General features: G+C 64.0%; 56 protein-coding genes (2 of these 56 only partly in view). 30 read left to right on the top strand and 26 right to left on the bottom strand.

Features of this window, described 5'->3' with window-relative positions:
- The 5 genes in view from thiC to thiE are tightly spaced (at most 23 nt apart) and all read left to right on the top strand, a layout consistent with a single transcriptional unit that may run on beyond the window.
- On the top strand, positions 1-1,485 hold the 3' portion of the coding sequence (gene thiC / locus AC1DYR_RS16805) for a phosphomethylpyrimidine synthase ThiC (RefSeq protein WP_477706112.1). 435 nt of this gene lie to the left of the window's left edge; the window shows 1,485 of its 1,920 coding nt (coding positions 436-1,920); the start codon falls outside the window, past its left edge; its stop codon occupies positions 1,483-1,485.
- A gap of 23 nt (positions 1,486-1,508) precedes the next feature.
- Positions 1,509-2,570, top strand: coding sequence for a glycine oxidase ThiO (gene thiO, locus AC1DYR_RS16800; protein ID WP_477706111.1), 1,062 nt, complete (start codon positions 1,509-1,511; stop codon positions 2,568-2,570).
- A 1-nt stretch (position 2,571) separates the two neighbouring features.
- Positions 2,572-2,787, top strand: a complete 216-nt coding sequence (gene thiS / locus AC1DYR_RS16795; protein WP_477706110.1) for a sulfur carrier protein ThiS — start codon at positions 2,572-2,574, stop codon at positions 2,785-2,787.
- A 2-nt stretch (positions 2,788-2,789) separates the two neighbouring features.
- Positions 2,790-3,617 carry a thiazole synthase gene (locus AC1DYR_RS16790; RefSeq protein WP_477706109.1) on the top strand — a complete coding sequence of 276 codons (828 nt, stop codon included), beginning with the start codon at positions 2,790-2,792 and terminating at the stop codon, positions 3,615-3,617.
- A gap of 11 nt (positions 3,618-3,628) precedes the next feature.
- On the top strand, positions 3,629-4,273 hold the full coding sequence (thiE, locus tag AC1DYR_RS16785) for a thiamine phosphate synthase (RefSeq protein WP_477706108.1): 645 nt from the start codon (positions 3,629-3,631) through the stop codon (positions 4,271-4,273).
- Between the two features lie 58 nt (positions 4,274-4,331).
- Here thiE and AC1DYR_RS16780 read toward each other — a convergent pair whose 3' ends face one another.
- A complete protein-coding gene (locus AC1DYR_RS16780) occupies positions 4,332-5,438 on the bottom strand; it encodes an alkene reductase (RefSeq protein ID WP_477706107.1) in 1,107 nt (368 codons plus the stop codon).
- Positions 5,439-5,822: 384 nt separating this feature from the next.
- Positions 5,823-6,431 carry a glutathione transferase GstA gene (gene gstA, locus AC1DYR_RS16775; protein WP_457281861.1) on the bottom strand — a complete coding sequence of 203 codons (609 nt, stop codon included), beginning with the start codon at positions 6,429-6,431 and terminating at the stop codon, positions 5,823-5,825.
- A gap of 118 nt (positions 6,432-6,549) precedes the next feature.
- On the opposite strand from gstA, the gene AC1DYR_RS16770 reads away from it, so the two are divergent.
- The 4 genes from AC1DYR_RS16770 to AC1DYR_RS16755 all read left to right on the top strand — a co-directional run bounded on the left by AC1DYR_RS16770 (position 6,550) and on the right by AC1DYR_RS16755 (position 9,677).
- Positions 6,550-7,956, top strand: coding sequence for an AsmA family protein (locus AC1DYR_RS16770; RefSeq protein WP_477706106.1), 1,407 nt, complete (start codon positions 6,550-6,552; stop codon positions 7,954-7,956).
- 285 nt (positions 7,957-8,241) lie between these two features.
- Entirely contained in the window at positions 8,242-8,427 is a 186-nt protein-coding gene (locus tag AC1DYR_RS16765) for a DUF1328 family protein (RefSeq protein WP_477647032.1), read from the top strand.
- Positions 8,428-8,742, top strand: a complete 315-nt coding sequence (locus AC1DYR_RS16760; protein ID WP_477706105.1) for a hypothetical protein — start codon at positions 8,428-8,430, stop codon at positions 8,740-8,742.
- Positions 8,743-8,831: 89 nt separating this feature from the next.
- Positions 8,832-9,677: a transglutaminase-like domain-containing protein gene (locus tag AC1DYR_RS16755; RefSeq protein ID WP_477706104.1), complete on the top strand. Its 846-nt coding sequence runs from the start codon at positions 8,832-8,834 to the stop codon at positions 9,675-9,677.
- 8 nt (positions 9,678-9,685) lie between these two features.
- On the opposite strand, the gene AC1DYR_RS16750 is transcribed toward AC1DYR_RS16755, so the two are convergent.
- The gene (locus AC1DYR_RS16750) at positions 9,686-10,573 is read right to left on the bottom strand and encodes a bile acid:sodium symporter family protein (protein ID WP_477706103.1); all 888 of its coding nucleotides are present in this window, start codon (positions 10,571-10,573) and stop codon (positions 9,686-9,688) included.
- Complete coding sequence (locus tag AC1DYR_RS16745) at positions 10,570-11,340, bottom strand: class II aldolase/adducin family protein (protein ID WP_477706102.1); 771 nt, start codon at positions 11,338-11,340, stop codon at positions 10,570-10,572. Before AC1DYR_RS16745 ends, AC1DYR_RS16750 begins: the two co-directional genes overlap by 4 nt.
- Positions 11,341-11,445: 105 nt before the next feature.
- Between AC1DYR_RS16745 and AC1DYR_RS16740 the strand changes: the two genes are divergently transcribed.
- The 3 genes from AC1DYR_RS16740 (at position 11,446) to AC1DYR_RS16730 (ending at position 13,782) form a co-directional block, all read left to right on the top strand.
- Entirely contained in the window at positions 11,446-12,159 is a 714-nt protein-coding gene (locus AC1DYR_RS16740) for a Crp/Fnr family transcriptional regulator (RefSeq protein WP_477706101.1), read from the top strand.
- 178 nt (positions 12,160-12,337) lie between these two features.
- The gene (locus AC1DYR_RS16735; protein WP_477706100.1) at positions 12,338-12,802 is read left to right on the top strand and encodes a PaaI family thioesterase; all 465 of its coding nucleotides are present in this window, start codon (positions 12,338-12,340) and stop codon (positions 12,800-12,802) included.
- Between the two features lie 2 nt (positions 12,803-12,804).
- Entirely contained in the window at positions 12,805-13,782 is a 978-nt protein-coding gene (locus tag AC1DYR_RS16730; RefSeq protein WP_477706099.1) for an NADPH:quinone oxidoreductase family protein, read from the top strand.
- 66 nt (positions 13,783-13,848) lie between these two features.
- Here AC1DYR_RS16730 and AC1DYR_RS16725 read toward each other — a convergent pair whose 3' ends face one another.
- From AC1DYR_RS16725 to AC1DYR_RS16705, 5 genes are all read right to left on the bottom strand, one after another.
- Positions 13,849-14,955, bottom strand: a complete 1,107-nt coding sequence (locus AC1DYR_RS16725; RefSeq protein ID WP_477706098.1) for an alpha/beta fold hydrolase — start codon at positions 14,953-14,955, stop codon at positions 13,849-13,851.
- A 140-nt stretch (positions 14,956-15,095) separates the two neighbouring features.
- Complete coding sequence (mddA, locus tag AC1DYR_RS16720) at positions 15,096-15,833, bottom strand: methanethiol S-methyltransferase (RefSeq protein WP_477706097.1); 738 nt, start codon at positions 15,831-15,833, stop codon at positions 15,096-15,098.
- Positions 15,834-16,099: 266 nt separating this feature from the next.
- Positions 16,100-16,378, bottom strand: a complete 279-nt coding sequence (locus tag AC1DYR_RS16715; protein ID WP_477706096.1) for a YkgJ family cysteine cluster protein — start codon at positions 16,376-16,378, stop codon at positions 16,100-16,102.
- Positions 16,379-16,414: 36 nt separating this feature from the next.
- Complete coding sequence (locus tag AC1DYR_RS16710; protein ID WP_477706095.1) at positions 16,415-17,416, bottom strand: Bug family tripartite tricarboxylate transporter substrate binding protein; 1,002 nt, start codon at positions 17,414-17,416, stop codon at positions 16,415-16,417.
- A 106-nt stretch (positions 17,417-17,522) separates the two neighbouring features.
- Complete coding sequence (locus tag AC1DYR_RS16705) at positions 17,523-17,909, bottom strand: winged helix-turn-helix transcriptional regulator (protein WP_477706094.1); 387 nt, start codon at positions 17,907-17,909, stop codon at positions 17,523-17,525.
- Between the two features lie 130 nt (positions 17,910-18,039).
- On the opposite strand from AC1DYR_RS16705, the gene AC1DYR_RS16700 reads away from it, so the two are divergent.
- A complete protein-coding gene (locus AC1DYR_RS16700; protein ID WP_477706093.1) occupies positions 18,040-18,363 on the top strand; it encodes a DMT family transporter in 324 nt (107 codons plus the stop codon).
- Between the two features lie 25 nt (positions 18,364-18,388).
- Positions 18,389-19,018 (top strand): FMN-dependent NADH-azoreductase, encoded by a 630-nt coding sequence (locus AC1DYR_RS16695; RefSeq protein ID WP_477706092.1) that lies wholly within the window; start codon positions 18,389-18,391, stop codon positions 19,016-19,018.
- A 4-nt stretch (positions 19,019-19,022) separates the two neighbouring features.
- Here the strand turns inward: AC1DYR_RS16695 and AC1DYR_RS16690 are convergent, their stop codons facing one another.
- Positions 19,023-19,613 carry an NADPH-dependent FMN reductase gene (locus tag AC1DYR_RS16690; RefSeq protein ID WP_477706091.1) on the bottom strand — a complete coding sequence of 197 codons (591 nt, stop codon included), beginning with the start codon at positions 19,611-19,613 and terminating at the stop codon, positions 19,023-19,025.
- A 100-nt stretch (positions 19,614-19,713) separates the two neighbouring features.
- Between AC1DYR_RS16690 and AC1DYR_RS16685 the strand changes: the two genes are divergently transcribed.
- The 11 genes from AC1DYR_RS16685 (at position 19,714) to AC1DYR_RS16635 (ending at position 29,166) form a co-directional block, all read left to right on the top strand.
- Complete coding sequence (locus AC1DYR_RS16685) at positions 19,714-19,959, top strand: type II toxin-antitoxin system Phd/YefM family antitoxin (RefSeq protein WP_477706090.1); 246 nt, start codon at positions 19,714-19,716, stop codon at positions 19,957-19,959.
- Complete coding sequence (locus AC1DYR_RS16680) at positions 19,953-20,450, top strand: type II toxin-antitoxin system VapC family toxin (RefSeq protein ID WP_477706089.1); 498 nt, start codon at positions 19,953-19,955, stop codon at positions 20,448-20,450. Before AC1DYR_RS16685 ends, AC1DYR_RS16680 begins: the two co-directional genes overlap by 7 nt.
- 37 nt (positions 20,451-20,487) lie before the next feature.
- Positions 20,488-22,473: a tRNA uridine-5-carboxymethylaminomethyl(34) synthesis enzyme MnmG gene (gene mnmG, locus AC1DYR_RS16675; RefSeq protein WP_477706088.1), complete on the top strand. Its 1,986-nt coding sequence runs from the start codon at positions 20,488-20,490 to the stop codon at positions 22,471-22,473.
- Positions 22,473-23,141 (top strand): 16S rRNA (guanine(527)-N(7))-methyltransferase RsmG, encoded by a 669-nt coding sequence (gene rsmG / locus AC1DYR_RS16670; protein WP_477706087.1) that lies wholly within the window; start codon positions 22,473-22,475, stop codon positions 23,139-23,141. Before mnmG ends, rsmG begins: the two co-directional genes overlap by 1 nt.
- A gap of 152 nt (positions 23,142-23,293) precedes the next feature.
- Positions 23,294-23,920: a LysE family transporter gene (locus AC1DYR_RS16665; protein ID WP_477706086.1), complete on the top strand. Its 627-nt coding sequence runs from the start codon at positions 23,294-23,296 to the stop codon at positions 23,918-23,920.
- Positions 23,921-23,947: 27 nt separating this feature from the next.
- Complete coding sequence (locus AC1DYR_RS16660) at positions 23,948-24,718, top strand: ParA family protein (RefSeq protein WP_477706085.1); 771 nt, start codon at positions 23,948-23,950, stop codon at positions 24,716-24,718.
- A gap of 99 nt (positions 24,719-24,817) precedes the next feature.
- Positions 24,818-25,402 carry an RBBP9/YdeN family alpha/beta hydrolase gene (locus tag AC1DYR_RS16655; protein ID WP_477670384.1) on the top strand — a complete coding sequence of 195 codons (585 nt, stop codon included), beginning with the start codon at positions 24,818-24,820 and terminating at the stop codon, positions 25,400-25,402.
- Entirely contained in the window at positions 25,399-26,706 is a 1,308-nt protein-coding gene (locus AC1DYR_RS16650; RefSeq protein WP_477706084.1) for a serine hydrolase domain-containing protein, read from the top strand. The genes AC1DYR_RS16655 and AC1DYR_RS16650 overlap by 4 nt, the downstream gene beginning before the upstream one ends.
- Positions 26,707-26,729: 23 nt before the next feature.
- Entirely contained in the window at positions 26,730-27,668 is a 939-nt protein-coding gene (locus AC1DYR_RS16645; RefSeq protein ID WP_477706083.1) for a ParB/RepB/Spo0J family partition protein, read from the top strand.
- A gap of 230 nt (positions 27,669-27,898) precedes the next feature.
- Positions 27,899-28,615 carry a hypothetical protein gene (locus tag AC1DYR_RS16640; RefSeq protein WP_477706082.1) on the top strand — a complete coding sequence of 239 codons (717 nt, stop codon included), beginning with the start codon at positions 27,899-27,901 and terminating at the stop codon, positions 28,613-28,615.
- Between the two features lie 41 nt (positions 28,616-28,656).
- Positions 28,657-29,166 (top strand): hypothetical protein, encoded by a 510-nt coding sequence (locus AC1DYR_RS16635; RefSeq protein WP_477706081.1) that lies wholly within the window; start codon positions 28,657-28,659, stop codon positions 29,164-29,166.
- A gap of 316 nt (positions 29,167-29,482) precedes the next feature.
- Here the strand turns inward: AC1DYR_RS16635 and AC1DYR_RS16630 are convergent, their stop codons facing one another.
- On the bottom strand, positions 29,483-30,904 hold the full coding sequence (locus AC1DYR_RS16630) for an FAD-binding oxidoreductase (protein WP_477706080.1): 1,422 nt from the start codon (positions 30,902-30,904) through the stop codon (positions 29,483-29,485).
- Between the two features lie 144 nt (positions 30,905-31,048).
- Entirely contained in the window at positions 31,049-31,435 is a 387-nt protein-coding gene (locus tag AC1DYR_RS16625) for an EF-hand domain-containing protein (RefSeq protein WP_477706079.1), read from the bottom strand.
- Positions 31,436-31,614: 179 nt separating this feature from the next.
- Here AC1DYR_RS16625 and AC1DYR_RS16620 point away from each other — a divergent pair, with 179 nt between their 5' ends.
- Positions 31,615-32,184, top strand: coding sequence for a cob(I)yrinic acid a,c-diamide adenosyltransferase (locus AC1DYR_RS16620; RefSeq protein WP_477706078.1), 570 nt, complete (start codon positions 31,615-31,617; stop codon positions 32,182-32,184).
- A 100-nt stretch (positions 32,185-32,284) separates the two neighbouring features.
- Here AC1DYR_RS16620 and AC1DYR_RS16615 read toward each other — a convergent pair whose 3' ends face one another.
- Positions 32,285-32,707, bottom strand: a complete 423-nt coding sequence (locus AC1DYR_RS16615) for a hotdog fold thioesterase (protein ID WP_477706077.1) — start codon at positions 32,705-32,707, stop codon at positions 32,285-32,287.
- A gap of 177 nt (positions 32,708-32,884) precedes the next feature.
- Here AC1DYR_RS16615 and AC1DYR_RS16610 point away from each other — a divergent pair, with 177 nt between their 5' ends.
- From AC1DYR_RS16610 to AC1DYR_RS16600, 3 genes are all read left to right on the top strand, one after another.
- Positions 32,885-34,192 carry a hypothetical protein gene (locus tag AC1DYR_RS16610; RefSeq protein WP_477706076.1) on the top strand — a complete coding sequence of 436 codons (1,308 nt, stop codon included), beginning with the start codon at positions 32,885-32,887 and terminating at the stop codon, positions 34,190-34,192.
- 190 nt (positions 34,193-34,382) lie between these two features.
- On the top strand, positions 34,383-34,733 hold the full coding sequence (locus AC1DYR_RS16605) for a hypothetical protein (protein WP_477706075.1): 351 nt from the start codon (positions 34,383-34,385) through the stop codon (positions 34,731-34,733).
- Positions 34,734-34,970: 237 nt separating this feature from the next.
- Positions 34,971-36,122 carry an ABC transporter substrate-binding protein gene (locus AC1DYR_RS16600; protein ID WP_477706074.1) on the top strand — a complete coding sequence of 384 codons (1,152 nt, stop codon included), beginning with the start codon at positions 34,971-34,973 and terminating at the stop codon, positions 36,120-36,122.
- 151 nt (positions 36,123-36,273) lie between these two features.
- On the opposite strand, the gene AC1DYR_RS16595 is transcribed toward AC1DYR_RS16600, so the two are convergent.
- The 5 genes from AC1DYR_RS16595 to AC1DYR_RS16575 form a co-directional block, all read right to left on the bottom strand.
- A complete protein-coding gene (locus tag AC1DYR_RS16595) occupies positions 36,274-37,560 on the bottom strand; it encodes a solute carrier family 23 protein (protein ID WP_477706073.1) in 1,287 nt (428 codons plus the stop codon).
- An 87-nt stretch (positions 37,561-37,647) separates the two neighbouring features.
- Positions 37,648-38,532 carry an alpha/beta hydrolase gene (locus tag AC1DYR_RS16590; RefSeq protein WP_477706072.1) on the bottom strand — a complete coding sequence of 295 codons (885 nt, stop codon included), beginning with the start codon at positions 38,530-38,532 and terminating at the stop codon, positions 37,648-37,650.
- Between the two features lie 229 nt (positions 38,533-38,761).
- The gene (locus AC1DYR_RS16585) at positions 38,762-39,382 is read right to left on the bottom strand and encodes a TetR/AcrR family transcriptional regulator (RefSeq protein ID WP_477706071.1); all 621 of its coding nucleotides are present in this window, start codon (positions 39,380-39,382) and stop codon (positions 38,762-38,764) included.
- Between the two features lie 76 nt (positions 39,383-39,458).
- Positions 39,459-39,851, bottom strand: a complete 393-nt coding sequence (locus AC1DYR_RS16580; RefSeq protein WP_477706070.1) for a RidA family protein — start codon at positions 39,849-39,851, stop codon at positions 39,459-39,461.
- A 123-nt stretch (positions 39,852-39,974) separates the two neighbouring features.
- Positions 39,975-40,418 (bottom strand): ribonuclease HI family protein, encoded by a 444-nt coding sequence (locus AC1DYR_RS16575; RefSeq protein WP_477706069.1) that lies wholly within the window; start codon positions 40,416-40,418, stop codon positions 39,975-39,977.
- A 92-nt stretch (positions 40,419-40,510) separates the two neighbouring features.
- On the opposite strand from AC1DYR_RS16575, the gene AC1DYR_RS16570 reads away from it, so the two are divergent.
- Entirely contained in the window at positions 40,511-42,646 is a 2,136-nt protein-coding gene (locus AC1DYR_RS16570) for an acetoacetate--CoA ligase (protein ID WP_477706068.1), read from the top strand.
- Positions 42,647-42,658: 12 nt separating this feature from the next.
- On the opposite strand, the gene AC1DYR_RS16565 is transcribed toward AC1DYR_RS16570, so the two are convergent.
- The 8 genes from AC1DYR_RS16565 to AC1DYR_RS16530 all read right to left on the bottom strand — a co-directional run.
- On the bottom strand, positions 42,659-43,615 hold the full coding sequence (locus tag AC1DYR_RS16565; RefSeq protein WP_477706067.1) for an alpha/beta hydrolase: 957 nt from the start codon (positions 43,613-43,615) through the stop codon (positions 42,659-42,661).
- A 31-nt stretch (positions 43,616-43,646) separates the two neighbouring features.
- Entirely contained in the window at positions 43,647-44,786 is a 1,140-nt protein-coding gene (locus tag AC1DYR_RS16560) for an ABC transporter substrate-binding protein (protein ID WP_477706066.1), read from the bottom strand.
- On the bottom strand, positions 44,783-47,197 hold the full coding sequence (locus AC1DYR_RS16555) for an efflux RND transporter permease subunit (protein ID WP_477706065.1): 2,415 nt from the start codon (positions 47,195-47,197) through the stop codon (positions 44,783-44,785). The genes AC1DYR_RS16560 and AC1DYR_RS16555 overlap by 4 nt, the downstream gene beginning before the upstream one ends.
- 39 nt (positions 47,198-47,236) lie before the next feature.
- Positions 47,237-48,316 carry a WD40/YVTN/BNR-like repeat-containing protein gene (locus AC1DYR_RS16550; RefSeq protein WP_477706064.1) on the bottom strand — a complete coding sequence of 360 codons (1,080 nt, stop codon included), beginning with the start codon at positions 48,314-48,316 and terminating at the stop codon, positions 47,237-47,239.
- Positions 48,316-49,674 carry a DUF1329 domain-containing protein gene (locus AC1DYR_RS16545; RefSeq protein ID WP_477706063.1) on the bottom strand — a complete coding sequence of 453 codons (1,359 nt, stop codon included), beginning with the start codon at positions 49,672-49,674 and terminating at the stop codon, positions 48,316-48,318. Before AC1DYR_RS16545 ends, AC1DYR_RS16550 begins: the two co-directional genes overlap by 1 nt.
- Before the next feature lie 22 nt (positions 49,675-49,696).
- Positions 49,697-51,376, bottom strand: a complete 1,680-nt coding sequence (locus tag AC1DYR_RS16540; protein ID WP_477706062.1) for a DUF1302 domain-containing protein — start codon at positions 51,374-51,376, stop codon at positions 49,697-49,699.
- Between the two features lie 84 nt (positions 51,377-51,460).
- Positions 51,461-52,228 carry a coniferyl-alcohol dehydrogenase gene (locus tag AC1DYR_RS16535; protein ID WP_477706061.1) on the bottom strand — a complete coding sequence of 256 codons (768 nt, stop codon included), beginning with the start codon at positions 52,226-52,228 and terminating at the stop codon, positions 51,461-51,463.
- A gap of 80 nt (positions 52,229-52,308) precedes the next feature.
- Positions 52,309-53,607: the 3' portion of a benzaldehyde dehydrogenase gene (locus AC1DYR_RS16530; RefSeq protein ID WP_477706060.1), read on the bottom strand. It continues 156 nt past the right edge of the window; the window shows 1,299 of its 1,455 coding nt (coding positions 157-1,455); the start codon falls outside the window, past its right edge; the stop codon is at positions 52,309-52,311.

Genomic DNA, 53,607 nt, shown 5'->3' with positions numbered 1-53,607 from the left:
CATTACGCGCGCAAAGGCATCATCACCCCCGAGATGGAATACATCGCGGTGCGCGAAAACCTGGTGCGCGCGCAACTGGCCGAGCGCCTGGCCACTGAGCGCATGCCGAAAAAAGGGCATTCCTTCAACGCCGCGATCCCGGAGCAGATCACCGCCGAATTTGTTCGCGACGAAGTGGCGCGCGGCCGTGCCGTGATTCCGAACAACATCAACCACCCCGAGAGCGAGCCGATGATCATCGGCCGCAACTTCCTGATCAAGGTCAATGCCAACATCGGCAACTCGGCCGTTACGTCGAGCATTGAGGAAGAAGTCGACAAGCTGGTCTGGTCGATTCGCTGGGGTGCAGATACCGTGATGGACTTGTCGACCGGCGAGAACATCCATGAAACGCGCGAGTGGATTTTGCGCAATTCGCCGGTGCCCATCGGCACGGTGCCGATTTACCAGGCGCTGGAAAAAGTCAACGGCAAGGCCGAAGACCTGACCTGGGAAATCTTCCGCGACACGTTGATCGAGCAGGCCGAGCAGGGGGTTGATTACTTCACCATCCACGCTGGTGTGCGCCTGGCCTATGTGCCGCTCACCGCCAATCGCCTGACGGGCATCGTCTCGCGTGGCGGCTCCATCATGGCCAAGTGGTGTTTGTCGCATCACAAGGAAAGCTTTTTGTACGAACGCTTTGACGAGATCTGCGAGATCATGAAGGCGTATGACGTGTGCTTCTCGCTGGGGGACGGCCTGCGCCCCGGCTCGATTGCCGATGCGAACGACGAAGCGCAGTTTGCCGAGCTGCACACGCTGGGCGAGCTCACGCAGATCGCCTGGAAGCACGACGTGCAGGTGATGATCGAAGGCCCCGGCCATGTGCCGTTGCAGCTGGTGAAAGAAAACGTCGACAAGCAGCTCGAAGCCTGCTTTGAAGCGCCTTTCTACACGCTGGGCCCGCTGATCACCGACATTTCGCCAGGCTACGACCACATCTCTTCTGCCATGGGCGCAGCCAACATCGGCTGGTACGGCACGGCCATGCTCTGCTACGTGACGCCAAAAGAACACCTGGGCCTGCCGAACCGCGACGACGTGAAGCAGGGCCTGATCGCCTACAAGATCGCCGCGCATGCGGGCGACCTGGCCAAGGGCTACCCGGGCGCGCAGATGTGGGACAACGCGGTGTCCAAAGCGCGCTTCGAGTTCCGCTGGGAAGACCAGTTCCGCCTGGCGATCGACCCTGACACGGCGATGGCGTATCACGACGAAACGCTGCCCAAAGAGAATGCCAAGGTGGCGCATTTCTGCTCGATGTGCGGGCCCAAGTTCTGCTCGATGAAAATCTCGCAGGAGGTGCGCGAGTTTGCGCGGCTCAACCCGGCCACCACCACGCTGGCGTCGGCCGCCACGACAATTCCCATCAAGCAGATCGCCACCGGCTTTGAGGAAAAGGCCAAGGAGTTCCGCGAAGGCGGGAGCGAGATTTATTCCTGAGTTGTTTCGGAGCTATCCCTGACATGAGCACTTTGCACATCGGTATTGCGGGCGCAGGCCTGGCCGGCCGCACGCTGGCCTGGCGCCTGCTGCGTGCCGGCTGCCGTGTCAGCCTGTTCGATGCGCGGACGCGTGATGACCTGGCCACAGCCTCGATGACGGCGGCGGCGATGCTGTCGCCGCTGGCGGAACTGGCGGTGGCGGACGAGGCCGTGTTTGCCCTGGGCCAGCGCTCCATGCAGCTGTGGCCGCAGTGGATTGCCGAACTGGAGGCTGAAGGCGTGCCGGTGTATTTCCGGCGCGAAGGTACGTTGGTGGTGGCCCATGCGCCCGATCAGAGTTCGCTGGAACATTTCACCCGCCTGCTGATGCACAAGCTGCCTGATGCGTCACGCGCGCAGGTGCAGGCGCTTGACGCCGCTGCGCTGGGCCGTGCCGAGCCGGCGTTTGCCGGGCGCTTTGGCGGTGGCTTGTTGCTGGAGGGCGAAGGCCAGCTGGCCAATGACCAGTGGATGGCCGCGCTGGCGGTGGAGATCGACAGGCTGGGCGGCACCTGGCTCGAAGGCCAGGCAGTCAACGCTGTGGAAGAGGGGCGCATCGTCTGCGCCGGACAAACTCATCGTGTGGATATTGCGGTGGACGCACGCGGTGTGGGTGCGAAGGAAAGCTGGCCGCAGCTGCGCGGCGTGCGCGGCGAGGTGCTCACCGTCGAATGCGCCGGCGTGATGTTGCAGCGTCCGGTGCGCCTGATGCATCCGCGCTACCAGCTGTATGTGGCGCCGCGGCCCGGCCACCGTTTTGTGGTGGGCGCGACCGAGCTGGAGTCGGAAGACAGCGGGCCGGTGACCTTGCGATCCACACTCGAACTGGCCAGCGCGCTGCACAGCCTGCACCCGGCTTTTGGCGAGGCCCGGGTGCTGCGCCTGGCGGCTGCGCTGCGGCCTGCGCTGGACGACCACCGGCCGGCGATTGCGCTGCGCAACGGTGTCTGGCATATCAATGGCCTGTACCGTCATGGTTATCTGTGTGCGCCCGCGCTGGTGGATGGGCTTGTCCATAAACTCCTGGGTACGGAGAATGAATGACATGACGACGACAACATTGCAGATCTCTTTGAATGGCGAGCGCATGGAAACCGATGCGTCAACCCTGCAGGCTTTGCTACAGGCGCGGGGCTACGACTTCAAGAGCGCCTTTGCCTGCGCCATCAACAACGGTTTTGTGCCGCGGCCCCAGTGGCCGGAGCGCGCATTGCAAAACGGCGACCGCATCGATGTCGTCACTCCTATTACCGGAGGCTGAACATGAGCGATAGAGCCAGCTCCGCAGTTTCAACCATCGCCCACGGCCAGCCCCTGACGGTCGGTGGCAAGACTTTGTCCAGCCGCTTCTTCCTTGGCACTTCGCATTACCCTTCGCCGCAGGTGATGAGCGATGCGGTGCGTGCCAGCGGGTGCGAAGTGCTGACGGTCGGCCTGCGCCGGCTGCAGCCCGAGAGCGGCGGGGGCAACAGTTTCTGGCAGCGCATCCAGGCGCTGGGCTGCCACATCCTGCCCAATACGGCGGGTTGCCACAGTGCTGAAGAAGCGATCACGCTGGCGCAGATGGCGCGCGAGATTTTTGGCACGACCTGGATCAAGCTGGAAGTGATCGGCGACGACTACACCTTGCAGCCCGACACGCACGCCACCCTGCACGCCGCGACGGTGCTGGCCAAAGACGGATTTGCCGTGTTTGCCTACACGACGGATGACCTGGTGATTGCCCAGCGCCTGCGCGATGCGGGCTGCGCTGCCGTGATGCCCTGGGCCGCGCCCATCGGCACGGGCCGCGGGCCGCTGAACCCTTATGCGCTGGAGACCATGCGCCGCCGCCTGCCCGATGCGGTGCTGGTGGTCGATGCCGGCATCGGCCGGCCTTCGCATGCCGCGGCGGTGATGGAACTCGGTTTTGATGCCGTGCTGCTGAACACCGCGGTGGCGCAGGCCGGTGACCCGGTGCGCATGGCGCGCGCTTTTGCCGACGGCGTGGCCGCCGGCCGCGCCGCTTATGAGTCAACCCCCATGCCGGAGCGGGCTGCCGCGCAGGCTTCCACGCCGACGGTTGGCGTACCCTTCTGGCACGCACCCTGACTGGACTTCCGATGAAAACACCCGCCTTTGCCCCATTGACCGGCCCGATTGGTTTTTACCCCGTGGTGCCCGACGCAGCCTGGGTCAAACGCCTGCTGGGCTGGGGCGTGCGCACTGTCCAGCTGCGCATCAAGGCGGCGGGCCACACGCCAGCGGAGATTTCCGCCGAAGTGCAGGCGGCGATTGCCGCCGGGCGCGGCGTCAAGGGTGCGCAGGTTTTCATCAACGACCATTGGAAGCTGGCGCTGGATTTCGGCGCCTATGGGGTGCACCTGGGCCAGGAAGACCTGGACACGGCCAACCTGGATGCGCTGCGCACCGGCGGCGTGCGACTGGGCCTGAGCACCCACACGCCAGCCGAACTGGCGCGCGCGCATGCGGTGCAGCCGTCTTACCTGGCGATCGGCCCGGTCTACCCAACGACGCTCAAGGTCATGCCTTACGAGCCGGTGGGGCTGGAACGCCTGCGCGATTGGGCCCTGCGCGCTGCGCCCTATCCGGTGGTGGCGATAGGCGGCATCTCGCTGGACCGCATCGCCGGGGTGATGGCGTGCGGCGTCAGCGGCGTGGCCGTGGTGAGTGCCGTGACGCTGGCTGCCGACCCGCAGGAAGCCGCACTGCACGGCCTGCGTCTGGCGGCACCGAACCGGGCCTAGATCGGGTTCATGGATAAAAAAGGCCCGCTCAGGCAATCTGAACGGGCGCGAGCAGCTATTAATTTGATAGCGCTGGATAGTCTGTGTAGCCCTTTTCGCGGCCGCCGTAAAAAGTGGCCTTGTCGGGCGTGTTGAGCGGCGCGCTCACGCGCAGGCGTTCCACCAGGTCCGGGTTGGCGATGTAGGGCTTGCCGAAGGCGACCAGGTCGGCGCCGTTGGCGACAGCTTTTTCAGCCAGCACCTGGTCGTAGCCGTTGTTGACCATCCAGGCACCCTTGCCGCCGGCCTGACGGTAGGCGGCCTTGAGTGCCTTGTAGTCGAACGGGCGGTCGTCGATTTCGCGCGGGCCGCCGGTGGCGCCTTCGATGATGTGGATGTAGGCGAGATTGAGTGTGGCAAGCTGCTTGACCACGTAGTCAAACAGCGGCTGGGGGTTGCTGTCATGCACGTCGTTGGCGGGCGTGACGGGCGACAGGCGAATGCCGGTGCGACCGCCGCCTACCGCGTCCGTGACAGCTCGCGTGATTTCCAGCAGCAGGCGGGCGCGGTTTTCGATGCTGCCGCCGTAGTCGTCGGTGCGCTTGTTGCTGCCGTCTTTGAGGAACTGGTCGAGCAGGTAGCCGTTGGCGCCGTGGATTTCCACGCCGTCAAAGCCGGCGGTTTCCACGGCATTGCGCGCCGCCGCGGCAAAGGTATGCACGATGCCCGGGATTTCTTCGGACGTGAGTGCGCGCGGCTCGGAAGTCTCGACAAAGGTCGGCACGCCGTCCTCGATCAGCACGGTCTTGGTCTTGGCGGTGATGGCCGAAGGCGCGACCGGCTTGCCGCCGTCGGGTTGGAGTTTGGTGTGTGAAACCCGGCCGACATGCCAGAGCTGCACGACGATCTTGCCGCCTTTTTCATGCACAGCGTGGGTGACCTTTTTCCAGGCATCGAGCTGCTCGGTGCCGTACAGGCCCGGCACGTCGGCATAGCCCTGGCCCTGATGGCTGACGGCGGTAGCCTCGGTGATCAGCAGCCCGGCGCTGGCACGCTGGCCGTAATAAATCTGCGCGATGTCGGTCGGGATGGCGTTGGGTGAGCGGTTGCGCGTGAGCGGCGCCATTACGATGCGGTTGGCAAGGGCCAGGTCACCGGCTTTGTTGGAATCGAATAAGGTGGGCATGATTGGTCCTGAAGGTCAAAAGCTGCGGAAATGAAAACAGGGCCAGTTTGGCCCTGTTTGGATTGGCCCGCCCAACACGGGTTGCTTGAATCGTGCTATTGCAGCTACTTGTCCCCGCTTCCGATCCCGTTCGCCCCTTGAGGATGCGCCGAGGAGCGGAGGTCCAGACGGATCAGGGCAAAAACTTGTTTGAGCCGAAGGCGAGTTGTTTTTGACCCCGGCTGGACCGAGCACCGCAGGTTGCCCGCAGCGAAGCGGAGGGACGCAGGAACCAGGGTCGCCTTTTCTTTGCTTACTTTCTTTTGGCGACGCAAAAGAAAGTGAGTTGCCGCCGGCAACCCCGGCCCCGGAACGCAAACCAAGATCAGCGTCCCAAGATGCCACTTACTTCAGCAATCCCTCATGTTTCATCGCAGCCTGCACAGCAGGACGCGCAGCCACACGCTCCCGAAACGCAGCAATGTTCGCAAACCCCGAAATATCCACTCCCACCCGAGGCGCCCAATTGGTAACCGTAAACAGATAAGGATCGGCCACGCTGAAGGCATCGCCCATCAGGTACTGCTTGCCGGCGAGCTGGCTGTCCACCCACTTGAGACGCGACAGCAGTTTGTCGATGACGATGGTCTTGTAGTCGGCCGGTGTGGCGGCATTGAACAGCGGGCTGAAGCCCTTGTGCAGTTCGGTGCCGACAAAAGTCAGCCAGGACTGCAGCTTGTAGCGCTCCAGCGTGCCGTTGGCGGGTGCGAGTTTCTTCTCCGGCACCTGGTCGGCGATGTACTGCACGATGGCCGGGCCTTCGGCGATGCGTGTGCCGTCGTCCAGCTCCAGCAGCGGGACATAACCCAGAGGGTTGATGGTGTAGTAGTCGGTGCCGTCTTCCAGCTGGTGGGTTTTGGTGGGCGCCAGCACATGCTCGAACTTCAGGCCCGACTCGTGCAGCGTGATGTGGGGTGACAGGGAGCAGGCGCCGGGGGAGTAGTAAAGTTTCATGGTGTTTTGTCCTTTGTGGGGTAGCGAAGTGCGGCGGGAGTGTGGCGGGAATGTCGCACAGCCCCTGATGCTAGCCGGAACGGCGGATTATTGCTGGCCGGCGCGCCACAATAGCCGCATGGCAAAACTTTTCAAATGGCTGGTGTTCCTGGCCCTCGGCTTGATGGTGCTTCTGGCCGTGGTGGCCTACACCTTGCACCGCTGGGTCAGCACGGACGACTTCCGCCAGCGCGTTGAGCGGGAGGCGTCGGCCGCGCTGGGCGTTCCCCTGACCCTGGACCGGGTGGCGGTGGACATCTGGCCTTTGCCCGCTGTGGCGCTGAGCGGTATTTCCGTGCAAAGCAAGCCGCCGCTGACGCTGGAGCGCGTGGAAGTGCGGCCCGAATGGCGCCCGCTGTTGCAGGGGCGCCTGGAAGTGGCCACCCTGCGGGTGCGCCGGGCGGTGTTGCCGCAGCAGGGCATTGATGCGCTGCTCCTGCTGCTGCAAAAGAAGAAGCAGGCGGTGCCTGTCAAACCGGGCGCACCGGCGTCTGCAGCCAACACGGGCCCGGAAATGAACCGGCTTGACTGGTTGCCGCGCCGCACGGTGCTGGACGACGTCACCTGGGTGAACACCACCGGCGCACGCACCACGGTCAAGGGCGAGGCCAGCCTGGGCGCCGATGGACTGCCGGAGAACGCTTCGCTCAAATTGACGGAAGGCAACCTCCAGGGCCTGGAAGCAACGCTGCAACGCGTGGAAGCGCAAGCCGGCGAGGCCGGCGGTGCCGCACAGTGGGACTTGCTTGTGAAGGTGGGCGGCGGCAAGCTGGAAGGCCGCCTGGGCCTGCAGCGCGGTTTTGTGGCGGCTGCAGCAGCAGTGGCCGCCGCCAAGCCGGGCGCCAAGGCGCCGCCGGTGGCGCGTTCGGCGGAAGAACTGGTGCTGCAGGGGCAGCTGAAAACCAGCGGTGTCGAGGTGTCCGCGCTGACGGCGCCCGCCAAGGCCCTGACCGGCCAGCTTGACGCCACGACCACGCTCAACGCGCGCGCCGCCACCACGGCTGCGCTGGTGGATGCGTTGCAGAGCCACACCACCTTCACGGTGCGCGATGCGGTGGTGAACGGCCTGGACCTGGCCAAGGCGGTCAAGACGGTGGGGCTGAGCCGTGGTGGCCAGACCCGGCTGGATACATTGGCCGGGCAGGTCAGCACCCTGGGGCGGTCGGCGCAGCTGACCAACCTGGTGGCGAGCTCCGGGGCCTTGAGCGCCACCGGCAATGTGGCCGTCTCGTCCGCGAAAGCCCTGAGCGGGCAGGTCAGTGTGACCCTGGCCGGCGACAGCAAGCTCGGCAGTGCCATTGGTGGCGCCGTGGGGGTGCCGCTGGTGGTGGGTGGCACGCTGGACAACCCGGAGGTCACGCTGTCGCGTGCAGCGCTGCTGGGGGCCGCCATCGGCACCGTGCTGTTGCCTGGCGTGGGTACTGGTGCCGGCGCCGGTGTGGGCGAAAAGGTCGGCAAGAGCCTGCGCGGCATCTTTGGCAAGTAGGCCCGGCACTCTCCTGCTTGTCGCATCAACAGGCGCTTGCTTGCTCCTAAAGTCATAGCGACTCTGAACTTGCGTTGAGCTGCTGCGCCCTTGTCCTACAGGGCCATGCGGGCGCTGCTGATTCGGAAAATCGCCGCCTGCTTTTAGCATGTGCTTATGGGTCATGGGCTGCGTCGACTCACCTTGACTTCACACTTGGATGTCCATGACGTGCCCACGACGTGCGTAACGCCATAACGCCTCATCCTGCGCATTCGCGCAAGAGGCCACTTTCTGGAGGCCATCATGCTCAAGTACGCGATTATTTTTGCGCTGATTTCATTGGTTGCCGCTGCCCTCGGTTTCGGTGGTGTGGCGGCGGGCGCTGCCGGTATTGCCAAAATCCTGTTCGGCCTGTTCCTGATACTGGCGGTTATCTTCGTCGTGTTGGCTGCGCTGGGTGTGGGCGCTGCAAAGAAAGCGCTGAAGTAGATGGCTGCGAGCACCGACATGCCGGCCAGCACCATGGCCGCGCGGTTCCGGCAGCGGCTGTTCCACCCGTGGCGGCAGCCGGGCAATGAGGCTGCGCGTCTGCCTGCGCCGCCTGCCGGTGTGGCGCCCAAACGGCCGCTGGGTTTTCAGGCCAGCATTGCCGAGTTTTTACTGATCAACCGCCTGCGTGCGCGCCGGCCGGCTGCACCGTCTGCCGATGTGCTGGAGCGCGCGGCCCGTATTGTGTTTGTGACCTGCAAAAACTGGTTTGCACCGGCCGAGAACCGGGAAGTCGGCCACCGCACACGTCTCTGACTGCGCGTCCGCCTGACGCACATCCCTGCAAACCGTGCCGTCGTGGCGACTCAAGCATCCACAAGGTTTCTTTTCACCGGTTCAGGCTTATGCACACCACCCTTATTGACCTGCTGCTGGAATACGAGGTCACTCATCCTGCCCATTTCCTGTTTCACATCGAGGCGGCTTTTCACGAAGGCCACCACGTTGTGGAAGAGCGCCTGACCATCACGCCCAGCATGAAGGTGCGGAATTTTTCGGATGAGCGCAGCGGCAACCGCTTTATTCGGCTGGATGCTCCCAAGGGCGTGCTTTCGGTGAACTACCATGCGCGCGTGGAGCTGCATCCGGCCCCGGTGCCCCTGCACCTGGACGAAACCCCCGTGACGGCGGTGCCGGATGAAGTGCTGCGCTACCTGATGCCCAGCCGCTATTGCGAATCCGATGTCATGAGCCGTGCCGCGCAGCAGCTGTTTGGCCATTTGCTGCCGGGCATTGGCAGAGTGCGTGCCATCGAGGCCTGGATTCACGACTCGATTGGCTACCTGCCGGGTTTCAGCAATTCCACGACCACCGCGCAGGAGGTGTTTGTGCAGCGCGCGGGTGTCTGCCGTGACTTTGCACACCTGGGCATCACGCTGTGCCGGGCCTTGAACATTCCCGCGCGGCTGGTGGTGGGGTATGTGCATTTTGACGAGCCGCCGGAAGATTTCCATGCCGTGTTTGAAGCGTGGCTGGAAGGGCGATGGGTGATTTTTGACCCGACACGCATGGCGCCTATCGACCGCCTGGTGCGCGTGGGCACAGGCCGCGACGCCAAGGACGTGGCCTTTGCCACCATTTTTGGCGGTGTGCAGATGCTGCGCAAGGAACTCTCGATCACCGAGGGAGACATCCTGCCCGGCGTTTCAACAGGCGTGCATTCGCCCGCGCTGACCGTGGTCACGGTTTAGGGTGTCGTTTACCTTGCCGGTGCTGCCATGACTGCCGCGTTGCGGCGCTTCAGCACCAGCAGCCCGAACAGCGTGGCCGTGATGTACATGCTGAAGGAGTAAATCGCCGCCGGCAGGGCCAGCTGGAAGTTGTTCAGCACGGCCAGCGCAATGAAGATGGCCAGCGTCGCGTTGTGAATGCCGATCTCGTAGCTGATGGCGGTCGAGATGGGTTTGTCCAGGCCCGTGGCCCGCGAGACGTAGTAGCCGGCCAGCAGGCTCACGAGGTTGAAAGCCAATACCGCCGGGCCGATCGCGGCGAAAGTGGTGGTGAGTGACTGCCACTCCTTGACGACTGCGCCTATGGCCACCACGGCCAGCACGATGATGCTGAAGACCTTGGTCGGGTTTTCGCTGCGCGCGGCCCAGGCGGGTTTGCGCGTGCGCAGCCACATGCCGATGGCCACTGGCACCAGCACGATGACGATCACCTCCACCACCTTGCCAAACTGCAGCGGCACCACCTGGCCTGTTTTGGCGAAGGTGTCGATCGCCCAGTTCGCGATCACCGGCATGGTGACGATGGACAGCAGCGTATTGATGGCGGTCAGCGAGATGTTCATGGCCACGTTGCCGCCGAACAGGTGGCTGAACAGGTTGGCCGAAATACCGCCGGGCGACGCGGCCAGCAGCATCAGCCCCACCGCAAAGAGCGGCGGCACATTCAGCAGCACGATGATCGCGTAGCAGGCCGCGGGCAGCACGATGACCTGCAGCACCAGTGCCACCGCCACGGCCTTGGGGTATTTGAGCAGGCGGGTGAAGTCCTCGACCTTCAGGGTCATGCCCAGGCCGAGCATGACCAGCGCGAGCGCCGCGATCAGCAGCTGCGCGACGACAGGCGAGCCGCCGCTCATGACTTGTAGCTTTCGTCGAGTTTGTCGAGCTTGCGAATCAGCGAGGGCCAGACAAAAGCCCCACTCAGGCCGCCGGTCTGCACGCGCATGGCCTCGGCCACACCTTTGACGATCAGCGGGTTGACCTCGGTGAGTTCGCCACCGGCCTGCGCGTCGAGCTGGATGCGACAGGTGTTCTCGAAGGTGTACATGCTGAGGAAAGCGTCGGCAATCGTCTTGCCCACCACCAGCAGGCCGTGGTTGCGCAGCATCAGGAAATTGGCGTTGCCCAGGTCGGCCTGCAGGCGCGGCTTTTCGTCGTCGCGGAAGGCCACGCCTTCGTACGCGTGGTACGCCAGGGACGCCAGCACGAAGGTGGACTGCTGGCTGATGGGCAGCACGCCGCACTTCTGCGCGCTCACGGCCACGCCGGCGCGCGTATGGGTGTGCAGCACGCAGCCGGCGTCGGCGCGCGCCTCATGCACCGCACTGTGGATCACAAAGCCGGCCGGGTTCACCGGGAAGGGCGAATCAATCACCTTGTTGCACTGGCCGTCGATCTTGACCAGGCTGGACGCGGTGATCTCGTCGAACATCAGGCCGTAGGGGTTGATCAGGAAGTGGTGGTTGCCGGCGCCGGAGACCGATTCGGGCAGCTTGGCGCTGATGTGGGTGAAGACCAGGTCGCTCCAGCCGTAAAGCGCGACCAGGCGGTAGCAGGCGGCGAGGTCGCAGCGCAATTGCCATTCTTCGGCGCTGACGACTTCTTTGAGGGACGGAATATGCATGGGGTTTGTCTCCGGGGTAGTGGTTGAGTAATGGTTTTAATGAGCTCAGGTGCACGATACGTCCGTGCTTGACGGCGAACTGTCAAAAATTTGACAATTGGCCGCATGCCTATCGTTCCCGCGACACCTCCCCCGCCCTCCCCCATGGCGCGCATGTCGGCCAATCCCTGGTTTGGCGCGCTGCCGCTGGCGGATAAGGAGGCGCTGCTGGCGTCAGCCGAAGTGCTGCGCCTGCGGCCCGGCGAGATGCTGTTCCGCCAGGGCGATGCGCCCGGTGGCTTTTACGGCCTGCTGGGCGGGATGCTCAAGATCTCATCGTTGCGCGAGGACGGTCGCGAGGCCATCCTGGTGGTGCTGGAGGCCGGCAACTGGATCGGTGAAATTTCCCTGATGGACGGCGAGCCGCGCACCCACGATGCCACGGCGCTGTCGGCGGTAGAGGTGCTGGTGGTGCCGCAGGCGGCTTTTGCCGCGCTGATGGAGGGCGCGCCCTTTGCCCGGGCGATTGCGGGGCTGCTGGCGGCACGCGTGCGCTCGCTGTACGGCATGGTGGAAGACGCGGCGCTGCGTTCGACCCGCGCGCGCGTGGCGCGCCGCTTGTTGCTGCTGGCGCGTGGCGATGCCACGCTGGCGCTGAAGGCCCGGCCGGTGGTGCCGGTGTCGCAGGAGGCGCTGGCCATGATGCTGGGCGTCAGCCGGCAAACGCTGTCGGTGGAGCTCAAGGCCATGGTGGAACAAGGCGCGATCGCGCTGCGCTACCGGCGCATCGAGATTGTTTCGGCCGCGCGGCTGGAGGCGCTGGGCAATGTGTCGCGCTAGCCCAGGGTGGGCCGTGTAGCGTGTTTCGCGAGTTCGGGTTACCGTAGGTGTACCGTGGCGCCGGGCGCCAATACCGTAGTAGGCACAGTTACCTGGCCCGGCGGGCGATGCAACACTGGCTCCATGTATTTTTCATGGAGTTGTGATGAGCGTTCAGGAACCCGTTGTCGAAGATCAGATGCAGGCCGAGGCCGGACAGGCGCTGCAGGATCAGTTCAAAGTCCATTGTTTCGGCTGCGGCGCTCTCAACGCGCACGGCCTGCAAATCAAGAGCCATTGGGTGGGTAAGGAGCTGGTGTGCCGCTGGCGCCCGCAACCCTTTCACGTCGGCCACCCTGGTTTTGTGTATGGCGGAGCAATTGCCTCCGTCGTTGATTGCCATGCCATCTGGACCGCGCTGGCCACCGCTTGCCGGCAGTTGGGCCACGATCTGGCAGGCGGTCCCCCACCGTTTGCATTTGTCACCGGCAGATTGACCGTCAACTACCTCAAACCCGTGGCAATTGACGCTTCCCTGGATTTCTACGCGCGGGTCCAGGAACAAACCGACCGGAAATTTGTGGTGGCATGCCGGGTTTTGCAGAATGGCGCCGAGTGCGCCAGTGCAGAAGTCGTGGCCATTCGTGTCAAAGGGATGGGCTGATGATGCGCGCCGTTATTTGCAACACCTTTGATGGCGTCGATTCCCTGGTGCTTGGAACCATGGACTCCCCGAAGCCGCGCCCTCATCAAGTACTGGTCGACGTGCATGCCGCCTCCATCAGCTTCATGGATTGCCTGATGGTTGCCGGCAAGTACCAGCTGCGCCCGCAGACCCCTTTTGTGCCAGGAACGGACGCGGCGGGCGTGGTGGCCGAAGTCGGCAGCGAGGTCACCCGCTTCAAGCCGGGTGACCGGGTGATTTGCGGCGGTTGGTCTGGTTGTTATGCGGAACGGGTGGTCGCTTCGCAGGACGCGACGGTTTTGCTTCCGGACGCCGTCGATTTCGAGACCGGCTCCACCGTTCGCCATTGCTATGGAACCGCCCGTTACGCGCTGCTTGACTGCGCCAGGCTGCAGGCCGGTGAGGTTATCTTCATATCGGGCGCGGCCGGGGGCGTGGGGCTGGCGGCGGTTGATCTGGCGCGGCACCTCGGCGCAACCATCATCGCCGGTGTGGGGACGCCGGACAAGGCCGGGATCACCAGGGCGCATGGAGCGCAGGAAGTCATTGTCTATGGCAGTGAAGACCTGCGCCAACGGATCAAGGACATCACCGGCGGCAAAGGGGTTGACGTGTTCTTCGACAACATTGGCGGGGAAATTTTCAGCACCATGACACGGTTGATGAACTGGGGCGGGCGGATGCTGCCGGTTGGTTTCACCAGCGGGGAAATAGTCTCGGTCCCCATGAACCTCCCGTTGCTGAAGAACTATTCCATCGTAGGCTCCTATTGGGGCGCCTGGGCTGAGCGCTTTCCGCAGGCCAGTCTTGATGCCGATGCCCAGTTGCTCGCATGGGTGGCACAGGGCAGCATCAAACCACATGTCAGCGCCAGCTTTCCATTGGAGGAGTTTCGCACCGGCATGCACAAGGTCACACAGCGCTCGGCTCAGGGGCGCACAGTGCTGAGGGTGCGTTGACTGCGAGCCCAATCCTCGCCACCGAGCGCACCTGAAGGCGCGAGCCCAAGGAGCTGGTGGCCAAGGTCACCCGGGGGCCGAGGTGATCAACGCGAGTTCTGTTGCGCGCCTCACCGCCTCGGCGCGCGTGCGGCACTTCAAGGCCAGCAGTGCGTTCGCGACATGCATTTCAACGGTGCGCGGACTTAAGGCGAGCTTGCGCGCAATCTGCTTGTCGGTCTGGCCCTGCCCAACCTCGCGCAGGATCTCGATTTGCCGCGGTGTCAGCAGCGGCTTGCTGGTCGTTGGTGCGTTCGCATCACGTGGTGCGGATTCGGCGCCGGTCCCGGGCAGGAAGGCCCGAAATTCGGACAGAAACACGGGCCAGGCGGCCTCGGTCTCGAACGGCAGGTGGTTTTTGCTCTCTAGCGGTATAAAGCGCGCGTTCGGGATCAGCGATGCGAGCAGACGGCCCTCCTCGAAGGGAAAACAGGGGTCGTCTTTGGCGTGGAACACCAGCGTTGGGCAGCGCACCTTGGGCGCCGATTCGCGCAAGTCGATCTCGAAGACCTCCTTGAGGAAACGCACGGCGTTCGCGCCGGAGATCGTCAGCCGCTGCGCTTCGTCGACCGCGCGCTGCTGTTCCGCCGTTGCATCATGCAGCAACTGGGAAATGAACACTTGCCTGAACGACGAACTGTTGGAGCCCCAGCCCAGTTCTGCCGCCTTGAGCATGGCCAGCGCCGCGTCGATGACCTTGGCCGGCGGATCGCGTTTCAACAGGCCGCGAGCGCAAGCGCCATAGAGCACCAGGTGGCTGACCCTGTCCGGGTGGCGCGCCGCGTAGTTGACGGCGATGGCTGCGCCCTGGGACATGCCAAACAGGGGAAAGCGGTCTATGGCCAGGGTGGCGACCACGGCCTCCAGGTCCTCGATCCAGGCTTCCATGGAAATGCGTTCGACCTGCCGTTCCGACAAGCCGCAGCCGCGGGAGTCGTAGCGGATGAGGGTATTGCCGCGGCTCAGCTCGGACACCCAGTGCCGGGTGAACAGGTTGCTCGGCTCCTTCTCGACATGGGTCAGCCAGGTGGCCGCCTTGACCAGGGGCGCGCCTTCCCCGAGCGTCGCAACGGCCAGTCGCGCGCCGTCCGCGCTGGTGCAAAAGCGGATCTGCTGTTGTCGTTCCCGGGGCATCGCACCGATTGTAAGAGGCGACCGGGGCGCAGTCCAACGACATCTGGCCCAGGGTCCGCCTCGCTTCAATGAGGCGGATATCCCGTGCTTAAAAGCATCTCCAAGGCATGTTCACAAGCGGCCATGTTGACGCCTTGGCCTTAGCGAAGCGTCTTTCCGGGAAATGGAATGATCATCGCCACGCGCTTGCGATACTGCCGGTAGCTGTCACCGAAATAGTCGATCAGGTCGCGTTCTTCGAACCGGATCGCGATCAGGATATACAGCGTGGTGGCAACAGCAAACACCAGATGCGCGATCGTCATGGTGGGCGTCACCCAGAAAGTCAGCAACCAACCCAGGTAGATGGGGTGGCGTACGTACCGGTAAGGGCCTGGTGATGCAAACGAGATGGTTTGGTAGGACTCGCCGCGCAAGTAGCAGTAAACCTGCCGCAGGCCAAACAAGTCCCAATGGTTGATGGCATAGGTGCTGCCAAACAGGGTCAGCCATCCCAGCGCATACAGGATGTAGAGCAGTGTTCTGCCGTTGGTGTCTTGCACGTTCCAGACAACGCCGCCCATGGGCTGCCACAGCCAGAACAGCAACATCAGGGCCAGGCTTGAGGCCAGGACATAGGTGCTACGTTCCACGGGTTCAGGAACAATACGCGTCCAGGCCTTTTTGAATGCGGGCCTGGCCATGACGCTGTGCTGCAGCGCAAATACGCCGATCAACAAGACGTTGGCCAACAGTGCCTGCGTCCAGTGTGTATGCGGTGCAGAGTCAATGGTCTTGGGGACCAGAATGTTGCCAATGAAACCGACGGCGTATAAGGTTGTGCCGAAGGAAACGGCATAGGCCGTCAAGCCGTATACAAATGCAAGTAACCTCTTCATGGCGAGTGTCCTTTGTCAATGGATGGAAATGGAAGCCAGCTTGGATGGCGATATTGGATCCGCGGAGTCCGTCCACACAAGAAGCTGTGACGTCAGTGTGCGATGGAACCAGGCCGCAGCCCAGTCGGAAAATTACGGCTGGCGCAGGCCGCGATTACGGTAGCGGGCTACCGTAGGTGCTATCGAAACGGTAGAACGCGATGGGTGCCGGGTCGACCCAAGGAGCTTGCGGCCCCCGGGGGCTGCAGAGCGATGGCCTGAGTCCATCAATCTGTGAGGGACGTAGCCGACGTTGTAGACGTGGAACGCTCAAGGTCATCCAGCCATTGGATGGCCAGTTCGCGTGATGTCCCGCACATTTCCACGGCAGGCTGTAGTCCGGAACAACATGCTGGCCGCTCAGGCAGGCCGAAGATCAGGCACTGGTTGGCATCGCCCAGCTGCACGCAGCGCACGCCGGCCGGCTTGCCTTGCGGCATGCCGGGGATGGCGGAGCTGATGGACGGCGCGATGCAGCAGGCGCCGCAGCCGGGGCGGCAGTTCATGGTGGATGGCTCGTGTGAGGCCTTGGGAAGCCGGGTTTAGTCAGGCTTGATTTTCGCCCGTTCGGCGACCAGCTTCCAGCGCGCCTGCTCGCTCTTGATGAAGGCGCCGTATTGCGCCGGCGTGTCGCCCACGGGCTGGGCCGTGTCGCCGCGCAGGCGCTCGGTGGCTTGCGGGTTGCGCATGGCCTTGCTGCAGGCCTCGGCAATGCGGTCTATGTTGGCCTGCGGCATGTTGGCGGGCGCATTCAGGCCATACCACTGGGTCATCTCAAAACCCGGGTAGCCGCTTTCGGCGACCGTGGGCACGTCGGGCAGCTGGGGCAGGCGTTCCTTGGTGCCGGTGGCGATGCAACGCAGCTTGCCCGACTTGATGTGCGCCAGGATGGCGGGCGCCCCCACGCTGGCGGCTTCCAGGCGGCCGGCCAGCAGGTCGGTGAGTTGCGGGCCGGTGCCGCGGTAAGGCACGTGCAGCACAAAAATGCCGGTGGCGACCTTCAGGTATTCAAAGGCGAGGTGGCCGGCGCTACCGTTGCCGGCCGAACCGTAATTGAGCTGGCCGGGCTTGGCCTTGGCCAGCGCGATGAACTCCTTGAGGTTGTTGGCGGGCACGCTGGCATTGACGACGTAGAGGCTGGGCACCTTGGCCAGCAGCGAGATGGGCTTGAAGTCCCTGTTGGTGTCGAAGGGCAGCTTGTCGAAGATAAACGGGTTGACCGCCATGGTGCCGATGTGGCCCAGGATGATGGTGTGGCCGTCGGTGGAGGCCGCGCATTCCTGCATCGCGATGTTGCCGCTGGCGCCGGGCTTGTTTTCGACAAACACGGTCTGGCCCAGGCTCTTGGTGAGTTCGTTGGCGGCCGAACGCGCGACGATTTCCGAACTGCCGCCGGGCGCGAAGGGCACCAGCAGGCGTATCGGTTTGCCGGGCCAGCCGGCCTGTGCGTGCAGCAGCCCCGGAAAGGCCGAGACAGCAGCCAGTGCGCCGCCGGCCTTGAGGCCGAATTGCAATGCGCCGCGGCGCGTGTTCGTCTGTTTCATGTGATGTCTCCGGATCGTTGTCGTTTGTCTTGTCGTGGTCCCAATATAGGACCGTACGTGAGGCGCGGCGCTACGTGATTCCGCTAATGAGGCTAACCCCCATGCGCTACATGAAGGATGCGTCGAAACGTTCCCGCGCCGCCTTCAGGTTCTGGTGGTTGCGCTCGGCCCAGTTGTCGAGCGAAATCAGCGTTTCGCTGAGCGACAGGCCCAGCGCGCTGAGCTGGTATTCCACATGGGGTGGCACGGTCTGGCGGTCAAAGCGCAGCACCAGGCCGTTGCGCACCAGCTCCTTGAGGGTTTGCGTCAGCATCTTTTGCGAGATGCCTTCGATCTTGCGCATCAGCTCGTTGTTGCGCACCGGGCCCTCGGCCAGCGCCGGGATCACCAGCAGCGCCCATTTGCTGGCGACCAGCTCCAGCGCCTGGCGCGAAGGGCAAGCCTGGCTAAACACAGTTGAGGAATCGGCGGGGAGGTCGTCGGGAATTGTCATGGTTACCAGAAGGTGCGTACTTGTCTATGGGTAATCGTAAACCTAAGCTGGCGGCTCTTTGATTTTTTCCCTCTTTAACCCTCTTGACCCTCTTGACCCTCTTAACCCTGTTACCGAAAGAACGACCCCCATGGCCTGGCTTTACCTACTCGCCGCAAGCATTGTCGAAATCGCAATGGCCTTGCTCCTCAAATCTTCCCAGGGCTGGACCCGGCTCTTGCCCAGCGTGCTGGGCGTGGCGGCCGCGGGCGCCAGCATTTTCTTTTTGACGCATGCCGTCAAGACCCTGCCCGTGGGCACGGCCTACGCGATCTGGACCGGCATAGGCTCGGTCGGCGTGACCGTGATCGGCATCCTCTGGATGGGCGAGAGCGCCTCGGCGCTGCGCCTGCTGTGCGTGGCATTGGTGGTGGCTGGCATGGTGGGCCTGCGCCTGCTGAATGGCACAGCGTGACACCCTCCCCTGCACGGAGAAAACCATGACCCATCTGCTCTTTATAGAAGCCTCGCCGATGAAAGCCGCGTCAACCTCAAGCACCGTGGCCGCTGCCTGGCGGGAAGCCTGGCGCAAGGCGCACCCCGAGGACACCGTGGACACGATCAATGTCTGGGACATTGATCTACCGCCTTTTGACGCCGACATGATCGCCGCCAAGTTCGCCGTGCTGCGCGCGCAGAACGCGACGGTGCCGCAGCAGGCCTTGTGGGCGCGTGCGGTAGCGGTGTCGCAGCGCTTCAACGCGGCTGACCGCTACCTCTTCAGCCTGCCGATGTGGAATTTCGGCATCCCTTACCGGCTCAAGCATTTCATCGACGTCGTGACCTTGCCGGGACAGAACTGGTCCTGGTCGCGGCAGGCCGGCTACCAGGCCCTGCTGCCGGGCAAGCGCGCGACGCTCGTGTATTCAAGCGCCGGCGCGTATCCGCTGCGGCCTGATGAGGACGAATCTGATTTCCAGAAGCCGTACCTGCGGCGCTGGCTGCGCTTCCTGGATATCGTGGTCGACGCGGAAATCAGTGCCGCGCCGACCTTGGTGGCGCCGGAGGAACTGGCGGCGACCAAGGCTGGCGCGATGGAACGCACGCGTGCCCTGGCCTCCATTCTTTAATGAATCAGGCCGCCAGCCGGGCGCTGGCGAACAGCACCTGGTCGATCACTGCCTGCACATTTTTGAGGTGCGCGTCATCGAGCAGCTTGCCCTCGGTGTCAAAGGCAGTGCCGGCGCGGCCCAGGGCAAATGCCTTGGGCGCGACCCAGCATTGCGCGTTGAGCAGCAACGGCACCAGGTGGCTTTGCGAGCGCAGGCCGCCCAGCGCGCCGGGCGATGCGCTGAGAATGCCCACGACTTTGCCGGTGAAAGACTTGAAGCCTTCGTGCCAGGCGGGGTCGCTCTTGACGGGGCTGGAGACCCAGTCGATGGTGTTCTTGAGCAGCGCGGTGTAGCTGCCGTTGTACTCGGGCGAGCAGATGATCCAGGCCGGGTGTTCAAACATGAGCTGCTTGAGTTTCATGACGTCGGGCGGTGTGCCTTTGGCTTCGAGGTCGGCGTTGTACATGGGGATGTCGAAATCAGCCAGCTCGATGTGGGTGACTTCGGCGCCGCTGGCGCGCGCCAGTGTGGCGGTCACCTGGGCGAGTTTGCGGTTGAAGGAGTTTTGGCGGATGCTGCCGGCGAAGACAAGGAGTTTTTGGGGGGCGGTCATGGGCTGATTTCACCACAGGGCGTGGGGTGAAAAACTGCGCTCGGAGCGCCTTGTGAGCAGGAACCCGCTAAAATGTACAAAATATTGAAATTTGTACAAAATGCATACCATTGCCCTCAGTGAATTCCGCGCCCACGCATCTGCCATGCTTGATCTGGTTGAGCAGGGCGAAACCGTCCGCATACTTCGGCACGGCAAGCCGGTGGCTGAGCTGGTGCCCCTGAAGGCGGAAGAAGACACCGCCAAAGTGCCGAGCTGGAAAACGCCGTTCGAGCCAGTCGTTCTGCCACCGGGCATATCGCTGTCGCAGGCAGTGCTTGACGAGCGGAATGAATCGCCATGGTGAAGCGCTTGCAGGCAGCCTATGTGGTGCAGTCCGCGGGCAGCGCCACCCGGGTGGTGGCGCGCGACGGTGAGGCGCGGCTGATGTTTGATGCGTCGGCGCTGACCAAGCGCTACGCCAGCGAAGCCGGGCGCGACCGGGTGTTGATGTTGTTCGAGACGGCCAGCGAACTGCTGGTGGCCGCGCATTGCAAGACCGAGGTGGCTTCGGCGCTGCTCCGGCGCCGGCGCGACGGCAGCCTGCCTGCGCCGGAATTTGACCGCGCCTGGGCGGCAGCGCAACGCGATGTGGCGGACATGACCCTGGTGCCGCTGGACAGCCATGTCGAGCGCTTTGCATTTGCGGCGATGGAGCAGGGCCCTTTGCGCGGCATGGACGCCCTGCATGTGGGCAGCGCGCTGGCCAGCCGGGTGGACCTGTTTGTCACGGCAGACAAGCGCCAGGCGCAGGTGGCGCGGGGCATGGGCCTGGCCACCGAATTGATAGAGAACTGATAGAACGAACAGCGGTCGAGAGACCCGAAAGTTGGATATGTTTTACCCGCAAGAATTTGACGTGATCGTGGTCGGTGGCGGCCATGCCGGCACCGAGGCCGCGCTGGCTTCCGCACGCATGGGCTGCAAGACTTTGCTGCTGACCCACAACATCGAGACCCTGGGGCAGATGAGCTGCAACCCGTCCATCGGCGGGATCGGCAAGGGCCACCTGGTCAAGGAGGTGGACGCCATGGGTGGCGCGATGGCACTGGCCACCGACGAAGGCGGCATCCAGTTCCGCATCCTGAACAGCTCCAAGGGCCCGGCCGTGCGCGCCACCCGCGCGCAGGCCGACCGCATTCTGTACAAGGCGGCGATTCGCCGCAAGCTTGAGAACCAGCCCAACCTGTGGCTCTTCCAGCAGGCGGTCGACGACCTGATGGTCGAGGGCGACCGGGTTGTCGGGGCGGTGACGCAGGTCGGCATTCGCTTTCGTTCGCGCACGGTGGTGCTGACAGCCGGCACTTTCCTGGACGGCAAGATCCATGTGGGGCTCAATAACTATTCGGCGGGCAGGGCGGGCGACCCGCCGGCGGTATCGCTTTCGGCCCGGCTCAAGGAACTCAAGCTGCCGCAAGGCCGGCTCAAAACCGGCACACCCCCGCGCATCGACGGCCGCACCATCGACTTCAGCAAATGCACCGAACAACCCGGCGACGGCATGCCGGGCGGTACTGAAGGCCCGGTGCCGGTGTTCAGCTTTATGGGTGGTGGCATAGCCCATCCGCGGCAGATGCCGTGCTGGATTACCCACACCAACGAGCGAACCCACGAGATCATCCGATCCGGTTTTGACCGCAGCCCCATGTTCACCGGCAAGATCGACGGCGTCGGTCCGCGCTATTGCCCCAGCGTGGAAGACAAGATCAACCGCTTCGCCGACAAGGACAGCCACCAGATTTTCCTGGAACCGGAAGGCCTGACCACGCACGAGATCTATCCCAACGGCATCTCGACCAGCCTGCCTTTTGACATCCAGTACGACCTGGTCCGATCCATGGCGGGGATGGAAAACGCCCATATCCTGCGGCCCGGTTACGCCATCGAGTACGACTACTTTGACCCGCGGGCGCTGAAATCCAGCTTTGAAACCCGGGCGATTGGCGGTCTGTTCTTTGCCGGCCAGATCAACGGCACCACCGGGTACGAAGAGGCGGCGGCCCAGGGCATGTTCGCCGGTATCAACGCTGCGTTGCAGTGTCAGGAGAAGGAAGCCTGGTTGCCGCGGCGCGACGAAGCCTACCTGGGCGTACTGGTTGACGACCTGATCACCAAGGGCGTGACTGAGCCTTACCGCATGTTCACCAGCCGGGCCGAGTTCCGCCTGATGCTGCGCGAGGACAACGCCGACATGCGCCTGACCGAAAAAGGCCGGGAACTGGGCCTGGTAGACGACGCCCGCTGGGATGCCTTCAACCGCAAGCGCGACACTGTTTCACGTGAAACAGCCCGGCTTCGGGCGATCTGGGTCAACCCGAACAACCTGCCCGTGGCTGAAGCCGAGCGGGTTCTGGGTAAATCCATCGAGCGGGAGTACAACCTGCTGGACCTGCTGCGCCGCCCGGATGTGAACTATGCCGGACTGATGTCGCTGGAGGAGGGCAAGTACGCCAACCCGGAACTGGCGGCGGAAGCAGCAGCCAGCGACGACATGGCCAAAAGCGTGATCGAACAGATTGAAATCACGGCCAAGTACGCCGGCTATATCGACCTGCAAAAGACCGAAGTCGAGCGGGCATCGCACTACGAAAACCTCAAGTTGCCGCCCGACCTGGATTACCTGCAGGTGTCGGCGCTGAGCTTTGAGGCGCGCCAGACTCTGGCCAAACACCGCCCCGAAACCCTGGGTTTGGCCTCCCGGATTTCCGGCATCACGCCCGCCACCATTTCCCTGCTACTGGTGCACCTGAAGAAGAACCTCTGGAAAAACACGACGCCGCTCCAGGCGGCCGGGGCTTCCACCGAAAAAGCCCAGACCTGATGCGGGGCGGTGAACAGGATTTGCGCGCCGGGCTCAAGGCGCTGCAACTGGACTTGAGCGATGCGCAGGTTGGCCAGCTGCTGGATTACCAGGACCTGATCGGCAAATGGACCAAGGTGTACAACCTCACGGCCGTGCGTGATCCGGCAGAAATGCTGACCCACCATTTGCTGGACAGCCTGGCGGCGGTGCTTCCGCTGAAGCGGCATTTGCAGAAAGCCGGACTGGAGGAGGGCGCCAAGTTGCTGGACGTGGGTTCCGGTGCAGGCCTGCCGGGCGTCGTCATCGCGATTTGCTGCCCCAACGTAGCGGTGACTTGCGTGGATACGGTGGCCAAAAAGGCTGCGTTTATCAAGCAGGCGGCGCTGGCCTTGAAGCTGCCCAACCTCTCCGGTCTGCACGCCCGGGTCGAAACCATCACCGCCTCTTTTGACGTGATTTGCTCCCGGGCCTTTGCGTCCTTGGTCGATTTCACCCACTGGTCGACCGATGCGCTGGCACCGCAAGGTGTGTGGATGGCCATGAAGGGCAAGCACCCGGCCGACGAAATCGCCGCCCTGCCGGCCGGCGCCGAAGTGTTTCACGTGGAACAACTGCAGGTTCCGGGGCTGGATGCCGAGCGCTGCATTGTCTGGATGCAGGCGAAAGCCGCCGCCAGCCCGGCCTGAAAACCGGGGCCGAGCGCCTCAGCCCGTTGTTCGGGCACAAAAAGAAACCCCTGCGGACACTGAATCAGCCCTGATCGGGCTGGTTTGGTGTTTCGACCGCACACCCCTGTCGTAAACTCGGTTCCTTCTCTCTCTACTTCTGGAGAACCTCCATGTTGGGCTCATTCGTCGGCATCGCCGACTACGGCGCTTTTGTCGTCGCCATCATTGTGTTTTTGCTGATTCCCGGCCCGGGCAACCTGGCGCTGATCACTTCGACCAGCAAGGGCGGTATCGCGGGCGGCCTGGGTGCAACCTTTGGCGTGATCGCCGGCGACCAGGTTTTGCTCTGGGCTGCGGTGGCCGGTGTGTCGGCCATCATGGCGGCTTACCCGACGGCTTTTCATATCGTCCAATGGGCGGGTGCGATTTACCTGGCCTGGCTGGGCATCAAGATGCTGATGGCCAAGCCCGGCGACGCACCCTTGCTCAACATCAAGCCTCGCCACTACTTTCAGCAGGCCATGATGATCACCTTGCTGAACCCCAAGGCCATCGTGTTCTATATGGCTTTTTTCCCGCTGTTTGTTGACCCGGCCCTGCACCAGGGGCTGAAGACTTTTGCCGTGATGGCGGCCACGATTGCGGGCCTGACTTTCTTGTATGGCCTGACCTCGGTCATGATCACCTACCACCTGGCTGAGCGCATACGCGCCAACCCGAAAATCACGGCGGCCCTCAACAAGCTGGCCGGTGTGTTCCTGATCGGCTTCGGCTTGAAGCTGGCAGTCTCCAAGTAACTTCCCCACAACAACTAAAAGAAACTGATGGCAAAAATATTCTGCGTGGCCAACCAAAAGGGTGGGGTAGGGAAGACGACAACGACGGTGAACCTGGCCGCGGGCCTGGCCAAAGTCGGCCAGCGTGTGCTGATGATCGACCTGGATCCGCAGGGCAATGCCACCATGGGTTCGGGCGTCGACAAACGCAAGCTGGAAATGACGGTGTACGACGTGCTGCTGGAATCGGCTTCGGTGGCCGAGGCGCGCGTGCACAGTGAAAAGTGCGGCTACGACGTGTTGGGCGCGAATCGCGAACTGGCCGGCGCCGAGGTCGAACTGGTGGATGTCGAGCGCCGCGAAAAGCGCCTCAAGCTGGCGCTGGCCGAGGTCGACAGCCAGTACGACTTCGTGCTGATCGACTGCCCGCCGTCGCTCAGCATGCTGACGCTCAACGGCCTGTGTTGCGCACACGGCGTGATCGTGCCCATGCAGTGTGAATACTTTGCGCTCGAAGGCCTGACCGATCTCGTCAACACCATCAAGCAGGTGCACGCCAACCTCAACAAAGACCTGCAGATCATCGGCCTCTTGCGCGTAATGTTCGACCCACGCATCACATTGCAGCAGCAGGTGAGCGACCAGCTCAAGGAACACTTTTCCGACAAGGTGTTCAACACGGTGATCCCGCGCAACGTGCGCCTGGCCGAAGCACCCAGCTACGGCCTGCCCGGCGTGGTGTTTGACCCGGTCTCCAGGGGCGCGCAGGCTTTCGTCACGTTTGCCGAAGAAATGGTGGACCGCATCAAGGCAATGTGACCGCGCCAGGGTGCAGTTTTATATGCCAATAGTGCCTGTGGCCCAATGGGGGCTTGCGCCAGCAGCTATAAAAATCATAGCAAACAATCTTCTTTCGACATGAAACCCGACAACGTCCTCATTCTTCCCGGCTGGAAAAACAGCGGCCCCGGCCATTGGCAAACGCTGTGGGAGGAGGCCGACGGCTACACCCGCGTGGAGCAGCACAGCTGGATGCACCCGCTGCGCGGCGACTGGACGGCGCGCCTGGAAGAGGTGCTACTGTCCTGCGACGAACCAGCGGTGCTGGTGGCGCACAGCCTGGGCTGCATGCTGGTGGCGGCCTGGGCCAGCCACTCCAGGAACATTCACCGCGTCAAAGCCGCGCTGCTGGTGGCTCCACCCGACATTGACCGCGAGGACGTGCGCGAGCTGCTGCCCAGCTGGTCGCCAGCGCCGCTGAACAAACTGCCGTTTGAGAGCGCGCTGTTTGCCAGCAGTGACGATCCTTTCTGCGCGATCCAGCGGGCGCGGCAATTCGCGGCCGCGTGGGGCTCTACCTTTGTGGACGCCGGACCTTGCGGGCACCTGAATGCCGAGAGCGGCCTGGGCGGCTGGCCCGAAGCGTACCTGCGGCTGCTGCAGCTCAAGGAGCTGACTTCACCGGCCATTGAACCTTCACCCGGCATCACCCCTGGCCCATGACCTCATTTTTTTACCAACGCGCGCGCTACCTGCAACTCGCCCTGATAGTGCTGGCGACATGGGCGAGTGGTTCTCTGCATGCCGAGCCGGATGAAGAGCTGCTTGGAAAATCGCAAAATTATCCGCTGGGCAACGTGAACAACTGGCAGCTCAACCCTTACCGCGTTGGCTCCTGGTCAGCGCTCGACAAAGTGCCCGGGGTGCGGACCCGCGTGGTCGGGCACCCGGCCGAGGCCAGCCCCTTGCCGCGCGCAGCCAGCCCGGCGGCGGTCAGCTACCGCTACAAAAACACGAACTACACGCTGGCCGACTACCTGGACCGCCAGCGCGCCACCGGCCTGCTGATCCTGAAAAACGGCGAGATCATCGCCGAGCACTACCGCTACGGCCGCAAGGATGACGCGCGCTTTTTGTCCTTCTCCATGGCCAAGAGCGTGACCTCGCTGCTGGTCGGCAAGGCGCTCTCGCTGGGGCTGATCGCTTCGCTTGACGACCCCGCCGAGAAATACGCCAAAGACCTTGCCGGCAGCCCCTATGGCGCCACCACAATTCGCCAGCTGCTGCGCATGAGTTCGGGCCTGACGTTTACCGAACGCTATGACGGCAAGGACGATATTGCCCGGCTCGCCCGCGCTTCTGCCGGAACGCCGGGCGCCGGCATGCCGCTGGATGTGCTCAAGTCCATCACTGACCGGCATTCGCCGGCCGGTGAAAAATTCGTTTATGCCGGCTCCGAGACCGACGTGTTGGGCCGCGTGGTGGTGGCCGCCATCGGCAAGAACATGTCCGAGCTCACCACCGAGTGGCTGTGGAAGCCCATGGGCGCCGAACATGATGCCTTCTGGCGCATCTCCGCCGACGGGCAGGAGCAATCCTACGGCGCCTTCAACGCCACCCTGCGCGACTGGGCGCGGCTGGGCCAGTTGCTGGCCAATGACGGCCGTGCCATCGACAAGGCGACCGGCAAACCCGGCGCATTGCAGGTCTTGCCGCTGGACTACCTGCTGGACGCCACGGATCCGGCGCGCCAGCCGCCTGCGTTCAAGCCGCGCAAGGCCACGCCTTACTTTGGTTATGGCTACCAGTTCTGGCTCATGCCGCTGCGGGCACGCACTTTTGCCATGCAGGGCATCCACGGCCAGACGGTGTATGTGCAGCCGTCCACCGGCATTGTGATGGTGCTCACCTCGGTGTGGGAACAGGCCAGCGGCAAACAGGATGCACAACCTTATGAAGAGCGCGACGCCCTCTGGCGCGGCGTGCTGCAATCTCTGGGCGGGGACCTCACGCCCGGCTCGCAATGACGAATTGAAAGAAAGATAAAACCATGGTCACCAAAAAACCCAAAGGCCTGGGCCGCGGGCTCGAAGCACTGCTCGGCCCCAAGGTCAGCGAAAGCGCGACGGACGCGGAGAACGCCAGCAGCACAGCCAACAGCCCGGGCCTGCCGGCCTCGCTGCGCCTCAGTGATATGGTCGCCGGCCAGTACCAGCCGCGCACCCGCATGGACGAAGGCGCGCTTTACGAGCTGGCCGAGTCCATCAAGGTGCAGGGCATCATGCAGCCCATCCTGGTCCGCCGGCTGACCAGCGGCGCCAACGACGGCAAGTACGAAATCATCGCCGGCGAACGGCGCTTTCGTGCGGCCAGGCTGGCCGGGCTGGACGAGGTGCCGGTGCTGGTGCGCGACGTGCCCGACGAGTCGGCCGCCGCGATGTCGCTGATCGAAAACATCCAGCGCGAAGACCTGAACCCGCTCGAAGAAGCCCACGGCCTGCAGCGCCTGGTCAAGGAATTCGGCCTCACGCACGAGCTCGCCGCGCAGGCTGTGGGCCGCTCGCGCAGCGCTGCTTCCAACCTGCTGCGGCTTTTGAATTTGGCTGATCCGGTGCAAACGATGCTAATGGCGGGCGACCTGGACATGGGCCACGCGCGCGCCCTGCTGGGCCTGGACCGTGCGGCGCAGATCACCGCGGCCAACCAGATCTCGGCCAAAAAAATGTCGGTACGCGAGGCCGAAAGCCTGGTCAAAAAACTCAGCGCCGAGTTTTCGCTGAAGCCGCAAAAAGCCACCAAGGAAAAGTCCCGCGACACACGCCGTGTGGAAGAAGAACTCGCCGACCTGTTGATGGCCAATGTGGAAGTGCGCATCAAAAAACAGGTCAAGCGCAATGGCCGGCGCGAAGACATGGGCGAGGTGGCGATCCAGTTTTCGTCGATGGACGAACTCAATGGGCTCATCGAACGCCTGCGTGGTGGCAAATAGACGGCTTCTAGCTATTTCGGCTTAAAACCTGCACACCAAAAGGCGATAAGTCGCCAAAATGGCGTGAAATAGTTCACGATACTCGGCACTCTTACACCCAGCTGCGGGCTGTTGGGGATGACGGTTTTGCAAAGCATGTCTATTGTTACGACATGTAAACGTTCATTGCAAAACGTATGTTGCCCACCCCGTCGCCACTTTCCACCCGCCTCGCGCTAAGTGCTTTGGCCTTGGCCAGCCTCCAGGCCGTCTCGGCCCAAACCATAGAGCGCGTCAAGCTCACCGATAACGATCTGAGCTGCCAGCAGATCTATGCCGAGTCGCAGCAAATGGACGCCGCCATGCAACTGGCCGGCCCCGGCCTGCCGGCTTCATTGACCGCACCTCCAACGGCGGCGCCGGTTCCGCAGGGCGCGCCGCTCAGCGCAGTTCAGCAGGCGGTGCTGAACCATCCCAACAACGCCAATCTGACGCCCGAGCAAAAGGCAGCTCTGATTGCGCAGACGGGCATGGCCGAAAGCCGCGGCAATGCCGCCGTCACCGGGCTTTATGCAGGCGCGCCCAGCGCCGCCACTTTGCACGGCGCCGTCGCGATGGACCCGGGCGTGCAGGCCGCCGTTGCACGCGCGCGCGCCTCGGGCATGTCAGAAGCGCAGATCAATGCCACCATGGGGTTGGGTATGCAGCGCGCCGGTCTTGGCGCGCTAGGCGCACCGGCCGCAGCGCCCTCTGCGGGCCAGGCTTATGCACAAGCCGGCGGCCTGGCAGGCATTTTCGGCGCGCTGGCCGGTGCGGCTGCACCCCGGACTGCGGCGGTCGCCGTGCCTGTTGCCGCTGCAGCCCCGCCGCAAGGCGGCGGACTTGGCGCCCAGGCTAAAGCCCGCAAGGATCATCTCACCGGACTTTTTCTTAGCCGTGGCTGCAGGATGTCCGACGTGCAGAAATAAAACCGCTCATTCGTTCAAACCCATTTCCACAGGAGATCACCATGAAGCACCTTCCCCTCGCCGCCGCCGTTCTGGCCCTTGCCACACTCTCCGTCCAGGCGCAGACCATCGAGCGCGTCAAGATGACTGACAACGACCTGAACTGCCAGCAGATCTACGGTGAGATCGGGCAAATGGACAGCGTGGTCACGCGCGCCGCCCAGTACACAGCGGCGCCGGCCACTGCGGCCCCCGCAGATGCAGGTGGTCAGGTCGCCGGAGCGGTGGTGCAAACTGCGCTGGCCACCGCAGCGGCCAATGCGGCGGCGCAGAACGCCGGCAGCTTTGGCGGATTCGGCGGCGGCCTGGGCGGCATGTTTGGCGGCATCGTGCAGCAGCTGGCAGGCAATACGGCCCAACAGGCCGCCAATAACGGCGTCGCCCAGCAGCAGGCCGCAACCGCGCAGCAACAGGCCATTGCCCTGCAGAGCCAGCAGGCGCAGGGCCGCAAGGAACATCTCACCGGCATGTTCCTCGCCAAGGGCTGCAAGATGAGTGATATCCAGAAGTAATGAAGCCCCCACGCTCCCCCACTGCGTGTGGGTCGCTGCCCCCCGAGGGGGCCGCCCGCCCTCCGGCCCGGCAAAGCCGGTTCCGGGGCTCATGCTGGGTTGAAGGATTCTTTGGGCACTATCAAGCGGGGGCCGCGGATCCGGCTTCGCCGGTCCCAGGCGCCGCCCCCTCGAGGGGGAAAAGGGCTACACGAAGTGAGCCCGGACGGGGGTGGTTATAGATCGCACGGCTCGAGCTGGTGAAGAGGGCCCTGGATCACCAGCCTGTTTTTAGCGGGCTTTTCACATCCACAGCAAACGCTCGGTAGAGCTCGCTTCACATCGAGAAAATCTTGCCCGGGTTCATGATGTTCTTCGGGTCGAGCGCGCGTTTGATGGTGCGCATCATGTCGACCGCGCCGTCACCGGCTTCGGTTACCAGGAAGTCCATCTTGTGCAGGCCCACGCCGTGCTCGCCGGTGCAGGTGCCTTCGAGCGCCAGCGCGCGGGTGACCAGCTTGTGGTTCAGCGCTTCGGCCACTTCGCGCTCCTTGGGAATCGTCGGGTCGATCAAATAGCCGAAGTGGAAGTTGCCGTCGCCGACATGGCCGACGAGGAAGTAGGGAATGCCGCTGGCATCGACTTCGGCCACCGACTCCAGCAGGCAATCGGCCAGGCGCGAAATCGGCACGCAGGTGTCGGTGGAAATCGCGCGGCAGCCGGGACGCGACTGGATGGCCGCGAAGTAGGCGTTGTGCCGTGCCGTCCACAGGCGCGTGCGCTCTTCCGGCGTGCTGGCCCATTCAAACGCGTTGCCGCCGTGGCCGCTGGCGAGCTCCTGCACCAGCTCGGCCTGCTCTTTCACACTGGCGGGTGAGCCGTGAAACTCCATCAGCAGCATGGGCTCTTCGCGCAGCGTGAGCTTGGAGTGCGCATTGACCATGCGCACCGTGTTGTGGTCGATCAGCTCGACGCGCGCAATCGGAACCCCCAGCTGGATGATCTCGATGGTGGTGCGCACGGCAGCTTCGATGCTCGGAAAGGAGCACACCGCGGCGGAGATGGCCTCAGGCAGCGGGTACAGCCTGACGGTGACTTCGGTGATTACGCCTAGCGTGCCTTCGCTGCCCACCATCAGGCGCGTGAGGTCGTAGCCCGCCGATGATTTCTTGGCGCGCGTGCCGGTGCGAATGACGCTGCCGTCTGCGGTGACGACCTCCAGTGCCAGCACGTTCTCGCGCATGGTGCCGTAGCGCACGGCGTTCGTGCCGCTGGCGCGCGTGGCGCTCATGCCGCCCAGGGTCGCATCGGCGCCCGGGTCGATGGGGAAGAAGAGGCCCGTGCTTTTGACCTCTTCATTGAGCTGCTTGCGCGTCACGCCCGGCTGCACGGTAACCGTCAGGTCTTCGGCATTGATGGACAGCACCTTGTTCATGCGGCTCACGTCGACGCTGATGCCGCCCTGCACGGCCAGCAGGTGGCCTTCGAGCGAAGTGCCCACGCCGAAAGGAATTACCGGTACGTTGTGTTCGCTGGCGAGCTTGATGGCATCGGCCACGTCCTGCGTGCTTTCGGCAAACACCACAGCGGAAGGCGGCGGCGCGGCAAACGAGGATTCGTCGCGGCCATGCTGCTCGCGCACCACGAGAGCGGTGGAACAGCGCTCGGCAAAACGCGTTTTCAGGGCATCTATCAGCGCGGCAGGGGTTTCGCGCTGGCAAATCTCGGGAAGCAGGTGCGTGGGCAGGGGGGCGTTCATGGTGTCTCCGGGTCGGTGGCACAGTTTACGACGTGCGCGCCGTTTGCGCCAACGAGGCCGGAGGCCCAGCCATGACCGCTGGAGCGCCCGCATGAAGCGGGGGAGACAAAGCAGGCCGCCCCCTCAAGGGGCCATCAGGGACCGTCAGGAGCCGGTGGCCGCCTTGGTGAGCTCGGCCAGCGAGATAAAGGTGTCGTGGTTGGTATCGATCTGCTCGAAACGCTGTGCCACGGCCGGCAGGTGCTCGGCTTCCTGGCGATCAAGCTTGCCGTCCTTGTTGGTATCCGCACGGCCGAAAGCCGCCTCGACGTCCTTGCTGGTGGTGCGGTTTTGCGGTACGGCGCCCGGCGTGCCGGAAGGCGCCATCTGGGAGGGCGGGCTGGTGGGGCTTGCAGGTGAGGGAGGAGCGGTTTGGGCCCGCACGGCGCCAGCAGCGCCCATAGCCAGTGCGGCCACCAAAAGCACGCTGCGCAACTCGAAGCCGGGAATAGAATGTTTTGAATGCTGTGTTGCTGTCGTGTGCATGGTCATGCGAAGAGTCTTTCAAGGAGTGAACAAGCGATCATTGCAACCCAGCCTGTCCGTTGCGGCCAGCAGTTTTGCAGGGTGTTTCCTCACTCACATGATGGCGTACGACGACACATTTTCTTGCCCGGCGTAACGCTTGGGGCTTCATGCACTTTCACCGCGCTTCATTGCGCCTTCACACCATGGCCAACAGACTTTCACAGATCGCAACGCGCACCGGCGATAACGGCACCACCGGCCTGGGCGACAACACGCGTGTGTCCAAGGACAGCCTGCGTGTGCATGCCATGGGCGATGTCGATGAGCTGAATTCCCACATCGGCCTGCTGCTGTGCGAAGAGCTGCCGCCGGGCGTGCGCGACCTGCTGGTGGAGGTGCAGCACCAGCTCTTCAACCTGGGCGGCGAACTCTCCATTCCCGGCTTTGAACTGCTCAAGCCCGAAGCCGTTGCGCTGCTCGATGAAGCGCTGGCCGAGCACAATGCGAAGCTGCCGCGACTGGCGGAATTCATTTTGCCGGCGGGCTCTCGCGCTGCGTCGCTCGCCCATGTGTGCCGCACTGTGGCGCGCCGCGCCGAACGCGCTGTGGTGGCACTGGGTGCCGCCGAGCCGGTCAAGGAGTCGCCGCGCCACTACCTCAACCGCCTGAGCGATCTGCTCTTCGTTTTGTCGCGCGTACTCAACCGCATGGACGGCGGTGACGACGTGTATTGGAAGAGCGAGCGCATGGCGCAAGCCGCCAATACGAAATAACAGCGACGGCCTGCGCGATGTTCTCGCAATAGCGGGCGCGCAGGCATGGTTGCTATTCGCAACCCGGGCGTTGAGTGCGGCCCTCAACGGCCATTGGCTATTACTGCGGCCGCAGCATCGCCATCGTGATGCGCGAGACACAGGTCAGTTCGCCCGCGTCATTGGTGAGCTCGATCTGCCACACCTGCGTGCTGCGTCCTATGTGCACGGGCCGCGTGGTGCCGGTGACCCAGCCGCTGGTGACGCCCTTGAGGTGGTTGGCATTGATGTCCAGGCCGACGGCGCGGTGCCCTTCGGGTGCCGCAAAGGCCGCGCCGCACGAGCCCAGGGTCTCCGCCAGCACCACCGATACGCCGCCGTGCAGCAAGCCGTAAGGTTGCACCGTGCGGCGGTCCACCGGCACGCGGGCGCGGATGAAGTCGTCACCCACCTCCAGGAATTCGATGCCCAGATGGGTGACCGCACTGTCGGCGTTGTGGTGCGTGAGCAGTTCGACGGAGATGGGCTGTTTCCAGATGCGCATGAAGGTTCTCCCAAGGCTGGTACCCCCTCACTATAAGGTTGCGGCCTACAGCGCTTGGGGGCCTTGTCGCGTAGGTTGCAGCGCTGGCGGGGCTTAAGCTGGCCATATGAGACACACGGACTCGGACTACATGAACCTGGATTGCCGGAACCGGGGCTGCCCGGCTCCCTTGGGCCGATGACACGTTCGCACAAATGGCTGGCAGGGCTGCTGGGTGTCGCACTGGCCCTCGGCTTGCTGTGGTTCGCCGCACTCCGGCTGTTGCCGAGTGACGAGGAACTCGCGCAGCGTGCCGCCACCGAGCTTGAGGCGCAATTGGGCGTCAAGGTCCGTGTCGGTGCATTGCATTGGCGTTTGCTGCCTTCGCCGGCGGTGGTGATTGAAGAGGCCAGTACGAAACAGCCCCAGCCGATCCTGATCAAAAAGCTCACCGTCTACCCGGACCTCTTCGCCCTGTGGCAACGCCGCGTGAAAATTGACCGCGCCGATCTGGAGGGTGCTGTGGTGCCTCAGCTGTCGTTGCGCGGGCTGGGGAAACAGCGTGAAAAAAAAGACGAAATGGCCGGCGATGAACTGCCGCTGGCGCGCTTTGTGTTTCGCGACGTGACCTGGATCTCGCGCCGCGGCATCTCTGTGGTGTATGACGGCGAGGTTGATTTCGACCCCGGCTGGCGTCCGCGCAAGACCGTGCTGAGGCGTCCCAATGTCGAGCCCACCACCCAGCTGAGCTTGGCACGCCAGGGCCAGGAGGACCGCTGGGAGACACGCATACGCGTGGGCGGCGGCACGGCGGACGGAGAAGTCCGGCTCGAGTTTCGCGCCAACGGCCGCATGCACCTGGAAGGCACTCTGCAGCCCCGCGATATCGAGGTTGAAAGTGCATTGGCTGCTTTCAATCGCCGGTCTGTCGTTGCAGGCCGGGCCTCCGGCGAAACCACGCTCTCGGCCAATGGCGACACGGTGGCCGAACTGGCGCAATCGTTGCACACCAAAACCCCCTTTACGGTGGGCAAGTCCATGCTGCTGCGCTTTGACCTGGAAAAGGCCGTGCGCACGGCCGGCAAGGAACACGCCGGCCAGACACCGCTGGACACCATCACGGGCCAGCTCGACACGCAGAACACGCCCGAGGGCATGGTGGTGACCTACACCGGCGTGAAGGCCAGCTCCGGTGCGCTCACCGCCTCGGGTGATGCCAAAATTGCCAACCGGCAGATCGCGGGAGAGTTTGCCGTTGACCTGGTGGACGGCATAGTGGGCATCCCGCTGACGGTCAGCGGCCCGCTCGACAACGTCAAATTCTCCGTGTCGGGCGGCGCCATAGCGGGCGCCGTGGTGGGCACTGCGGTACTGCCGGGTGTTGGCACGGCCATTGGGGCCCGCATCGGCTCCACACTGGGCAAGATTTTCAGCCCGGGCCCGGCGCAGCCTGCCAGCGCGGCGCGCAGCGGCAAGGCACCCGCCGCACCGCCCAAATCGCGCTGAGGGTCCGATCCATCAACTGCGCCCGGCGGGTCCGGTTGCCGTCAATACCCACATCCGATGCTGAGCTTCTGGCTCTCTGAATTTACCGCAGGTGGTTAAAATCCCGCTGAAGCAGCGCAAGCCAACACCATCATTTTTGCGGATACCCACGTTTCAACGACCCGCATCAACCGACCATAAGGCCATCGATATGCCACAGCAGCAGTCTGCCGCTTCCAACACCGCATCGACTCCCCTGGAGCGCGCGCTCGGGCAAAACGAGGCTGTCAAGGACACCGTGGAGCAATCGGCCGCCGAGCTGCTGGTGATCAACACCGTGCTCAAGCAGGAACTCCCGCCGCACGTGCAGGCCGGCGAAGTAGCCCAGGCGCTGCAGAAAACCGACGCCCTCGAAACCCGCATTCAGGAATCCGCTGAAGACCTCGCACAGGTCAATGAAACCCTGGAACAGGAAATCGGCGAGCGTGCCGACCTGGAACGCGAACTCGCCAGAACCAAGGCAGCCCTTGCCAGGGCTACCGGCCAACCCCAGGCCAAGTAAGCCCCAGCTAAACCGGCTTGGCCGGCGATAAGCCGGGCCATGCCCCGGCCATTTCACAGCTGCCTGCGTTCTGTCATCAATTGGTAAGGGTTTACCCCTAGAATCATTTAACCTTAAATGATTTGCTTTGCCGTTGGCGCGCTGCTGTGCGCCGATTGCCAGGCGGTTTTTACCCTGCAAGGTCACTCGGCCTTGTCTTTTGGCCTTCACGGCTACCCCACCTTTTGGAGATTTGCGATGCTTCGCCGCCGCTTCCTTTCGTTTGCCCCTCAAATGGCTGCCCTCGCCGCCGCTCCCGCTTTCATCCGCAATGCCTATGCCCAGGAGGGTCTGACGGCCAAGGCCATCACCATCGGCAGCACGGGCGCGACCAGCGGTCCGCTGGCCAGTGTTGGCGCCGAGCTCAAGCTGGGCGTGGACGCAGCCATGGGCCAGATCAATGCCAAGGGCGGCGTGAACGGCCGCATGCTGCAGTTCCAGATGCTGGACGATGCCTATGTGCCGCAGCGCAGCGCCGACAACGTCAGGAAGATGATCGGCGACGGCAGCATTTTTGCGCTGATGTCCTGCGTCGGCACGCCTAACAACGCCGCCATCGTGCCGGTGATTGAAGAGTCCAACCTCCCCTACGTCGGGCCGCGTTCGGGTGCGTCCTCGCTGCGCAAGCCCGGCATGCGCAACGTGTTTCATGTGCGCGCCAGCTTCACCGACGAAACCCAGCGCCTGGTGCAGCGCATCGTGAGCATGGGCATCAAGGACCTGGCGGTCGTCTACCTGGACAACGACTACGGCAAGGAAGTGCTGGCTGACGTCAACCGTGCGCTGCTGGCGCAGGGCGCAAAGGCTGCGGCGCAGGCGGCACTGGCGGTTGACGGCAAGAACCTCAACGACGTCGTCGGCCAGGTCGTCGCGGGCAAGCCCGGCGCCGTGCTGCTTGGCACCGCCGGGTCGGCTTCCGTTGGCCTGATTGCCGCACTGAAGAAGGCGTCACCGATGCTGCCTGTCGCGGGCCTGAGCGTCACGCTGTCGGGCGACGGCATCAAGGCCCTGGGCGCGGCCGGTTCCGGCCTGGCGCTGACCATGGTGTTCCCGGATCCGTACCGCGCCAAGTTGCAAGTGGTGCGTGACTACCAGGCCGCCATGCGCGCCATCGGCCAGCAGGAGTTCTCGCTCGGCAGCCTGGAGAGTTACATCAACACCCACGTGATGGCCGAGGGCCTGGAACGCGCCGGCCGTGACGTGACGCGCGGCAAACTGCGCACCGCGCTGGCCGGCCTGCAGAAGTTCGACCTGGGCGGTTTCAGTGTCGACTATGCCGCGCCGCCGTTCGCGGGTTCGAAATTTGTCGAACTGGGCGTGCTCGGCGCAGGTGGACGTTTCCTGGGCTGATGGGCCATTGATCCTGGCTGGCAGCGCCTGTTGCCGGCAGCCAGAAAAAAGCCCCGGTTGTTGGGTCAACCGGGGCTTTTGGCATTAAAAAGAAGCTGAAGCCCAATCAGAGCGTGCGCAAGTTGCTATCAAATAGATAGCGATTCGTTGATCAGGGTTTGCGGCTCAGCAAGGCGTACAGCAGGATCGCGCCGAAGGTCGCGGTGCCGATACCGCCCAGCGCGAACTGGCCGAACTTCAGCGTGAAGTCACCGGTGCCCAGCACCAGCGTGATGGCGGCAACAATCAAATTGCGGTTGTCTGAAAAATCCACCTTGTTGTCCACCCAGATCTTGGCGCCGGCCACGGCAATGAGGCCGAACACCACGATGCTCACGCCGCCCATCACCGGCAGCGGAATCGCCTGGATCAGCGCGCCGAACTTGGGGCTGAAGCCCAGCACCACGGCGATCAGCGCCGCCACCACGAAGACGGCGGTGGAATAGATCTTGGTCGCCGCCATCACGCCGATGTTTTCGGCATAGGTCGTTACGCCTGTGCCACCCGCGCTGCCCGAGACGATGGTCGCCACGCCGTCGCCGATGAAGGCGCGGCCCATGTAGACGTCCAGGTTCTTGCCGGTCATGGCCGTCACCGCCTTGATGTGGCCGAGGTTTTCCGCCACCAGGATGATGGCGACGGGCGCAATCAGCAGCATGGCATTGGCGCTGAACACCGGTGCCGTGAAGCCCGGCAGGCCGACCCAGGCGGCATTGGCGATGCCCGACAGGTCCATCGGCTTGCCAAGGCCGAGGCCGTTGGTCAGCACCGCATAAATCACGCTCGCCACAATGAGGCCGACCAGGATCAGCAGCCGCTGCACCATGCCGCGCGTCATCACGGCTACCAGGGCCACGCTCACAAACGTCACCACCTGCATCCATGAATCGAAATTGCCGGCAGCCATGTTCTTGACGGGAATGCTGGCCAGGTTCAGGCCGATCACCGCCACCACGGCACCGGTGACCACTGGCGGCATGAAACGTTCTATCCACCCGGTGCCGACGGCCTGCACGATGAAGCCGATCAGCGTATACACCACGCCGCAGGCAATGATGCCGCCCAGCGCCACGCCCAGGTTGGCATTCGGCCCCTTGCCGGCATAGGCCGTGGCGGCAATCACTACGCCGATGAAGGCAAAACTCGAACCCAGGTAGCTGGGCACCTTGCCGCCGGTTACGACAAAAAAGATCAGGGTGCCGATGCCGCTCATGAGAATGGCGATGTTCGGGTCAAAGCCCATGAGGATGGGCGCGAGCACCGTGGCGCCGAACATCGCGATCACGTGCTGCACGCCCATCACCGCGGTCTGTGGCCACGGCAGGCGCTCGTCGGGCCCGATGACGCCGCCCTGCTGCAATACCGCGCTGCTTTTTTCTGTCCAGTCCAGCATTCCCATCATGTCTCCTCTTTATAAAAGTGAGGCAATGCTAGGGGGAATGTGCGCACTGCACAAGGGCGGTGCTATGCAGGGGTCAACAGGTTCTCAAGCCAGGAAGGCGGCAACCTGGCGCAGCACTTCATCGTCCTTGAGGATTTTGCGGTGGCCCAGGCCTTCGGTGGCCACCAGGCGCGCGCCGGCAATCGCCTCGCTGTAAGCCACGCCGTCGGCAAAGCGGTTGATGCTGTCCTGCCGGTCATGCACCACCAGCGTGGGCAGGGCGATGCGCGGGCCGACCATCGCCGGCTCAAACTGCGGCATCAAAATGCCTTCGCGCGCCTCGATGCGCCGCTGCATGGCCGCGCGCGTGGATTCGTGCAGGCCAAACACGTGGGCGAACAGGCGCGTGTATTCGAGCGGCGAGGCAGGCGGCGCCAGCAGCACCAGCCGGCCAGCCGCCAGCCCACGGCTGGCGGCATAAGCGCCGGCGTTCGCCGACAGCGAATGCGCCACCACCGCGCGCAGCGTGTGGCCCTGCTGCTGCAACCGTGCGGTGACGTACTCGAGCACGCGCGCGAACTGCGGCAGGTTGGTGACCGAGCCGCTGCTGCGCCCGTGCGCCGGCATCTCAACGATCACGGGCCGCAAGCCTTGCGCGCCCAAGGTTTCAGCCAACGCCAGCATTTGCCCGGCGTGACCGCCCCAGCCGTGCACCAGCAGCACCACCGGGCCGGCAGGCGCGACGGGGCGGCTGTACATCGTCACGCTGGCGTCTTCAAAAGGCCATTGCTCAATATGCCAGTCGGGGCTCCACTTTCTGCGGCGGCTCACCCATTTGGGCGGCAGTGGTGTGCCGAACAGCCGGTAAGCCGCCCGCACAGCCAGCGCCGGCCAGAGCTGCTGGGAAGCGCCCAGCCCCCAGCGGAAAATGCGTGTCAGGGGGCTGGCGTTGTAAAAGGCCGCGGTGGCCTGGAGCGATGTGCGTGTCATGGTGTGGTCCTCCCCGTGAATGTCAGTACCAGATCCAGTCTTCGTTGCTGCGCGGCAAGCCGCGCAGCGAAGCCAGGACCGCCTTCACGGCGCGAACGCCAAGAAATACGCCTAAACCAATGATCAAAATCAACATGATTTCCTCATTTCTCCGCACGGTCGTGCGAAATTAAAAGTTACCCAAACAGTGAAAAAGACATTGCTGCCCCTTTCGCCTTGCTCTTGTCTCTTATTGGTTGGTGACTGCCTCGGTCTGGTAGCTTGTGATCAGGCGCCTCCAGGCTGCCTGGGCCCGTTCAGCCGCGCGTGCATCGCGTAGAAAACGGGCATCGTGAAACATCCCCATGGCAATGCTGCTGATTTCCATGACCAGCTGCTCCGCATCAGTGTCGGCCTTCAGTTGACCGGCCCCCATGGCCTGCAGCACGGTGCGCCGCAACGAGGCGCGCCAGCGGGTGACCTCGCTGAGCAGCAGGTCGCGCAACTCGCCTTCGCGGTCGTCCAGCTCAAAGGCGCCCGCAGTGTAAATACAGCCCGACTTGGCCTCGACATCGCGCGTGCGAACAATCCAGCGCTGCACCATCGTCTCCAGCCGCGGCAAACCCTTGGGCTGCTGCATGGCGGGCACAAACACATCAGCAATAAAGCGCCGGCCGAACTCTTCGATCACGGCCTTCTGCAAAGCCTCGCGTGAGCCGATGCGTGAAAACACACCACTCTTGGAAATACCGATGCGGTCGGCCACAGCCTGCAAGGTGATGGCCTCCAGACCTTCCGCCGCAGCCAGCTCAATGCCTGCGCCGATGATGGCGGCGCGGGTCATTTCGCTTTTCTGGGTTTTGGCGTCCATGCTGCAAATATTAGCACGATTGTGCGAAAGTGCAATCCCCTCACCGCGTCACGGGTTTCGGGTCTTCCGCGCAGGGCTAACAGGCGGCGACGCAATCGATCTCGATGTCAAAGTGCCCTGGCCATGCCGGCACGCAGATGAAAATCCGGGCCGGTGGATCCTGGGGAAAGTAGCGGGCGTAAATAGCATTGACCGTTGCAAATTTCTCGACCGATGTGCAATAGATGTTGCACTTCAGCACCTGGTCCAGCGACGAACCCGCTGTTTCCAGGCAGAGCTTCATCTGCTCCAGCACCAGCTCGGTCTGGCGTTCGAGGCTTGCGTTGATGACCTCACCCGTGGCGGGATCAAACGGCGGAAGGCCAGAGACATAGACCGTATCGCCATGGCGCGTCACGACCGAAGTGGGCGCCTTCCACCGCTCGAGCCAGGTTGAAAGGGGCTCGACGCGAATAATCTCTTTGGCCATAGTGGTGTTCCTGACAGGGTATGCGGTGCTTCCATCGTTGTAACCCGCAACGGCATTGCATTGCTTCGCGTCAGAACGAAGCATTCACGCGCCGGCGCCACAAGATGCGAACACCTTAAACCGCTAGCGCCGGCGTTTGCCTATTGGAGTGGGTTTCTTGGGCACCAGCCCCACAGCCGCCCTGGCCAGGGCGTCGGCCTCGCGGTTGCGATGGCGCGGTATCCAGACCAGTCGCACAGACGCGAAGGAGCGTAGCAGGGCGCGCACCTCTTCGAACAGCGGAGCCAGCCGCAGGAAGGGCTCGGTGGCGGTTCCCGCCAGCTGCTCCACCACCACGCTGTTGTCGCAGTGCACCAGCAGCGCCGTGGCACCCTGTTGGCTGGCGTACTGCATGGCCGACATCAGCGCACGCAATTCCGCTTCGTTGTTGCAGCCGCGGCCCTCCGCAGCGATGGACAGCGGATGCCGGCTGCCGTCTGGCCCGGTGACGACAGCGCCCAGGCCCATGCGGCCCGGGTTTGGCACGGCGCTGCCGTCGCAGTAGATGACCCAGGGTTCGCTATTCAATGAACGCTTCCTTCATATGGAGTCAGCCAATATAGGCGATGGCGGGATACCACCGGGTCACATCCGCCTCGTCCTGGTTTATGGTTGCGTCCATGTTCCAGATACGCAAGTACCAAAACTGGCTTCAGGCCACACGCGGCCTGTCATTCGACAACTACGATGCCTTGTGGCGCTGGTCGGTCACCGACCTCGACGCCTTCTGGCAAAGCATCTGGGACTACTTCGAACTGCAGTCGCCCACCGCGCCCACGGCCGTGCTGGCCCGGCGCAGCATGCCGGGGGCTGAGTGGTTTCCCGGTGCGCAGGGCAACTACGCGCAGCAGGTGTTCCGCCACACGGCCGCGGCCGAAACGGCGGGCGTGCCAGCCATCGTCAGCCACGGCGAAGCCAGCCTGGCGGACGGCGAAGCAGCGCGTGAACTGGGTTGGGCCGAGATGCGGCGGCAGTCGGCGTCGCTGGCCTTGCACCTGAAAGCGCAGGGCGTGAAGCCCGGCGACCGCGTGGCCGCCTATCTGCCCAACACACCTGAGACCATGGTCGCCTTCCTCGCGACGGCCAGCATAGGCGCTGTGTGGAGCGTGTGCGCGCCCGACATGGGCACGCCCGCTGTGCTGGACCGTTTTCGCCAGATTGAGCCCAAGGTGTTGATCGCCTGCAACGGCGTGCGCTACGGCGGAAAGGACATCGACCGCCGCAGCGTGGTGGCCGAGCTGGCTGCGGCGTTGCCCAGCATCACGCACGTGATCCTTCACGAGGTGCTGCCCGGGAATTCAGGCGCTACTGATTTGATAGCTGATTGCGCAGGTATGCAAAGCGCTACAGCCCGAAATGATGCACAAACAGCGGCCTTCGAGCCACTCTGGCTGCCGTTTGACCATCCACTGTGGATCGTCTATTCCAGCGGCACCACCGGCCTGCCCAAACCCATCGTTCACGGCCATGGCGGTGTGGCGCTGGTGGGGCTGGCGCTGCTGCGCCTGCACAACGACCTGGCGCCCAGCCACGCCGACCCGGCCAACCCCGAGAGGTTTCACTGGTACAGCTCCACCGGCTGGATTATGTGGAACGTGCAGGCTGCCAGCCTGCTCAACGGCACGACCTGCTGCATCTACGACGGCAACCCGGCAGGCACGAACAAGGACCAGCCCGACTGGACCACGCTCTGGCGCTTTGTCGCCGACACGCGTGCTACTTTCTTTGGTGCGGGTGCGGCCTTCTTTGCCAACTGCATGAAGGCGGGCATTGACGTCGCGCAGTGCGGAGACTTGAGCCGACTCAGAACTTTAGGCACCACGGGCTCGCCGCTGAGTGAAGATACGCAGCGCTGGGGTACAGCGCAATTCGCAAAGCTACATGATGGGCAAAACCGGACGCGGCTGGCCGCCGGGCCGCCCCAAGGCCAGGCAGCCCCAACTTCAGATGAAAGGGGCAGCGTAATGCCGGAGGCACACGAAGTGAAAAGCGTGGGGGCACCAATCTGGTGGTGCAATATCTCTGGCGGCACGGACTTCGCTGGCGCTTTCATAGGCGGCAACCGAGAGCTGCCTGTGGTCCCCGGCGAAATGCAATGCCGCATCCTCGGCTGCGCGGTCGAGGCCTGGAACGACAAGGGCGAGTCCGTTGTCGATGAAGTCGGTGAGCTGGTCTGCACGCAGCCGCTGCCGTCCATGCCGCTTTACTTCGTTGGCGACAAGGACAACCAACGTTACCTCGCGAGCTACTTCGACACCTACCCCGGCGTGTGGCGGCATGGCGACTGGCTTAGGGTTACGCCCTCGGGCAGCTGCATCATCTATGGCCGCAGCGATGCCACTATCAACCGCCACGGCCTGCGCATGGGCACCAGCGAGCTCTACAGCGCGATTGAGGCGCTGCCCGAAGTATTGGACTCCATGGTGGTCGACCTCGAATACCTTGGGCGTGAAAGTTATATGCCGCTCTTTATCGTGCTGCGGCCCGGCCATGTGCTTGACGAAGCGATGAAGATGCGCCTAAACCAGGCCGTCAAGACCGCGCTGTCGCCGCGCTTTGTGCCTAACGACATCTTCGCCGTGCCAGAAATTCCGCGCACGCTCTCGGGCAAGAAGCAGGAACTGCCGATCAAGAAGCTGCTGCTGGGCCAGCCGCTGGAGAAGGTGCTGAACCGCGACGCGATGGCCAACCCCGGTTGCCTGGACTGGTATGTGGACTTCGCGCGCGGACGTGCCGCACCCGATTTGAGGAATTAAGCCCGGAAGCCATTACACCCGTGCGCGCAACCACTGCGCCAGGTCCGTCATGACCCGCTGGCCGACAGGCGACACGGCCGTGAAATGAATACAGGCATGAATGGCGCTGGGGTAGTGATGGTGCGTCACTTCTACCCCGGCGGAGTCCATGCGCCGGGCCAGGGCGTGGCCCTCGTCGCGCAGCGGGTCGTGACCCATGGTGGCGACCCATGTGGCGGGAAGGTTCGCCAGGCCCCCTGAGTCCAGCAAAGCAAAGTCAGGATGCTTGTCCGCATCGGCCTGCTTGCCGAGATAGCTGGCCATAAACCACTGCATCACGCCCATGCTGAGAAATTTGCCTTCGTTCTCCGGGTAGGAGGCGCTGGGCTGGCTGGGGTGCTGTGCCACCGGATAGATCAGGCCGAGCGCGCGAACGGCTTTTGCGTTCACGCGCCGTGATGCCACCAGTGCCAGCTGCGCGCCGGCGCTGTCGCCGGCCACCGCGATACGGTTTGCGTCGCCGCCCAACGCAGAGGCATTTGCGAGTACCCAGCGCAAGGCGGCCTCAACGTCGTCCGGTGCGGCGGGGAAGGGGTGCTCCGGCGCCAGCCGGTAATCCACTGCCACGACCAGCATGTCGGTGTGGTGGCACAGCGTACGGCAAACCTTGTCGTGGGTCTCCAGGTCGCCGATCACAAAACCACCGCCATGCGCATACAACAGCACGGGCCAGGGGCCTGCAGCTTCGGGCCGGTACACACGAAGGCGCAGCGGACCGCTGGGGCCGGGGAAGCTGGTGTCGTTCACTTTCCCGATGGCCGGGGCCGGCAAACCCAATGTGTCGGCCAGCTCGCGGTAAACCTGCCGTGCGATGGCAGGTGGCAGGCTTTCCAGCGGCGGATTGCCTTGCGCGGCGGCCTGGGCCAGAAAGCCGGCCAGGCCAGGGTCCATATCGGCCGTCTCCAGCACCGGCTTCACAACAGCATTCATTCGAGAGTCTCCTCATGGGTGGGTAACGTGTTCATCGCAACAATTTGCCGTCGCGGGCGCGCATGCCGATCTCGACATGGTCCGAGGCGTGGTGCCGCTCCCGGCCGAACGAGAGCCTGAAGCCGCCCAGGTCCAGTGCTCCAAGGCTTTCAATCGCCTCGCCGAGGCGCAGCCCGTCGGCTCGGGGCCCGGCGCGGCGCAGTGCCTCCGTGCAGACACGCAGGTTCAGGTAGGACTCCAGGCCTTCGAAGGTCATAGCCTCGGGGCCGATGAAATCGTCTGCATCGCGCTCGAGTTCACGTACGATGGGCAGGCGGGCCACCTCGGGGTTCGGGACCACACTGGTGTACCCCACCAGGCGGTTGCGGAACAGGCGCGTCAACTGCGTCAGCCCGGCCGTCGAGAGTGTGGCGATGGTGGAGGGCGCGTTCTCGTAGGCTGAAGCCGGAAGCCGACCCAGCGAATCGAGCACCTCGTTTCCCAGGTTGAGGACCAGGGCCTGCGGCGCGGCCTTGGCCACGTCGCGGAATGCCGCTTCGATGGACGCCAGCCGCGCGTCGGCGGTGATGCGCGTGACTTGCCGGCCGTCGCGCTGCAAGGCTGCCACCAGCGCTTCGGTGCGCGCTGGTTCGGAACCGTCGGCCAGCACCGCCACCCGGGTGACGCCGATGGATGCCAGCTGGCGCACCAGTGCATCTGCCTCTCGCGCATCATCCGGTCGCAGGCTAAAAACATGGCGGACATCGGGAGAGCGCAAAGCCGACGCGCCCGACATCGGGCCGACCAGCGGCACGCGAAGTTCGCGCGTGGCCTGGGCAGCCTCAAGGCAGGCTCGTTCACCGAGGCAATTGGCAATCAGCACCGCCTTGTGCTGGCTCACCAGGGTGCGCAGATTGGCCGCCACGCGCCGTGGGTCACCGCCGTCGTCCAGCGTCACCAGCTCGATGCGGCGCCCGGCAATTCCGCCCGACGCGTTGACGCGCTCTACATGCGCACGGGCGCCGGCCAGCACACGGTTGGCGACCGGAAAGCCCGCGCCGGTGAGCGGCAGAGACTGGCCGATGACCAGGGCGTCGGGCGCGGCATGGCCTGCCGCGCCCGCGCCCAGCAGCATCGCCGCCGCAAGAAGCCTGCGCGTGCGGCGCGCCAGCGTGTCGCTACGCGGGTTCATACCGGCACTCGTACATTGACCGGCGTGGGCAGGGCCACTGCCGGCCGCAGCAGGAAGTAGCCCAGCGCGGGCAGCAGGACCAGCGCCCCCACCATGTTCCAGACAAACATGAAGGCCAGCAAAATGCCCATGTCGGCCTGGAACTTGATGGGCGAAAAAGCCCAGGTGCCGACGGCCAGCGCCAGCGTGATGCCGGTGAGCAGAACCACGCGGCCGGTGAACTGCAGCGCATGGTGGTAGGCCTCGGACAGGCTGGCACCTTCGCGCATGCGGGCCAGCGTGATGCTGAGCACATAGAGGGCATAGTCCACGCCGATGCCCACGCCAAGCGCAATCACCGGCAGCGTGGCGACCTTGACCCCCATGCCCAGGCCCACCATCAAAGCCTCGCACAGGATCGAGGTCAGCACCAGCGGCAGCACCGCCACCACCACTGCGCGCCAGGAGCGGAAAGTGATCCAGCACAAAATCACCACCGCTGCATACACCCACAGCAGCATCTCGCGCATGGCCTTGCCCACCACGATATTGGTCGCCGCATCAATGCCGGCGCTGCCCGCTGCCAGCTTGAAGGTGACGTCCAGCGTGTTGTTGACCGCAGCGAAGCGGTCCACATCGGCCACCACGCGCGCCAGGGTTTCGGCCTTGTGGTCCTTCAGGTAGACGTACAGCGCGAGGAATGAGCAGCTCTGGTTGAAAAGCTCGCGCGGCGCGCGCGTCTGCACCCCGCCCAGGGCGCCTTCATTGGGGAGCAGCTCAAACCACTTGAAGTTGCCTTCGTTGTAGCCCACCATGGCCAGCTTGGACAGCGCGGCCATCGAGTTGGTGGATTCCACACCCGGCAATTGCTCAAGCTGCCAGGCCAGGGCGTCCACCTTGGCCAGCGTGCCATAGGCCGTGCATTTATCCGCGGGCGTGGTCACCATCACGGTCAGGATGTCGGCACTCGCTGCGTAGTGGGCAATCTGGTAGGCGTTGTCCTGGTTGTAGCGTGAACTGGGCCGTAGTTCGGATGCGCCGGGGTCGAGGTCGCCGATTTTCAAATGCAGGCTGATGGCATAGCCGCCTGCGGCCATGAGCGCCGCAGCGACCACTGCTGCCGTGGCCCAGCGCTTTTGCGTGAAGTGATCCAGCAAGGCCCACAGCCATGAACGTTGTGCCCCTTGCGATGCTTCCTGGCGCAGGCTGCGTGCCGCCGCTGTGGGGGCCACGCCCACGTAAGACAACAGGATGGGCAGCAGCACGAGGTTGGTGAAGATGAGAACCGCCACGCCGATGCTGGCAATCAGGGCCAGGTCCTGGATAACCTTGATCTGGATGATGACCAGCACTGCGAAGCCCACGGCATCGCAGAGCAGCGCGGTCAGGCCCGCGACGAACAGGCGCCGAAAGGTGTAGCGCGCTGCGACCACCCGGTGTGTGCCGCGGCCGATGTCCTGCATGATGCCGTTCATCTTTTGCGCGCCGTGGCTCATGCCGATGGCGAACACCAGGAAGGGCACCAGAACTGAATAAGGGTCGAGCTCATAACCCAGCAATGCCAGCAGGCCGAACTGCCAGACTACCGCCACCACCGAACACGCCACCACAAGCGCTGTGCTGCGGGCGCAGCGGGTGTAGGCAAACAGCACCGCGGTGGTGATGGCGAGAGCCAGCAGGAAGAACAGCAGCACCTGGTGCAGGCCTTCGATCAGGTCACCAGCCACCTTGGCGAAGCCGGTCACACGAATCTGCAGCGCATCGTTGCCGTGCTTGGCGCGCAGGATTTCGATTTGGCGTGACAAATCGCCATAGTCCAGCGCCTTACCGGTTTCCGGATTACGGTCCAGCAAGGGAACAAACACGATGCTGGACTTGAAGTCGCCCGCCACCAGCTGGCCGATTTCGCCCGAGCGCTCGACGTTGGCGCGCAGCCCGGCAAGGCTGGCGGGTGATCCGTCGTAGGCATCAGGGATCACCGGCCCGCCGTCCAGGCCTTCCTCGGTCACGGCCACCCAGCGGGTGTTGGAGGTCCACAGCGACTTCATGAAGGGCCGGTCCACACCGGGCAGCAGAAAGATTTCGTCGTTGATCTTCTGCAGCGCATCGAGGTAGGCCTTGTCGAAGATCGTGCCCTGCCGGGCCTCCACCACCAGCCGCAAGGCATTGGCCTGGCCGCCGAGGTCAGCCTTGTGGGCCAGGTAGTTGACGATGTAGGGGTGGCCCGTCGGGATGGTTTTTTCAAAACTGGCGTTGAGCTGCAGCTTGGTGGCCTGCCAGCCCAGCACGAGGGTCAGCAGCAGGCACACCGCCATGACCCAGGGCCGGTGATTGAAAAAAGCGCGCTCAAGCAGCGTGCCCGAACGCGTGTCGAAATCCTCCAGCCGTGCGACGACGGGCTGGAGATCGGAAGAGGAGGAATCGGCGTACATAAAGTTTCGCCATTGGCGGCGCATGTCTCTTCGTTGTTTTCAATTAGCCGGCAGTGCGGGCAAGTGCCGCATGCCACGCAGGCTTGCCAGCACCAGGCTGCCGTCGGCCGCCAGGGCAACGCCGGAAACCGGGACCGGCTCGCGTGCCGGGATGCGCCGCAGGCCGGGCCCGCCTGCGGTGCCCATCAGGGCGTCACCCGCCTGGCTCATCAGAACAAAACCGCCGTCCGGCAAAGCCATGCCGGCTCCCACCGCCATGGGCACGCCGGTGTCGAGCTTGTCCCAGTGCACGCCCTCGTCTGTCGAGCGATAGGCCGAGCCGCGCAGGCCGTAGGCCACCAGCGCGCCGCCTCGGGTGCGCAGCAGGCCGAAAAAGCTGCCCTTGTACGGTGACTGCAACGCGGTAAAGCTGGCCCCGCCGTCACTTGAGCGCAGCAGCAAGCCCTGCTCACCGGCGATCACCAGCGTGCGGCCGTGGGCGCGCACGCCGTACAGATGAAGGGCTTTCGGGTTGGGCAGCCGTAGTCCCCATGCGGCCCACGTCTTGCCGCCGTCTTCGGTGGCAAACATCAGGTTGTAAGCACCGACGGCAAAGCCGCGCCGGGCATCCACGAATTCCAGGTCAAAGAACGGTTTGTCCGCACCTTCTTCCACCAGGTGCTCTGCCTGCGCCATGGCCTGGCTGTCGCCACTGCGCTGCGCAGCCTGCTTCACCAGTTCGGCCGCCTGGATGCCATCGAGCTGCTTTTCCCAGGTGGCCCCGCCGTCGACGCTGCGCAAAATCACGCCCAGATGTCCTGCGGCCCAGCCGGTGCGTTCATCGGCGAAACACACGGCCGTCAAGGTGGCTTGCACAGGCACCTGCGCCTGTCGCCAGGTGGCGCCATGGTCATCCGACAGCAACACCGTGCCGCGCTCTCCCACCGCCACGAGCCGGGTGCCGGCCCGTGTCACGGCCAATGTGGCCGCGCCTGACGCCTTGGGCGTGACCAGCGCCGGCTGTGACAACACGGCGGGCCCGTTGGCAGCCCACGCGGGGAGTGCAGCGGAGGCCACCCAGCCGAGCAGCCCCATCAGGGCTGTCCGCCGCGCAGCGCGAGGCTGGGCACTTCCGGTCATCAGCGAGCGCCTTCGCTGGCGAGCGATTCAGCGCTGAAGAAGGAGCGCGGAATCGGCGGCTGCATTTCATACTGTTTGGGCAGCTCGTTGGAAGCCATGTTCAGGTAATAGGCGCCGGTCTGCATGTCATAGCCGCCCCACAGCACGACGTTGGTCACGGCCGGAATGTCCGGTGCCGTCAGCATCAGTGCGTAGTTGGTCCGCCAGAGCTGGCCTTTGGCGTCCCAGCCGTCGAACAGCGCGATTTGCCAGGAGTCTTCGTCGATGTAGTACTTGCGCCTGGGCACCACATGGCGCTTGCCGGCAGCCAGTGTGGCCTCGACTTCCCACACGCGGTGCAGCTCCCAACGCACCTGGGTCGGGTTCAGCGTGTTGGGCGTCACCAGGTCTTCGATCTTGGCCGAGGCGGCGCGGTTGTTGTTGTAGGGGATGTAGATTTCCTTCTTGCCTACCAGCTTGAATTCGTGTTTGTCGATCGGGCCAAACAGCGTGAAGGCCTCGTCGAACAGACCGATGCCAGAGGTCACCGAGTCGGGTGTGTCATAGGCCACGGAAGGCGCCTTGCGCACGCGGCGCTGGCCCACCAGGTACTGCCACAGGCCGCGCGGCGCGGCATCCGAGACGCCGTCGAGCGCGAGAATGGCTTCGCCCGCCTTGGAGCCCGGCGCGTTGACCACCAGCTTGCCGTACTGGTAATAGCCGTCGAACTTCTCGGCGCTGCCGTCCTTGTCGTAGAAGGCCTGGCGTATGGTCTGCGTACCGCCGGAGGCCATGGTGCGTTTGCCGTCGGAGGTCACCACCCAAACGCGCATCGGCATCGCGAAGTTTCCGCCGCGCCAGGCCGTGCGCTGGTTCCACATGGCTTCATAGCCGTCTTTGGGAATCGGAAACGGCGTGCCGCCAAAAGCGCCTTCCATGCCGTAGCCGCCTTCAATGGTCTTGGCCCGCGTGGCGTTTTTGAAGGTGTTGTCGTACACCGACTGCGGCGCCGCCGCGGTGCGGTGCGTGGGGTACACGTCGATGCGGAAGTCGGGGTACTTCTTCATCAGGGCCTGCACGCCGTCGGTCAGCTTGTCGGCGTGCTGCGCCATGTTTTTGGCGTTGATCGACAGGATGGGTTTTTCGTTGGGATACAGGTCGGGCCGGGCATCGCCGTTCTTGTAGCCCGGGGTGGCCTTGGCGAGGCCCCCTTCCCACGGCGGAATGGTGCCGTCCTTGTTGCCGGCTTTTTCGGCACCCATGGGCGTCAGCGAGGATTTGAGTTTGGCGGCCTCTTCGGCCGTGACGGCGGCCTGGGCGGACATGGCGCCGGCCAGCAGGGCGGCCACGAGCAATGGGTGTTTTGCGGTCTGCATCATGATGGTTGTCTCTGTAATGTTTTCAGAAGGTGCGGGAAGCGGTGAAGGAAACGAAGTTGCGGTCTTTCAGGGTTTGCCCATAAGACAGCATGCGGGTGGGGGTTCTGGGATCCGTGACGGTCAGGGTGTTCTCCTTGCCGAAGAAGGCGGTGTAGTTCAGGGCAAAGTTCCAGACGTTCTGGTATTTGCCCTTGATGCCTATGCTCACGTCGCCCGCGTTGCTGGCGCCACCAGCAAAGTTGATAACGGCTGCGGAACGGCCGCCGAAGTTGTAGCCCAGGCCCAGCGGGAGTGACAGGTCCAGGCCCGGCAGCACCTGGAAGTACTGCGGCTCAAAGATCATGCGGAACGCCGCGGCGTTCCGCGTTGCGTTGGGATCCAGCCCGCCAAAGCCGACGGCGCTGGGGTTTTTGGTCACGCTCATGAGCCGGTTCCAGGCCAGTTCGGCCACCAGGGCGCCGCCGTCCCACAGGCTGGACTTGTTGAGCACGTAAATGCCCGACAGGTTCAGGTGCGCCGTCTTGCCGGTGGCATAGCACGGGTTGGAGGGCGAACCGTCGCAGTTGGCAGGTGGCATGAAAGGTGCACCACCCAGCACGGCGGGGTCGCTGGCCAGTGGTGCGTCGGTGCGCACCGAGCCCTCCAGCGCCCAGTTGAGCTGTCCTATCGACGACGTGACACTGGCACCAAAAGTCTTGATGCCCTTGGCGTAGACGTTGTGCACATTGCCGTTGATCAGGTCAAACACCGGAACGGCCGGAGTTTTGTCGTTGTAGCGTGCCGCGTACACGCCGAACTCATAGTTGCTCCCGGCCGGCGCCCAACGCAACTGGGCGCCGAACTGGCCGCTGTCACCCGGTTTCTGGTCGCGGCCGCTGTCGGTGGGCAGCACCGGCCCGCCGAGGTAGACGCGGCCGCCGCCTATGTAGTCCTGGTTGGAAAAATAGCTGCCAACCCCAGGGATCTTGCTGGGCCGCCACTTGAGCTGGTAGTAGCCGCCCAGCGTCACGCCCTCGGCCACCTGCAGCGTGCCGGAAATCTGCTCTACCGGTAGCAGTACTTCCTTGAACTGCCAGTTTGGCACCGAGACGATTTTTGCGATGTCCACCGGGCCTTGCGCGTTGGCAATGCCGTTCTGGCCGAAGAACACGCTCTCGCCATACTGCAGCGCGTGCTTGCCGACGCGGATCGAGGCTGGCATGCTGCCGATGGATCCCTTGCCCCAGACGAAGGCGTCAAGGAATTCGTCGCCGCGGCCATGCTGGTCCCGGGTTGCCGGGACGAACTGGTTGGCGGCCTGGCCGGCGAAATTGCTGACGCCGGCCGTGCCGTCGTTGGCATTGGCGCGCAGGTACTGCGAGTCGTACCAGGCGGAGTGGCTGATGCGCAGGCCCCAGTTGCTGCGGCTGTAGTCAAATTCGGTCAACAGGTCGGCGCGGTTGGAGATCAGGCCCTTCTTGAAGTTGAGGTCGCCGTCGTTCTCGTTGGTCACGCCGCCATCGCCGCGAGCGACCGGCGAGGTGAGCAGTGCGGACGGGTCCTTCAGCCGCCAGGCCAGGCTGTACTTGGGTGTGAAGTCCAGCCGGATTTTGGTGTCGGGGTCGCCGTTGTCCAGTTCCAGGGCGTGGGCCGGCAGTGTGCAAGCCAGGCCGCAGGCCAAGGCCAGTGTGGCTGGCCTGAAGGGGTTGAATACCTTGTTCATCGAATGTCTCCTCGTTATGTGTCGTTGTTACGTGAATGGGGGATGGGTGCCCTCGCACCCGCGGCGTGTCAGCGTTGGATGTAGTTAGATATAGGTAGAGGCCAGACCACCATCGACGGGAATGTTGGCGCCGCTGACCCAGCGCGCGGCATCGCTGCACAACCATGCGATGACGGGTGCGATTTCATCGGCAAAGCCGGGGCGCAGCATGCGATGCGCATCGGCCTGAACGCGCTCCTGGCCCAGCATTGCCACGAAGTCGCCGAGGATGGGCGTGAACACCGGGCCGGGCGCCACGCAGTTCATGCGCACCCCCTTGCCCAGGAACCACTCCTGCGACTGCGTGGCATTCCAGACGATCAGGGCTTCCTTGAAGTACTGGTAGCAGGTGGCCTGCGGCACCGGGTGGCTGTGCAGCCATGCGGCACCGGCTTCAAATCCTTTGGCGGCGGCCAGCTCCTTGTGCAGGGCCAGCCGTTGCGGCCATTCGGCACCCAATATGGATGCCACGTTGACGATGCTGCCGCCGCGCGGCATGCGCGCCAGCACCTTTTCCGTCAGGTGCCGCAGGCCCAGGTAGTTCACGTGGGCCACCAGCTCGCCGTCGGCCGTGCCGGGCACGCCGGCAATGTTGCACAGGGCATCAACCTGCGCCGGCAGCTGGACCACGGCGGCATCGATGGCCGCGGCGGTGCCGAGGTCGGCCTTGATGAAGCCGTCCAGCGTCAGGCTGGGATCGTTGCGGTCCATGCCGATGACCGTGGCGCCCTGGAAGCGCGCCAGCCTGGCCACCTCGGCGCCGATGCCGGACGAGGTGCCGGTGATGACAATGGTTTTGCCTTGCAGGCTCATAAAGCCTCCCGGGTATGCGGATTCATGAAGGTCTCCTTCAGGTGGTGAGTCAAAAAAGTCGGAAAAAGCGAAGCGGTCCGTTAGAACGGGAACATGGGCGCGGTGTCCTTGACGGTCATCCACTGCCACTGCGTGTATTCCTCCCAGTCGGACGGGCCGCCCACACTGGTGCCGTTGCCCGCGATGCCGGGGCCGCCGAAGGGATTGACACAGTCGTCGTTGACGGTCTGGTCGTTGATGTGGACCATGCCGGCTTTGAGTTGCTGCCCCACCGCCATGGCGCGGCCCACCGAGCGTGAAATCACGGCGCAAGCCAGGCTGCCGGTGTTGTTGTTGGCCAGCGCAACCGCTTCCTCGTCGCTGCTGAAGGTGATGATGTTGGCCACCGGGCCGAAGGTCTCTTCATCGAACACGCGCATACCGGGCTTCACGCCCGACAGCACCGTCGGCTTGTAGAACAGGCCGTCATAGCTTCCGCCGGCTTCCAGCTTGGCGCCGGCCTTGATGCTGTCCTGCACGATGGCATGCACGCGGTCGCGCTGGCGCGCGTCAATCAGCGGCCCGAGAGCGACCTGGCCGGTGGCGCCGTCGCCGACCGGCAGGTGCGTGGCCTTGGCGACCAGGCGCTGCAGCAAGGGGGCCGCGATGCTCTGGTGCACCAGGACGCGGTTGGCGGCCATGCAGATCTGGCCCTGGTGCAGGTAGGCGGCCCAAGCGGCGTTGCTCGCGGCGATGTCCAGGTCGGCGTCGTCCAGGATGATCAGCGAGTTCGCGCCGCCGAGTTCCAGAGACACCTTCTTGAGGTGCTTACCTGCAAGCTCGCCGATGCGCCTGCCCACTGCGGGCGAGCCGGTGAAGGCGATCATGGGCACCAGCGGGTCGGTGACCAAAGCTTCGCCGGCCTCGGCGTCGCCGGGCAACACGTGCAGCAAATCCCTGGGCAGGCCGGCCTCCGCAAAAATGCGCGCGATCATCAGGCCGCCGGTCACCGGCGTGCGGGTGTCGGGCTTGATCACCACGGCATTGCCTGCAGCCAGCGCCGGAGCCACGGCGCGCAGCGTCAGGATCAGCGGAAAGTTGAAGGGCGAGATGACACCCACCACGCCGTGCGGCACGCGGCGGGCGATGCTGGTGCGCCCAGGCACGCTCGGCAGCACATGGCCCTGGGGCTGCAGCGGCATGGCGGCGGCCAGGTGGCAGATGGTGATGGCTTCGCGAATCTCATGCTGCCCCTTGGGCAGGATGCCGCCCGTCTCCCGCGTGGCATACAGCGCGAGCTCATCAAAGTGCTGCTGGAACAGCGCGCCGGCGCGGCGGAAGACATCGGCCCTCTCGCGCGGGGGCAGGGCGGCCCAGGGCTTTTGCGCGTTGGCCGCCGC

The sequence above is a fragment of the Polaromonas sp. P1_F9 genome (assembly GCF_056405615.1).
This window is presented reverse-complemented; position numbering and strand designations above follow the sequence as displayed.

What these genes read in the sequence shown, in the direction of transcription:
- thiO (WP_477706111.1), top strand. Translation starts at nt 1,509, where the DNA reads ATGAGCACTTTGCACATCGGTATTGCGGGCGCAGGCCTGGCCGGCCGC.
- thiS (WP_477706110.1), top strand. Translation starts at nt 2,572, where the DNA reads ATGACGACGACAACATTGCAGATCTCTTTGAATGGCGAGCGCATGGAA.
- AC1DYR_RS16790 (WP_477706109.1), top strand. Translation starts at nt 2,790, where the DNA reads ATGAGCGATAGAGCCAGCTCCGCAGTTTCAACCATCGCCCACGGCCAG.
- thiE (WP_477706108.1), top strand. Translation starts at nt 3,629, where the DNA reads ATGAAAACACCCGCCTTTGCCCCATTGACCGGCCCGATTGGTTTTTAC.
- AC1DYR_RS16780 (WP_477706107.1), bottom strand. Translation starts at nt 5,438, where the DNA reads ATGCCCACCTTATTCGATTCCAACAAAGCCGGTGACCTGGCCCTTGCC.
- gstA (WP_457281861.1), bottom strand. Translation starts at nt 6,431, where the DNA reads ATGAAACTTTACTACTCCCCCGGCGCCTGCTCCCTGTCACCCCACATC.
- AC1DYR_RS16770 (WP_477706106.1), top strand. Translation starts at nt 6,550, where the DNA reads ATGGCAAAACTTTTCAAATGGCTGGTGTTCCTGGCCCTCGGCTTGATG.
- AC1DYR_RS16765 (WP_477647032.1), top strand. Translation starts at nt 8,242, where the DNA reads ATGCTCAAGTACGCGATTATTTTTGCGCTGATTTCATTGGTTGCCGCT.
- AC1DYR_RS16760 (WP_477706105.1), top strand. Translation starts at nt 8,428, where the DNA reads ATGGCTGCGAGCACCGACATGCCGGCCAGCACCATGGCCGCGCGGTTC.
- AC1DYR_RS16755 (WP_477706104.1), top strand. Translation starts at nt 8,832, where the DNA reads ATGCACACCACCCTTATTGACCTGCTGCTGGAATACGAGGTCACTCAT.
- AC1DYR_RS16750 (WP_477706103.1), bottom strand. Translation starts at nt 10,573, where the DNA reads ATGAGCGGCGGCTCGCCTGTCGTCGCGCAGCTGCTGATCGCGGCGCTC.
- AC1DYR_RS16745 (WP_477706102.1), bottom strand. Translation starts at nt 11,340, where the DNA reads ATGCATATTCCGTCCCTCAAAGAAGTCGTCAGCGCCGAAGAATGGCAA.
- AC1DYR_RS16740 (WP_477706101.1), top strand. Translation starts at nt 11,446, where the DNA reads ATGCCTATCGTTCCCGCGACACCTCCCCCGCCCTCCCCCATGGCGCGC.
- AC1DYR_RS16735 (WP_477706100.1), top strand. Translation starts at nt 12,338, where the DNA reads ATGCAGGCCGAGGCCGGACAGGCGCTGCAGGATCAGTTCAAAGTCCAT.
- AC1DYR_RS16730 (WP_477706099.1), top strand. Translation starts at nt 12,805, where the DNA reads ATGCGCGCCGTTATTTGCAACACCTTTGATGGCGTCGATTCCCTGGTG.
- AC1DYR_RS16725 (WP_477706098.1), bottom strand. Translation starts at nt 14,955, where the DNA reads ATGCCCCGGGAACGACAACAGCAGATCCGCTTTTGCACCAGCGCGGAC.
- mddA (WP_477706097.1), bottom strand. Translation starts at nt 15,833, where the DNA reads ATGAAGAGGTTACTTGCATTTGTATACGGCTTGACGGCCTATGCCGTT.
- AC1DYR_RS16715 (WP_477706096.1), bottom strand. Translation starts at nt 16,378, where the DNA reads ATGAACTGCCGCCCCGGCTGCGGCGCCTGCTGCATCGCGCCGTCCATC.
- AC1DYR_RS16710 (WP_477706095.1), bottom strand. Translation starts at nt 17,416, where the DNA reads ATGAAACAGACGAACACGCGCCGCGGCGCATTGCAATTCGGCCTCAAG.
- AC1DYR_RS16705 (WP_477706094.1), bottom strand. Translation starts at nt 17,909, where the DNA reads ATGACAATTCCCGACGACCTCCCCGCCGATTCCTCAACTGTGTTTAGC.
- AC1DYR_RS16700 (WP_477706093.1), top strand. Translation starts at nt 18,040, where the DNA reads ATGGCCTGGCTTTACCTACTCGCCGCAAGCATTGTCGAAATCGCAATG.
- AC1DYR_RS16695 (WP_477706092.1), top strand. Translation starts at nt 18,389, where the DNA reads ATGACCCATCTGCTCTTTATAGAAGCCTCGCCGATGAAAGCCGCGTCA.
- AC1DYR_RS16690 (WP_477706091.1), bottom strand. Translation starts at nt 19,613, where the DNA reads ATGACCGCCCCCCAAAAACTCCTTGTCTTCGCCGGCAGCATCCGCCAA.
- AC1DYR_RS16685 (WP_477706090.1), top strand. Translation starts at nt 19,714, where the DNA reads ATGCATACCATTGCCCTCAGTGAATTCCGCGCCCACGCATCTGCCATG.
- AC1DYR_RS16680 (WP_477706089.1), top strand. Translation starts at nt 19,953, where the DNA reads ATGGTGAAGCGCTTGCAGGCAGCCTATGTGGTGCAGTCCGCGGGCAGC.
- mnmG (WP_477706088.1), top strand. Translation starts at nt 20,488, where the DNA reads ATGTTTTACCCGCAAGAATTTGACGTGATCGTGGTCGGTGGCGGCCAT.
- rsmG (WP_477706087.1), top strand. Translation starts at nt 22,473, where the DNA reads ATGCGGGGCGGTGAACAGGATTTGCGCGCCGGGCTCAAGGCGCTGCAA.
- AC1DYR_RS16665 (WP_477706086.1), top strand. Translation starts at nt 23,294, where the DNA reads ATGTTGGGCTCATTCGTCGGCATCGCCGACTACGGCGCTTTTGTCGTC.
- AC1DYR_RS16660 (WP_477706085.1), top strand. Translation starts at nt 23,948, where the DNA reads ATGGCAAAAATATTCTGCGTGGCCAACCAAAAGGGTGGGGTAGGGAAG.
- AC1DYR_RS16655 (WP_477670384.1), top strand. Translation starts at nt 24,818, where the DNA reads ATGAAACCCGACAACGTCCTCATTCTTCCCGGCTGGAAAAACAGCGGC.
- AC1DYR_RS16650 (WP_477706084.1), top strand. Translation starts at nt 25,399, where the DNA reads ATGACCTCATTTTTTTACCAACGCGCGCGCTACCTGCAACTCGCCCTG.
- AC1DYR_RS16645 (WP_477706083.1), top strand. Translation starts at nt 26,730, where the DNA reads ATGGTCACCAAAAAACCCAAAGGCCTGGGCCGCGGGCTCGAAGCACTG.
- AC1DYR_RS16635 (WP_477706081.1), top strand. Translation starts at nt 28,657, where the DNA reads ATGAAGCACCTTCCCCTCGCCGCCGCCGTTCTGGCCCTTGCCACACTC.
- AC1DYR_RS16630 (WP_477706080.1), bottom strand. Translation starts at nt 30,904, where the DNA reads ATGAACGCCCCCCTGCCCACGCACCTGCTTCCCGAGATTTGCCAGCGC.
- AC1DYR_RS16625 (WP_477706079.1), bottom strand. Translation starts at nt 31,435, where the DNA reads ATGACCATGCACACGACAGCAACACAGCATTCAAAACATTCTATTCCC.
- AC1DYR_RS16620 (WP_477706078.1), top strand. Translation starts at nt 31,615, where the DNA reads ATGGCCAACAGACTTTCACAGATCGCAACGCGCACCGGCGATAACGGC.
- AC1DYR_RS16615 (WP_477706077.1), bottom strand. Translation starts at nt 32,707, where the DNA reads ATGCGCATCTGGAAACAGCCCATCTCCGTCGAACTGCTCACGCACCAC.
- AC1DYR_RS16610 (WP_477706076.1), top strand. Translation starts at nt 32,885, where the DNA reads ATGACACGTTCGCACAAATGGCTGGCAGGGCTGCTGGGTGTCGCACTG.
- AC1DYR_RS16605 (WP_477706075.1), top strand. Translation starts at nt 34,383, where the DNA reads ATGCCACAGCAGCAGTCTGCCGCTTCCAACACCGCATCGACTCCCCTG.
- AC1DYR_RS16600 (WP_477706074.1), top strand. Translation starts at nt 34,971, where the DNA reads ATGCTTCGCCGCCGCTTCCTTTCGTTTGCCCCTCAAATGGCTGCCCTC.
- AC1DYR_RS16595 (WP_477706073.1), bottom strand. Translation starts at nt 37,560, where the DNA reads ATGGGAATGCTGGACTGGACAGAAAAAAGCAGCGCGGTATTGCAGCAG.
- AC1DYR_RS16590 (WP_477706072.1), bottom strand. Translation starts at nt 38,532, where the DNA reads ATGACACGCACATCGCTCCAGGCCACCGCGGCCTTTTACAACGCCAGC.
- AC1DYR_RS16585 (WP_477706071.1), bottom strand. Translation starts at nt 39,382, where the DNA reads ATGGACGCCAAAACCCAGAAAAGCGAAATGACCCGCGCCGCCATCATC.
- AC1DYR_RS16580 (WP_477706070.1), bottom strand. Translation starts at nt 39,851, where the DNA reads ATGGCCAAAGAGATTATTCGCGTCGAGCCCCTTTCAACCTGGCTCGAG.
- AC1DYR_RS16570 (WP_477706068.1), top strand. Translation starts at nt 40,511, where the DNA reads ATGTTCCAGATACGCAAGTACCAAAACTGGCTTCAGGCCACACGCGGC.
- AC1DYR_RS16565 (WP_477706067.1), bottom strand. Translation starts at nt 43,615, where the DNA reads ATGAATGCTGTTGTGAAGCCGGTGCTGGAGACGGCCGATATGGACCCT.
- AC1DYR_RS16560 (WP_477706066.1), bottom strand. Translation starts at nt 44,786, where the DNA reads ATGAACCCGCGTAGCGACACGCTGGCGCGCCGCACGCGCAGGCTTCTT.
- AC1DYR_RS16555 (WP_477706065.1), bottom strand. Translation starts at nt 47,197, where the DNA reads ATGTACGCCGATTCCTCCTCTTCCGATCTCCAGCCCGTCGTCGCACGG.
- AC1DYR_RS16550 (WP_477706064.1), bottom strand. Translation starts at nt 48,316, where the DNA reads ATGACCGGAAGTGCCCAGCCTCGCGCTGCGCGGCGGACAGCCCTGATG.
- AC1DYR_RS16545 (WP_477706063.1), bottom strand. Translation starts at nt 49,674, where the DNA reads ATGATGCAGACCGCAAAACACCCATTGCTCGTGGCCGCCCTGCTGGCC.
- AC1DYR_RS16540 (WP_477706062.1), bottom strand. Translation starts at nt 51,376, where the DNA reads ATGAACAAGGTATTCAACCCCTTCAGGCCAGCCACACTGGCCTTGGCC.
- AC1DYR_RS16535 (WP_477706061.1), bottom strand. Translation starts at nt 52,228, where the DNA reads ATGAGCCTGCAAGGCAAAACCATTGTCATCACCGGCACCTCGTCCGGC.